50 protein-coding genes and 1 riboswitch (1 of these 51 running past the window's edge) are annotated in these 57,671 nt (G+C 56.6%); of the genes, 28 read left to right on the forward strand and 22 right to left on the reverse strand.

Annotation, left to right across the window (positions count from 1 at the left end; genetic code table 11):
• Positions 1-169: 169 nt before the first annotated feature.
• Positions 170-748: a hypothetical protein gene (locus HNR64_RS12715; RefSeq protein WP_204996823.1), complete on the forward strand. Its 579-nt coding sequence runs from the start codon at positions 170-172 to the stop codon at positions 746-748.
• A 7-nt stretch (positions 749-755) separates the two neighbouring features.
• Here the strand turns inward: HNR64_RS12715 and HNR64_RS12720 are convergent, their stop codons facing one another.
• The 3 genes from HNR64_RS12720 to HNR64_RS12730 form a co-directional block, all read right to left on the reverse strand.
• On the reverse strand, positions 756-2,327 hold the full coding sequence (locus HNR64_RS12720) for an alkaline phosphatase family protein (RefSeq protein WP_204996824.1): 1,572 nt from the start codon (positions 2,325-2,327) through the stop codon (positions 756-758).
• A 66-nt stretch (positions 2,328-2,393) separates the two neighbouring features.
• A complete protein-coding gene (locus HNR64_RS12725) occupies positions 2,394-4,124 on the reverse strand; it encodes a hypothetical protein (RefSeq protein WP_204996825.1) in 1,731 nt (576 codons plus the stop codon).
• A gap of 90 nt (positions 4,125-4,214) precedes the next feature.
• A complete protein-coding gene (locus tag HNR64_RS12730) occupies positions 4,215-6,065 on the reverse strand; it encodes an alkaline phosphatase PhoX (RefSeq protein WP_204996826.1) in 1,851 nt (616 codons plus the stop codon).
• A gap of 319 nt (positions 6,066-6,384) precedes the next feature.
• Positions 6,385-6,511, forward strand: a riboswitch (guanidine-I (ykkC/yxkD leader).
• 60 nt (positions 6,512-6,571) lie between these two features.
• On the opposite strand from HNR64_RS12730, the gene HNR64_RS12735 reads away from it, so the two are divergent.
• The 9 genes from HNR64_RS12735 to HNR64_RS12775 all read left to right on the forward strand — a co-directional run bounded on the left by HNR64_RS12735 (position 6,572) and on the right by HNR64_RS12775 (position 16,941).
• Positions 6,572-7,612: a putative urea ABC transporter substrate-binding protein gene (locus tag HNR64_RS12735; protein WP_204996827.1), complete on the forward strand. Its 1,041-nt coding sequence runs from the start codon at positions 6,572-6,574 to the stop codon at positions 7,610-7,612.
• A gap of 58 nt (positions 7,613-7,670) precedes the next feature.
• Complete coding sequence (locus tag HNR64_RS12740; protein WP_204996828.1) at positions 7,671-8,486, forward strand: ABC transporter permease; 816 nt, start codon at positions 7,671-7,673, stop codon at positions 8,484-8,486.
• Positions 8,483-9,259: an ABC transporter ATP-binding protein gene (locus HNR64_RS12745; RefSeq protein WP_204996829.1), complete on the forward strand. Its 777-nt coding sequence runs from the start codon at positions 8,483-8,485 to the stop codon at positions 9,257-9,259. The genes HNR64_RS12740 and HNR64_RS12745 overlap by 4 nt, the downstream gene beginning before the upstream one ends.
• A complete protein-coding gene (locus HNR64_RS12750) occupies positions 9,256-9,966 on the forward strand; it encodes an urea amidolyase associated protein UAAP1 (RefSeq protein ID WP_204996830.1) in 711 nt (236 codons plus the stop codon). Before HNR64_RS12745 ends, HNR64_RS12750 begins: the two co-directional genes overlap by 4 nt.
• A 10-nt stretch (positions 9,967-9,976) precedes the next feature.
• On the forward strand, positions 9,977-10,618 hold the full coding sequence (locus HNR64_RS12755; RefSeq protein ID WP_204996831.1) for an urea amidolyase associated protein UAAP2: 642 nt from the start codon (positions 9,977-9,979) through the stop codon (positions 10,616-10,618).
• A 75-nt stretch (positions 10,619-10,693) separates the two neighbouring features.
• Complete coding sequence (uca, locus tag HNR64_RS12760; protein ID WP_204996832.1) at positions 10,694-14,332, forward strand: urea carboxylase; 3,639 nt, start codon at positions 10,694-10,696, stop codon at positions 14,330-14,332.
• Positions 14,329-16,140 (forward strand): allophanate hydrolase, encoded by a 1,812-nt coding sequence (gene atzF, locus HNR64_RS12765; protein WP_204996833.1) that lies wholly within the window; start codon positions 14,329-14,331, stop codon positions 16,138-16,140. Before uca ends, atzF begins: the two co-directional genes overlap by 4 nt.
• A 37-nt stretch (positions 16,141-16,177) precedes the next feature.
• Positions 16,178-16,426 carry a CPXCG motif-containing cysteine-rich protein gene (locus HNR64_RS17610; RefSeq protein WP_204996834.1) on the forward strand — a complete coding sequence of 83 codons (249 nt, stop codon included), beginning with the start codon at positions 16,178-16,180 and terminating at the stop codon, positions 16,424-16,426.
• A gap of 2 nt (positions 16,427-16,428) precedes the next feature.
• Positions 16,429-16,941, forward strand: coding sequence for an O-acetyl-ADP-ribose deacetylase (locus HNR64_RS12775; protein WP_204996835.1), 513 nt, complete (start codon positions 16,429-16,431; stop codon positions 16,939-16,941).
• A 3-nt stretch (positions 16,942-16,944) separates the two neighbouring features.
• On the opposite strand, the gene HNR64_RS12780 is transcribed toward HNR64_RS12775, so the two are convergent.
• Positions 16,945-17,373: a TlpA family protein disulfide reductase gene (locus tag HNR64_RS12780; RefSeq protein WP_204996836.1), complete on the reverse strand. Its 429-nt coding sequence runs from the start codon at positions 17,371-17,373 to the stop codon at positions 16,945-16,947.
• Between the two features lie 72 nt (positions 17,374-17,445).
• Here HNR64_RS12780 and arsC point away from each other — a divergent pair, with 72 nt between their 5' ends.
• From arsC to sppA, 4 genes are read left to right on the forward strand one after another with little or no spacing between them, the layout of a single operon-like run.
• Positions 17,446-17,799, forward strand: a complete 354-nt coding sequence (gene arsC / locus HNR64_RS12785) for an arsenate reductase (glutaredoxin) (RefSeq protein WP_204996837.1) — start codon at positions 17,446-17,448, stop codon at positions 17,797-17,799.
• Positions 17,800-17,809: 10 nt separating this feature from the next.
• Positions 17,810-18,406, forward strand: a complete 597-nt coding sequence (wrbA, locus tag HNR64_RS12790) for an NAD(P)H:quinone oxidoreductase (RefSeq protein ID WP_204996838.1) — start codon at positions 17,810-17,812, stop codon at positions 18,404-18,406.
• Positions 18,407-18,429: 23 nt separating this feature from the next.
• Positions 18,430-18,807 (forward strand): DUF2069 domain-containing protein, encoded by a 378-nt coding sequence (locus HNR64_RS12795; RefSeq protein ID WP_204996839.1) that lies wholly within the window; start codon positions 18,430-18,432, stop codon positions 18,805-18,807.
• Positions 18,808-18,823: 16 nt separating this feature from the next.
• Positions 18,824-20,638 (forward strand): signal peptide peptidase SppA, encoded by a 1,815-nt coding sequence (gene sppA, locus HNR64_RS12800; RefSeq protein WP_204996840.1) that lies wholly within the window; start codon positions 18,824-18,826, stop codon positions 20,636-20,638.
• Positions 20,639-20,697: 59 nt separating this feature from the next.
• On the opposite strand, the gene HNR64_RS12805 is transcribed toward sppA, so the two are convergent.
• From HNR64_RS12805 to HNR64_RS12815, 3 genes are read right to left on the reverse strand one after another with little or no spacing between them, the layout of a single operon-like run.
• Positions 20,698-21,714, reverse strand: a complete 1,017-nt coding sequence (locus HNR64_RS12805; RefSeq protein ID WP_204996841.1) for a TIGR03617 family F420-dependent LLM class oxidoreductase — start codon at positions 21,712-21,714, stop codon at positions 20,698-20,700.
• Positions 21,715-21,729: 15 nt separating this feature from the next.
• Positions 21,730-22,731 (reverse strand): DUF7064 domain-containing protein, encoded by a 1,002-nt coding sequence (locus HNR64_RS12810; protein WP_204996842.1) that lies wholly within the window; start codon positions 22,729-22,731, stop codon positions 21,730-21,732.
• A gap of 50 nt (positions 22,732-22,781) precedes the next feature.
• Positions 22,782-25,166 (reverse strand): PEP/pyruvate-binding domain-containing protein, encoded by a 2,385-nt coding sequence (locus HNR64_RS12815; RefSeq protein WP_204996843.1) that lies wholly within the window; start codon positions 25,164-25,166, stop codon positions 22,782-22,784.
• A 167-nt stretch (positions 25,167-25,333) separates the two neighbouring features.
• Here HNR64_RS12815 and HNR64_RS12820 point away from each other — a divergent pair, with 167 nt between their 5' ends.
• Positions 25,334-25,966, forward strand: coding sequence for a TetR/AcrR family transcriptional regulator (locus HNR64_RS12820; protein WP_204996844.1), 633 nt, complete (start codon positions 25,334-25,336; stop codon positions 25,964-25,966).
• Between the two features lie 32 nt (positions 25,967-25,998).
• On the opposite strand, the gene glpE is transcribed toward HNR64_RS12820, so the two are convergent.
• The 7 genes from glpE to cls all read right to left on the reverse strand — a co-directional run bounded on the left by glpE (position 25,999) and on the right by cls (position 35,915).
• Positions 25,999-26,316 carry a thiosulfate sulfurtransferase GlpE gene (gene glpE, locus HNR64_RS12825; protein ID WP_204996845.1) on the reverse strand — a complete coding sequence of 106 codons (318 nt, stop codon included), beginning with the start codon at positions 26,314-26,316 and terminating at the stop codon, positions 25,999-26,001.
• Between the two features lie 63 nt (positions 26,317-26,379).
• Positions 26,380-29,526 carry an efflux RND transporter permease subunit gene (locus HNR64_RS12830; RefSeq protein WP_204996846.1) on the reverse strand — a complete coding sequence of 1,049 codons (3,147 nt, stop codon included), beginning with the start codon at positions 29,524-29,526 and terminating at the stop codon, positions 26,380-26,382.
• Positions 29,523-30,749, reverse strand: coding sequence for an efflux RND transporter periplasmic adaptor subunit (locus HNR64_RS12835; RefSeq protein WP_204996847.1), 1,227 nt, complete (start codon positions 30,747-30,749; stop codon positions 29,523-29,525). Before HNR64_RS12835 ends, HNR64_RS12830 begins: the two co-directional genes overlap by 4 nt.
• Before the next feature lie 137 nt (positions 30,750-30,886).
• A complete protein-coding gene (locus HNR64_RS12840; RefSeq protein ID WP_204996848.1) occupies positions 30,887-33,187 on the reverse strand; it encodes a PqiB family protein in 2,301 nt (766 codons plus the stop codon).
• Positions 33,174-33,806, reverse strand: a complete 633-nt coding sequence (locus HNR64_RS12845; protein WP_036255498.1) for a paraquat-inducible protein A — start codon at positions 33,804-33,806, stop codon at positions 33,174-33,176. Before HNR64_RS12845 ends, HNR64_RS12840 begins: the two co-directional genes overlap by 14 nt.
• The gene (locus HNR64_RS12850) at positions 33,803-34,417 is read right to left on the reverse strand and encodes a paraquat-inducible protein A (protein WP_204996849.1); all 615 of its coding nucleotides are present in this window, start codon (positions 34,415-34,417) and stop codon (positions 33,803-33,805) included. Before HNR64_RS12850 ends, HNR64_RS12845 begins: the two co-directional genes overlap by 4 nt.
• Positions 34,418-34,427: 10 nt before the next feature.
• Positions 34,428-35,915 (reverse strand): cardiolipin synthase, encoded by a 1,488-nt coding sequence (cls, locus tag HNR64_RS12855; protein ID WP_204996850.1) that lies wholly within the window; start codon positions 35,913-35,915, stop codon positions 34,428-34,430.
• A 144-nt stretch (positions 35,916-36,059) separates the two neighbouring features.
• On the opposite strand from cls, the gene HNR64_RS12860 reads away from it, so the two are divergent.
• The 7 genes from HNR64_RS12860 (at position 36,060) to HNR64_RS12890 (ending at position 41,505) form a co-directional block, all read left to right on the forward strand.
• On the forward strand, positions 36,060-36,518 hold the full coding sequence (locus tag HNR64_RS12860) for a MaoC family dehydratase (protein WP_204996851.1): 459 nt from the start codon (positions 36,060-36,062) through the stop codon (positions 36,516-36,518).
• A gap of 156 nt (positions 36,519-36,674) precedes the next feature.
• The gene (locus tag HNR64_RS12865) at positions 36,675-36,956 is read left to right on the forward strand and encodes a hypothetical protein (RefSeq protein ID WP_204996852.1); all 282 of its coding nucleotides are present in this window, start codon (positions 36,675-36,677) and stop codon (positions 36,954-36,956) included.
• Between the two features lie 255 nt (positions 36,957-37,211).
• Positions 37,212-37,502, forward strand: a complete 291-nt coding sequence (locus HNR64_RS12870; protein WP_204996853.1) for a hypothetical protein — start codon at positions 37,212-37,214, stop codon at positions 37,500-37,502.
• Positions 37,503-37,512: 10 nt separating this feature from the next.
• On the forward strand, positions 37,513-37,908 hold the full coding sequence (locus tag HNR64_RS12875) for an acyl-CoA thioesterase (RefSeq protein WP_204996854.1): 396 nt from the start codon (positions 37,513-37,515) through the stop codon (positions 37,906-37,908).
• A 163-nt stretch (positions 37,909-38,071) separates the two neighbouring features.
• Positions 38,072-39,889: a DEAD/DEAH box helicase gene (locus tag HNR64_RS12880; protein ID WP_204996855.1), complete on the forward strand. Its 1,818-nt coding sequence runs from the start codon at positions 38,072-38,074 to the stop codon at positions 39,887-39,889.
• Positions 39,890-39,951: 62 nt separating this feature from the next.
• Complete coding sequence (gene chrA / locus HNR64_RS12885; protein ID WP_204996856.1) at positions 39,952-41,073, forward strand: chromate efflux transporter; 1,122 nt, start codon at positions 39,952-39,954, stop codon at positions 41,071-41,073.
• A 27-nt stretch (positions 41,074-41,100) separates the two neighbouring features.
• Positions 41,101-41,505, forward strand: a complete 405-nt coding sequence (locus HNR64_RS12890; RefSeq protein ID WP_204996857.1) for a PaaI family thioesterase — start codon at positions 41,101-41,103, stop codon at positions 41,503-41,505.
• Here HNR64_RS12890 and HNR64_RS12895 read toward each other — a convergent pair.
• The 3 genes from HNR64_RS12895 to HNR64_RS12905 all read right to left on the reverse strand — a co-directional run bounded on the left by HNR64_RS12895 (position 41,502) and on the right by HNR64_RS12905 (position 43,893).
• Positions 41,502-42,491 carry an MsnO8 family LLM class oxidoreductase gene (locus tag HNR64_RS12895; RefSeq protein ID WP_204996858.1) on the reverse strand — a complete coding sequence of 330 codons (990 nt, stop codon included), beginning with the start codon at positions 42,489-42,491 and terminating at the stop codon, positions 41,502-41,504. The genes HNR64_RS12890 and HNR64_RS12895 overlap by 4 nt on opposite strands.
• Complete coding sequence (locus HNR64_RS12900; protein WP_204996859.1) at positions 42,488-43,558, reverse strand: metal-dependent hydrolase; 1,071 nt, start codon at positions 43,556-43,558, stop codon at positions 42,488-42,490. Before HNR64_RS12900 ends, HNR64_RS12895 begins: the two co-directional genes overlap by 4 nt.
• A 77-nt stretch (positions 43,559-43,635) precedes the next feature.
• Positions 43,636-43,893, reverse strand: coding sequence for a TIGR02647 family protein (locus HNR64_RS12905; protein ID WP_204996860.1), 258 nt, complete (start codon positions 43,891-43,893; stop codon positions 43,636-43,638).
• 113 nt (positions 43,894-44,006) lie between these two features.
• On the opposite strand from HNR64_RS12905, the gene HNR64_RS12910 reads away from it, so the two are divergent.
• Positions 44,007-45,485: an amidase gene (locus HNR64_RS12910; RefSeq protein WP_204996861.1), complete on the forward strand. Its 1,479-nt coding sequence runs from the start codon at positions 44,007-44,009 to the stop codon at positions 45,483-45,485.
• Between the two features lie 9 nt (positions 45,486-45,494).
• Here the strand turns inward: HNR64_RS12910 and HNR64_RS12915 are convergent, their stop codons facing one another.
• Positions 45,495-46,937, reverse strand: a complete 1,443-nt coding sequence (locus HNR64_RS12915; RefSeq protein ID WP_204996862.1) for a succinylglutamate desuccinylase/aspartoacylase family protein — start codon at positions 46,935-46,937, stop codon at positions 45,495-45,497.
• Between the two features lie 220 nt (positions 46,938-47,157).
• On the opposite strand from HNR64_RS12915, the gene HNR64_RS12920 reads away from it, so the two are divergent.
• From HNR64_RS12920 to pbpG, 5 genes are all read left to right on the forward strand, one after another.
• A complete protein-coding gene (locus tag HNR64_RS12920) occupies positions 47,158-48,705 on the forward strand; it encodes a 2-isopropylmalate synthase (protein WP_204996863.1) in 1,548 nt (515 codons plus the stop codon).
• Positions 48,705-49,454: a hypothetical protein gene (locus tag HNR64_RS12925; RefSeq protein ID WP_204996864.1), complete on the forward strand. Its 750-nt coding sequence runs from the start codon at positions 48,705-48,707 to the stop codon at positions 49,452-49,454. Before HNR64_RS12920 ends, HNR64_RS12925 begins: the two co-directional genes overlap by 1 nt.
• Positions 49,447-49,908, forward strand: a complete 462-nt coding sequence (gene rimI, locus HNR64_RS12930) for a ribosomal protein S18-alanine N-acetyltransferase (protein ID WP_204996865.1) — start codon at positions 49,447-49,449, stop codon at positions 49,906-49,908. Before HNR64_RS12925 ends, rimI begins: the two co-directional genes overlap by 8 nt.
• 5 nt (positions 49,909-49,913) lie before the next feature.
• Positions 49,914-50,312, forward strand: a complete 399-nt coding sequence (locus HNR64_RS12935) for a hypothetical protein (RefSeq protein ID WP_204996866.1) — start codon at positions 49,914-49,916, stop codon at positions 50,310-50,312.
• A gap of 136 nt (positions 50,313-50,448) precedes the next feature.
• Positions 50,449-51,357 carry a D-alanyl-D-alanine endopeptidase gene (pbpG, locus tag HNR64_RS12940; RefSeq protein ID WP_204996867.1) on the forward strand — a complete coding sequence of 303 codons (909 nt, stop codon included), beginning with the start codon at positions 50,449-50,451 and terminating at the stop codon, positions 51,355-51,357.
• A gap of 28 nt (positions 51,358-51,385) precedes the next feature.
• Here pbpG and HNR64_RS12945 read toward each other — a convergent pair whose 3' ends face one another.
• The 4 genes from HNR64_RS12945 to HNR64_RS12960 all read right to left on the reverse strand — a co-directional run.
• Positions 51,386-51,784 (reverse strand): response regulator, encoded by a 399-nt coding sequence (locus tag HNR64_RS12945; RefSeq protein WP_204996868.1) that lies wholly within the window; start codon positions 51,782-51,784, stop codon positions 51,386-51,388.
• A gap of 11 nt (positions 51,785-51,795) precedes the next feature.
• Positions 51,796-53,577 carry a sensor histidine kinase gene (locus HNR64_RS12950; protein ID WP_204996869.1) on the reverse strand — a complete coding sequence of 594 codons (1,782 nt, stop codon included), beginning with the start codon at positions 53,575-53,577 and terminating at the stop codon, positions 51,796-51,798.
• A 111-nt stretch (positions 53,578-53,688) separates the two neighbouring features.
• The gene (locus HNR64_RS12955; protein WP_204996870.1) at positions 53,689-55,179 is read right to left on the reverse strand and encodes an FAD-dependent oxidoreductase; all 1,491 of its coding nucleotides are present in this window, start codon (positions 55,177-55,179) and stop codon (positions 53,689-53,691) included.
• 178 nt (positions 55,180-55,357) lie between these two features.
• Positions 55,358-57,671, reverse strand: the 3' portion of a protein-coding gene (locus HNR64_RS12960) for a TonB-dependent receptor (RefSeq protein WP_204996871.1). It continues 158 nt past the right edge of the window; only the last 2,314 of its 2,472 coding nucleotides appear in the window; the start codon falls outside the window, past its right edge — the gene reads right to left on this strand; the stop codon is at positions 55,358-55,360.

Here is a 57,671-nt window from a genome sequence, read left to right on the forward strand (position 1 = left end):
GCTGTTGCAACTGAACCGGTGACTTACGAGAACGTCGTTGTGAGGAAGGCTAAGGAGGAATAAATGAGAGGTGGAGCTAAATGGATACCCCTTATGTATATACAGTATATCAACTGACTGGAAAGTCAATAAAGCCAACGCGTCGTTCTATGACAAATCAGGAGCTGGTATGCAATGCCCCCTCGCGTCACTCATCCACGATTACCGCCTAGCCTTGGCTGAAAGTGATACGGCGGCACGTTATTGCAGTGTGGCGACGGTAGATGGTCAGCAGGCGAGCACAAGAACGGTGGTACTGCGTGATATCACCACTTTAGGGCCAATGATTTTTATCAACGATAGCTCGCCAAAGTGGCCGGTGCTGATGGCCGGTGGCAGCGAGGTATTGCTGTTCTGGCCCTCGCAAATGTGCCAATACCGCCTGCGCGGTACATGGCAGGTGCTGGGTGAGGACGAGATGCTTGAGCATTGGCAGAACAAACCCGATGCGGCAAAGCTGTTGGATCACCTGTACCAGCGCCTCCCGCAAAGCTCGACGCTAACCTCAGCTGCGCAGCTGCGAGAGGAGCTCGATGGCTTGCGACAACGCTTTGCTGGCGCCGATATTCCCTTTGTCGGTAACGCGCGGGGAGTGGTTCTGGCAGTGGACTATCTGGAGTCCTGGTGCGCAGCAGCAGATGGGGTACACCAGCGCCGCCTGTATCGACGGATCAATGGCGACTGGCTCAGCGAGCCTTTGGTTCCTTAGGGACTGGCTATTCCACGTACGCTGGTTGTGGCAAGAGGCCGCTGACATAGGCCATTACATGGAAGAGAAAATTCTGCTCATTTGTGCCCGATAGCAGCGCTGCACCGGGGCCAATGGCGTAGACAGCAACATCCTCGCCGCCGTGAGTTTCACTACTGAGAGGAACGAGAGCGTCCTGTTGAAACCCTCTGTCCTGGGTGTCAACGCCGTGCAGATCGCGGCGACTGCCAGCCGCCGTCTGCTCTTGGGCGCTGAAATACTCAGAGCCGGGGCCGTTGGCATAAGCCAGGGTTGTGTAGGGCAGGCCATCTGCCGCGGTGCTTGGAGTATTGCTGCCCACGCTGACCACCTTACCCAGTATCGGGTTGCCCCGCCGAGGATAGCCTGCAATCGTGAAAACATGGCTGTGATCCGCTGTGACGACAATGAGAGTGTCCTCGGGGCTGGTTTGCTCTACGGCAAGTGCCACCGCCTCAGATAAAGCAATGGTGTCATGCAAGGCCTTACTGGCATTGCCAGCGTGGTGGCCGTGGTCGATGCGTCCCGCTTCAACCATAAGGAAAAAGCCCTGTTCATTTTTGCTGAGTAACGCGAGGGCCGCTTCGGTCATTTCCCTTAGCGATGGCTCGTTGTCAGGTTCGTCGCGGCGTTCTAGCTCATACTGCATGTGTGAGCCACTGAAAAGCGCGAACAGTTTTTCTGTGGCCGCTAAGTCGAGTGCATTCAGCGCTGCTTTACTATCGAGGTAGCGTGCTGCTGGGTATTGCTGCTGCCACTCAGCGAGTAAATTGCGCCCGTCAGTGCGCTGGCCCCCATCGATACCGGCGGGTAAAAAATGCCGTCGCCCGCCGCCCATAACCACGTCAATGCCGTCAACATCCACATTGGCAAAGCGGGCTTCCAGGTTTTTTTCAAAGCCGATTAGTTGACTGGCAATATCCTCACAGCCAGCTGAAATTGCCTGTTGTGGCAAGGTGCTGTTGTCTTCCCAGTTACGATCAGCCGATTTGGCATACGTCGCCGCGGGGGTGGCGTGGGTAACACGTGCGGTGGACACCAGACCTGTGGTCTTGCCGGCAATTTCTGCGAGTTCGAGCAGGCTAACTAGCGCATTTCCCGTGGCGCTGCTGCAATCGCCGCGGCGAGTATTTTCGTCAACGCCTAGCAAACCAATATTGGTTTTAACGCCCGAGACTATCGCGGTCATGGTGCCGGCCGAATCTGGGGTTTGAGCATCCACATTGTAGGTTTTTACCAGGCCGCTGAAAGGAAAACGGTCAAAGCTCAGGTTGTTTTCCTCCCCGGGCATTCCCTTCTGTTGGCCGTCGAGAATACGGGCGGCGGTAATAGTGGAAACCCCCATACCATCGCCGACAAACAGGATAATATTTTTGGCTTTGCCGTGAGCCTGGGCATAGGTTGTTTTGTCGAGTAGCTGGCGCTGCGCTTGCTGATACCAGGGGTTGGTTAGCGTATTTTCTAACAGTGGTGATGAGAGGTGCGGGGGTGGCGGTGTTTTGCTGCAGCCAACACCCGCAATAACGCCGAGAAGTAACCCAAACCGAAGATACAAGCGCATAGCGCCCCCTGAGCAGCCGGTAGATAGCACCGAAGTATAGGGCTGCTTAGGGGGTAATCCCAGTGGCTAGGGTTCCGCTTGCCAGTTCAGGCGCAGGTCCCAATGCCGCACTTTGTCGGCGGGTAACACGCTGGCTGTTTCAGGGTCGATCTCCCGGTAGACATTCACCGCTGGCGCAATATTGGGGTCGCGCCCATACACAAAGTCTTGGTCGGCAACAATCGTCATATAGGCTTTATTCAAGTCCAGTGCTCGGCGCAGTGAGGGCGTAATAAGTTGGTAAACATCTTTACCGGCCAGCGCAGCGGTATTTAAGCTGCCATCTTCATTGAGAAAGCGTTGACGAATTTCGGCGTTTTCTCGGAACTCATTGCCACCGCCCACTGTTGCCAGGTAGTCAGCGATTTCTCCGATCACTTCGCCATCGACCTTTTGTTGGCCAACGTAAGGTGCGTCTTGCATACCTTTCAGGTTGATATAGGACCAACCCTTGCTGCCAGTCACCTTGCGAGCAAAGGCGAAGGTTTGGTCAATGGTGGTGCCAACGGTTGTGTGGCAGCCCATGCAAAATAAGTTCTCTTCCTCGCTTTGCATTCGCAGGCTGCCTTGCTCATCTTCGATAAAGCCGAGCATCATCCAGCCAAAGCTGTTATCGGTTCCCTTGTCTCCGCGGTTGATATATTTGGGGATCAACTCATCGACTTTCTCCTGGCGCTCATTGCCATACATCGATACCAGGTGCTCCGGTGGATAGAACACAAACTTATTCATGTAGCGCAGCTCTTTCATACGAGGAGGCACGGTGATCTCGCCGCCTTCGTTGATACCGACATAGCGCACACTGTGCAGAAACTCCGTGCCCAGGGGGTATAGCATGGTTGCTACCACTTCATCGGCGGCGTCACCCACGTAGTGCTCAGGGCGTTTGATACGGTTGACTACGCTGAGTTCTTGGTCACCGTTTAGGTCGACGCAAAAGGCCCGCTCATCAATGTCCGGGGTCGAAATATCGTGTAGATCCTTAATAGCCATTTCCAGTATGGAGAGGTTTGCCAGATAGGCGTCTTTTGAATATTGGCCGTCACCGCCACAGCTGGCTTGGCGAAACTTAGCGGGCAGGCGAATCATGACATCGTCGGTTGCGCCATTGGTTGGCCAGAATGTGCTGGGCAGCGGTTTGTAATTGAAGGCCACCCAGTGGCTGCCATCTTTGGCAAAGCCGAGCTCATCGAAAGCCTTTGCCCCCAGTGCTAAATTTTTTAGCTCGGGAATGGGGCCCTGCCAGTCGCGGGTATTTTTAAGTTGTTCAATCAGCGGGCTGTAATTATCGGTATGGATATAGTCCAGCGCATGCTGGTCGCTGATTTTTTCAATGCGTTCGCGGCGATCTTCAAAAAGGTTGGTCCAGTGGTTAACTTCGCCAATGTCAGAGAACAGGTACGCTACCTGCTGACTGCCATCGTCCATGGTGTTGGGCCTGCTGCGATAGGGGTAGGTTTGGTGGCAGGTCATGCAAGGGTTGTACTTGGCTTCGTGCTTGGTATAGCACTGGGGTGGGATAACCGCCTCTGCATTGTAAATGGTTTCTGGTTTGGGCTGGCGCAGGGTCGGTGTTGGTGAAGCGGTGGCAATCTCGCCTGGAAACGAAAGACTGCTCAGCAGTTCCTGGTCTGCCGCCGGGAGCTTGTCCCCCGATTGCTCCGGCGCTTGCTGGCCAGGGGGCGCCGTTGTGTGGGCGTTGTCACCACTGCATGCATACAGCAAGGCACTGAGAAGAATCATCCAGGTTTTTTTCATTGCGGATACCAAAATGTTTACTAATAAAAAAGGGGCGAAGAATCCGCCCCTTTTGTTTACTGTTGCTTGGCCGATCGGCCGCGCGTCGTACTACAGAGCAGGATCTTCAAACAGCCAGATCACATTGTTCTCGTGGTTGCCAGTGTCTTCGCCAATCAACACTCGTCCATCGTCCAAGATCACCAGATTGTCGGGGTTGGAGATGTTATTTGTGTTACAGCGGTTTGCTGCGCGATCGCCGTAGTAGGGGCCGCCGACAAGCGCTGGGGTGAGGGTGTTGATGTCCACCAGGCCATCCTTTTCAACGAGCTTCATGCGGTAGACCACACCACACTTGCCGTGAGTGCCGTCTAGCTGAATGTCTCCGGCGCCGTCAGCCATAGTGGCGTCGAACGAAGACATGGCCAGATACATGTAGGCTTGGGCACCATCTGCAGCGCCGTTATTCCACCATGTGTCGGCCAAGCCGAAGTTGATGTTGATGCCTTCCATTTTGCGGAACTCAGCCGTTGCGCCCATTGCGGCAGCGAGTTTGCGGCTTTCAAGGAAGGCGACACGCTCGTCGGCAAAGGGGTTGGCGGCAACGCTACCGCTGTTGTCGAGGTCTTGCCCTGACTTGAATTCTGCGAAGGCCTGAATTTGCGCATCGCTAATGTGCTTGGCGTCGGCAAACGTGCCGTCGAAGCTCGCAATGGCGTTTTCGATATCGGCCTCATTGCCAGCACCGATCTCAATCCACTCCACAGCAAAGGCAGCTTCCGCTGGGTCAGTGATGCCATTGGACTGGGTGACTTTTGCGGCGTAGAGCTTGCCCGCGCTCATATCGTTAGCGGCGTTGGCCACAAACTTAAACAGCACTGTGCCGGTGCCATCGTCGCTGAGGAAGACGGTGCGGCGGTCTGGCATAACCACGGGGTTTTCGTGTGAGAAGCGCCCCATCAGCTCAAGTTTGTTCACTTCAACATCGGCAACATTGGCTGTTGCTGCAGTGTTGTTAGTGCCGATCTCGACAATGTAACCGTAGTCGTAAGGGTTGCCCCAGTTACCGCTGCGATCAAGCGGGTAGCCTTTGTATTCAGCAATCGCTTCGGCATTGGAGAAATAATTGGCATTGGCATTGAACCAGTCGGCTGTATTGTCAAAGTACAGTTCTTCTGCCGACAGTGGCGTGCCCCAGGGGCTTACGGTGCCAAAACAGTTAACCCAGGTGCCGTCGACACTGGAGAAGTCCAGCATACCTTCCTGGGTCGGGCTGTAGGTATCCGTTAAGCGAATACGGCTCATGCTGCCTGGGCGGTCTTCCCAGTTGGTATACAGGTAGTAGCCGGTGCCACCATCGGAGACGGCGCCGTTAAAGTCGGGGTCGTTAGAGCTTTTGATTAAACTGCCGTTAGCGCTGAGGATGTCACCCATTTTGTTGCCATCGGCGAGGTTGTCACCCTGCTGTGCCAACACAATGTAGCTGCCAGCGGCGCTTTGTACGGTTTCTTTTTGTGCCGTGGTGATCGGGAAGTCCAGAGCGGCGATATCGCCCATGTTGTTAACGTCGGCGTTAAAGTAGCCAACGGTACCTACGTTAAAGACCTTGCCAGCCGAATCGGTGGTTGTGTTAGAGCTGCTTGGGTGCTGAATATTGGAGAACAGCTTGCCGTCTTCGTTAACGAATATCCCGGTAAACTCAGCGCCGAGCGGAGCGGTAGCAAACCGTTTGAGGCCTTTAGGTGTCACCGTAGAGACGCCATCAGCACCATCTTGACCGTCTGCGCCATCCTGCCCATCAGCGCCATTTGCACCATTGCTTCCATCTACGCCCGCAGGACCTTGTGGGCCTACCGCGCCGTCTTGGCCATCGCTACCATTTCGTCCGTCATCGCCGCCGCAGGCTGACAATGTTGCAGCCAGAATAGCGGCAATGGAAGCGCTCAATAACTTCTTGTTCATAACAGTTCCCTAGAAAGAGGTGGATTGGTCTAGTTATAACGGGGGGCCAGTCTAGGGACGGACTATGACGGTTTAACAAAGAAAACATGTCGAAGTGTTGACGAATTTGTGACAACCACCAGGCTGACTGAGTGCGACATATTTGTGCGTTAGAACATTTTACGCTTCATTGGAGGGCGGTAGTGGCGGCAGATTCGATCGCCGCGGCCGGCGAGTAGCGTGAATTGGCGGTGGAAGTAGTGTTGGCATGGATTCTGTATAGAACACGGTGTCCGCACTCTTGGTATCGCAGGACATGCTGTCAAAGCATCACAATTTGGTAATGGAGAGCTAGGGTTCCGGTTGTGCACCTTGCACAACGTCTGGTCCGAGAGCTTTCGACCTCTTCCCCATCGATTGGATTCGCCACGGGATAGGTTACACGGCGGGACAAAAGCCCGGGAGACGATCGGCAGCCAGTTGCCAGGAGTGCTCTATTTACCGCGTAACGATGCCGGAGGCAGGCAATGAAACGAATAGCCGCATTACTACTTACTCTCTCATGTTCCTCTTTTAGTCTCGCTTCAGACAGCTTCAAAGTATGTTGGTCAATTTATGTTGGCTGGATGCCGTGGGGCTATGGTGACGAGCAAAAAATCGTCGATAAATGGGCGAAGAAATACGGCATTGAGATTGATGTCGTTCAGATCAACGACTACATCGAGTCAATAAACCAATACACCACCGGCGAGTTTGACGCCTGCACCATGACGAACATGGATGCGCTGACAATTCCCGCTGCCGGTGGTGTGGACAGTACCGCGCTAATTGTCGGCGATTTTTCTAATGGCAATGACGGGCTGGTACTGAAAAATACCGACTCACTTCAGGCTGTGAAGGGACAGCAAGTGAATTTAGTTGAGTTGAGTGTTTCCCACTATTTGCTGGCGCGCGCACTGGATAGCGTCGGCATGAGCGAATCTGACGTTACCGTTGTGAATACCTCCGACGCCGATATGGTCGCTATCTACCCAACAGCGGGGGTAAGTTCTGTGGTGACCTGGAACCCATTACTCAGTGAAATTCTCACCATGCCCGGCGCAAACAAGGTATTCGACTCTTCTCAAATACCCGGCGAAATTATCGACCTGCTCGTGGTGAACACCGAGGTATTAAAGAAAAACCCTGCTCTGGGTAAGGCGTTAGTTGGCGCCTGGTATGAAATCATGGCGACCATGAGCGCCCCAGGAAAGGCAGGCCTCGCTGCTCGCACGGCGATGGCAATTGCGTCGGGGACGGACACTGCCGGCTACGATGCGCAGCTGGCCAGTACGAAAATGTTTTACACGCCCAGCGACGCGGTCGCTTTCACCCGCAGCAGTGACCTGAAGTCAACCATGCAGAGTGTGGCTGAATTCTCGTTTAACCACGGTTTGCTGGGTGACGGCGCTCCCGACGCCGGTTTCATCGGTATCGAAACGCCTGTCGGTGTCTATGGCAATCCGGCAAACATTAAACTGCGTTTTAACCCCAGCTATATGCAAATGGCGGCTGACGGCAAATTGTAAACCGTGCCCGAGGGTGGCGCCTGCCACCCTAACCATTTTTCTCAGCTGGGATGCTTCTATGAAACGATTGATTAATCAGCAGCCGACGCGGGTATGGGGCATTGCCTTGTCATTACTGCCCTTTGTATTCCTGCTGGTGCTTTACGTCACGGCCTCTGATGCACGCTTGGCGGAAAACCCCCAAGACAAGCTTTTACCCAGTTTCTCTCAGATGGGCGAAGCGATGCAGCGCTTAGCGTTTGAGCCGAGTAAGCGCACCGGGGAGTACCTGTTTTGGCAGGACACTCTCAGCAGTTTGCAGCGCCTGGGTTTGGGTATGGCAATTGCCGCTGGCTTGGGGATGTTGCTCGGTTTGAGTACCGGCGCCTTTCCTGTTGCCTATTCCGGTGTTGCGCCACTGCTGACGGTGGCATCACTGATACCGCCAATGGCGATTTTGCCGATACTGTTTATTGTCTTTGGTTTGGGGGAGGTGTCTAAGGTCGCGCTTATTGCTATTGGCGTAACGCCCTTCGTCGCGCGCGATATCCAAAAGCGCTGTCTGGAAATTCCCCGGGAACAGCTGGTAAAAGCGCAAACACTGGGTGCCAATAGTGGGCAAATAGTCTTGCGGGTGCTGATCCCCCAATTGATGCCTCGGCTAATTGATTCCTTGCGACTGTCGTTGGGGAGCGCGTGGTTGTTCCTTATCGCCGCAGAAGCCATCGCCTCTACCGATGGCCTCGGGTATCGGGTGTTTCTTGTTCGTCGTTACCTGTCGATGGATGTGATTCTGCCCTATGTTGCCTGGATCGCGTTGCTGGCATTTGTTATCGACTTTGCGCTGCGCAAGCTGAGTTTGTGGGCCTTTCCCTGGCAGGAGAATCGCTCATGATCGAGATTCGCAATGTATGGAAGCGCTACGGCGACAACGTCATTCTTGAAAATATTTCTGCCACGGTTGCTGAAGGCGAATTTATCACTTTGGTCGGGGCCTCGGGCTGTGGCAAGAGTACCTTCCTGCGCATGTTGTTGGGCACTGATGTGCCCAATCAGGGTGAGATTCTGCTGGACGGCAAAACCATTGCCGATGAGCCCGATGCCGAGCGCGGCGTGGTCTTTCAGCAGTACTCGGTGTTTCCCCACATGACCGTGTTGGAAAACGTCATTATCGCCCGTGCGTTTGAGAAGACCCACCTGGGCTTTCTCTGGGGCAAGCGTAAGCGCGCTGCCCGCGACGAAGCGATGGCAATGCTGGAAACGGTGGGGCTGTCACATATGGCGGCACGTTACCCGGATGAACTCTCCGGCGGTATGCGCCAGCGACTGGCGATTGCTCAGGCCTTGATTCTAAAACCTCGGATCTTATTGCTGGATGAGCCTTTCGGAGCGCTCGATCCCGGCATTCGCGCCGACATGCACGCGCTGGTGCTGTCGCTGTGGCGCCAGCACAAGCTCACCGTGTTCATGGTGACCCACGATCTGGCTGAGGGTTTTCATCTGGGCACCCGTCTGTGGGTGTTCGACAAGTTACGTCTCGACCCGCAAGCGCCCAATCGTTTCGGTGCAGGTATTACTTACGACCTACCCGTTGGGCAGTGCGAGCCTGAATTACTGCAAGAAATTGACAGTGGCCTGAGCAGCTCAGGCCAGGAGTTAGTCTCATGAATCATTATGAAACCACCATCGCGCCGGGCGGCCACTGGTCGCTGGAGCTGCGTCGCGGCACCATCCTGCGGCTGCAGGATATCGACGGCAATGGTAATGCCGGGCTGTTGTTTTATAACCCGCGCAACCTGCTCGAGCGCTACAACGCGCCGGACACGCTCAAGTGTCAGCACACCTTCAAACTCACTCGTGGCAACTGTCTGTACTCGGATATGGGGCGCATTTTTGCCTCGATCGTTGACGATGATCTGGGCTGGCACGACACCGTGTGTGGCAATAGCCACGCCAGCCATATTGATGCGCGCTGGGGCCGTCGCGATTACCAACACGACCGCAACGACTGGCACCAGAACGGTCACGACGCCTTTCTGGTTGAGCTGGCGAAATACGGTCTTGGCGCCGCAGACATGGCCGCCAACATCAATGTCTTCAGCAAGGTGGAAACTGACAACGAGGGCAATCTGCACTTGGCCACCGACCACAGTGCGCCGGGCAGCACGCTGACTCTGCGCATCGAGATGGATTGCCTGGTGCTGATTCACGCCTGTCCTCACCCGCTGAACACTGCTGCCGACTACCCGCGCTGCCGCATTGGTGTGGAATTGAGCGTGGCCGAGCCGATGACCGAGGACGATATCTGCCTCAATCACTGCGACGAAAACCGCCGTGGCTTTGCCAACAACGCACTGTATTACCTGGGCGCCTGAGGAGAGAAACATGATTAAACACAGTGAACGCCTCGCCGCTACCGCGCTGCGCCGCGAGCAGATCGACGCCGGGGATTACTACATTGCGAAATTGGGCGCCGGCGAAGTGTTGCGTATCCTCGATTTAGAGGGGAATCAGGCGGCGGATACGCTGTTCTTTTGCGCCGACGATCCCGCCGAGCGCTACAGCGCCACCGACACCATTCGCGAACAGGGCAATGTCTATCTGAGCGCCGGTTCGGTGCTACGCAGTACCCTTAACCGCCCGATGCTGGAAATAGTGGCCGATACCTGTGGTCGTCACGACACCTTGGGTGGTGCCTGCGCCAGCGAAAGCAATACCGTGCGTTACGACCTGGAAAAACGCTGCATGCACGCCTGTCGCGACAGTTGGATGCTCGCTATTGCCGAGCACCCCGAGTACGGGCTGAGCAAGCGCGACATCGGCCACAACATCAACTTTTTTATGAATGTGCCGGTCACGGCCAATGGCGAACTGAGCTTTGCCGACGGCATTTCCGGCGCGGGGAAATATGTGGAACTGAAAGCGCTGGTCGACACCATTGTGCTCATTTCCAATTGCCCGCAGCTCAACAATCCCTGCAATGCCTACAACCCGACCCCGGTCGAGTGCCTGATCTGGACGGCCTGATTAACAAGCGATCCAACGACTTCAGTGGACGGCCACTGTCGTAGACACAAGCGGGACGGCCCGCAACGGACCAGCATGTTCAAGAAAGTATTGATTGCCAACCGCGGTGCCATCGCCACCCGCATTATTCGCAGCTTGCGCGAAATGGGCATCACTTCTGTGGCGGTCTACGCCGACGTCGATGCCCGCAGTCTGCATGTGCGTCAGGCCGACGAAGCCTACAGCCTCGGCGAGGGCGGCGCAGCCGACACCTATCTCAACAGCGACAAAGTCTTGGAAATTGCCCGCGCCTGTGGCGCCGAGGCCATCCACCCCGGCTACGGTTTCCTCAGCGAAAACGCGGCTTTCGTCACTGCCTGCGAGGCGGCGGGGATCGTCTTTATCGGCCCCACTGCGGAGCAGATGCAAAGCTTTGGCTTGAAACACCGCGCGCGGGAGATTGCTGCGGCCGCGGGAGTGCCCCTGCCGCCGGGCTCGGGCTTGCTGGCGGATGTGGATACTGCCTGTGCCGAGGCCGCGAATATTGGCTACCCGGTCATGCTCAAAAGCACCGCCGGGGGCGGCGGTATCGGCATGCAGGTTTGCGATTCAGAGGCGGTGCTGCGCGAGGCCTTTAACAAGGTCAAGCAACTGGGTAAGAACAACTTTGCCGACGACGGCGTGTTTCTGGAGAAGTACATTGCCCGCGCCCGGCATATTGAAGTGCAAGCCTTTGGCGATGGTCAGGGCGGTGTGCTGGCCATCGGCGAGCGCGACTGCAGCGCCCAACGCCGCAACCAGAAAGTCATTGAAGAGTGCCCGGCGCCGAATTTGCCCGAGCCAGTGCGTCAGCGGCTTTACACGCTGGCCGAGGCGCTGCTGTCCAGTGTGAACTACCGCAATGCCGCGACGGTGGAGTACATTTTTGATGCCGATACCGAGGAGTGCTATTTCCTCGAAGTGAACACCCGCTTACAAGTAGAGCACGGCGTCACCGAGATGGTCTGGTCGGTGGACCTGGTGCAGTGGATGTTGCAACAGGCGGCGGGGGAACTGCCGCCACTGGATGCGCTGCGTCAGGGGCTGTCTGCCAGCGGGCACGCGATTCAGTTGCGAGTGTATGCCGAAGATCCCTACCGGGATTTTCAGCCCTGCGCGGGGCTGCTCAGTCATGTGGCATTTCCCCAGCCTGATGAAGCGCTGCCGGGCCTGCGTATTGAGCACTGGCTGGAAAGCGGTATTGAGGTGTCACCGTACTTCGATCCGATGCTGGCGAAGATTCTCTACCGAGGGGAGGACCGCGACGCCGCGATTCAAGGCCTGCGCGAGACGCTGGATCAGACGCAGTTGTACGGCATCGAAAGCAACTGTGCCTATCTGCGTTACTTGCTGGATGACGCCGTGGTGGCGAAGGGCGACGTCACAACTCGCTATCTTGCACAGGTAACTTGGCAGCCTGCGCGTATCGATGTGCTGCAGGGCGGTACCCAGACCACCATTCAGGATTTCCCCGGTCGCGGCGGCTACTGGGATGTCGGCGTGCCGCCCTCGGGGCCCTTCGACAATTATTCCTTCCGGCTCGCTAATGCCATGCTGCGCAACATGCCCGACGCGGCCGCACTGGAAATCACCCTGCAGGGGCCGACCCTGCAATTCAGTGCACCGACCCGCATTGCGGTGGCGGGGGCGGCCATTCCACTGAGTCTGGATGGTGAGCCCGTGGCGATGCACACGCCGGTGGAGGTGGCCGCTGGGCAGACTCTGATCATGGGGCGTATCGAGCGCGGCGCGCGGGCGTATCTGGCCGTTGCAGGTGGCCTCGATTGCCCCGAGTACCTCGGCTCGCGCTCCACCTTTACCCTCGGCCAATTCGGCGGTCATAACGGCCGCGCGCTGCGCACCGGCGATGTATTGGCGCTGGCGCAGAGCGCATCCGCTGGGCTGGCGCTCAGCCCGGATCAGGCTGCTCTGCCGGACATCGGCTCGCGGTGGTCGCTGCGGGTGATTTATGGCCCCCACGGCGCGCCAGACTTTTTTACCGACGACGATATCCAGCAGTTCTTCAGCACCGACTGGGAAGTGCATTACAACTCCAGCCGCACCGGCGTGCGCCTGATCGGCCCTAAGCCGCAGTGGGCACGCCAGAGTGGCGGCGAAGCGGGCATGCATCCGTCCAATATTCACGACAACGCCTACGCCTTTGGCACGGTGGATTTCACCGGCGATATGCCGGTGATCCTCGGCCCGGACGGCCCCTCGCTGGGCGGCTTTGTCTGTCCCGCCACGGTGATTACCGCCGACCTGTGGAAACTCGGCCAGTTGCGCGCCGGGGACACGTTGCGCTTTGTGCCGGTCAGCGTTGACGCGGCGGTGGCGGCTGAGCGCTGCCAGCAGGCCTTTTTCGCCGGTGATGAGCTTGGCGATAGCGCCGCTGCTGCCGAATCCGTGGCGCCGGTCTCTGTCGAGGCTCTGCCGTCGCCCATCGTGCAACGCCTCAGTGTGGACGAGGTGGGCGATGAGGTGGTTTATCGCGCAGCGGGCGATCACTTCCTACTGGTGGAATACGGCCCGCTGGAGCTGGATATTCGCCTGCGCTTTCGCGCCCATGCTTTGATGCAGGATTTGCAGCAGACACCATTGCCGGGGCTGCGTGAACTCACGCCGGGCATTCGCTCACTGCAACTGCATTATGACGCGCAGCAATTACCGCTGCGTGAGCTGCTGGACGAGCTGGCGCGCCGCGAACGGCGTTTATCGCAGCGCTTGGATTCCCTGCACGTGCCATCGCGCACGGTGTGGCTACCGCTGAGCTGGGACGACGAGGCCTGCCAGTTGGCAGTGGATAAATATCAGCAGTCAGTGCGTGCCAATGCGCCCTGGTGCCCGAGTAATCTGGAATTTATCCGCCGCATCAACGGCCTCGACAGCATTGCCGAGGTCAAGGAGATCGTCTTCGACGCCGCCTATCTGGTGATGGGCCTGGGCGATGTGTATCTGGGCGCGCCGGTCGCCACGCCAGTCGATCCGCGTCACCGCTTGGTGACCACCAAATACAATCCGGCGCGTACCTGGACCGCAGAAAACTCGGTGGGTATCGGCGGCTCTTATCTTTGCGTGTACGGCATGGAAGGGCCGGGCGGTTACCAGTTTGTCGGTCGCACCCTGCAAATGTGGAATCGCTACCGCCGCACGGCCGCGTTTACCGAGCCCTATCTGCTGCGCTTTTTTGATCAGATTCGCTTCTACGAAGTCAGCCACGATGAACTTACGCAAATTCGTCGTGATTTCCCGCTGGGCGACTACCCGCTGCGCATCGAGGAGGGCGAGTTTTCGCTGGCGCAGTACGAAGCGTTTACTACCCAGCACGCGGCGGAAATCGATACCCATATTCGCCGCCGAGAGCAGGCTTTCGACGACGAGCTGGCGCGCTGGCATGCCGATGGCCAGTTCCACTACGAGGCACCGGAGGTCGAGGTCAGCGACGATACGCTGGTGATTGGCGACGACGACATTGTGGTGGACAGCTCGGTGGCGGGCAGCGTTTGGCAGCTCAATGTTGCCGAGGGCGACGAGGTGCAAGCTGGCCAGTGCGTGATGTTGCTGGAGTCGATGAAGATGGAAGTGGCCGTGCTTGCCAGCCAGCCGGGCCGGGTGAAAACGGTGGTGGTGAAAGCCGGTAGCCGCGTTAGTGCCGGTCAGCCGCTGTTAATTCTGGACGGGGAGGACGCGCAATGACATTGCCCGCACTGAGTCGCCGCAGCCTGCATCAGGCTTACCGCGATGCTAGCCTGACACCGCGCAAGCTGATGGCCGAGATTGCCGCGCGCTGCGACGCGCTCAACGATCACAATATCTGGATTTATCGCCTCAGCGCGGCGGAGCTGGAGCCGTATCTGCAAGCGTTGGACGGGCACAGTCCCGACAGCCTGCCGCTGTTTGGTCTGCCCTTTGCCATTAAAGACAATATCGATCTGGCGGGGGTGCCGACCACGGCGGCCTGCGACGCCTTCAGCTATACCCCCTCGCAATCGGCGACGGTGGTGCAAGCGCTGATTGCCGCCGGGGCGATTCCGGTGGGCAAAAGTAACCTCGACCAGTTTGCCACTGGGCTGGTGGGCACCCGCTCGCCCTGGGGCGCCTGTAAAAACAGTGTCGACCCCGACATGATCAGTGGCGGTTCCAGCTCTGGCTCGGCGGTGGCCGTGGCCAAGGGGCTGGCCTGTTTCAGCCTGGGCACTGACACGGCGGGCTCGGGTCGTGTGCCAGCCTGCTTTAATAATCTGGTGGGCCTCAAGCCCAGTATCGGCCTGTTGTCGGCCACGGGGATGGTGCCCGCCTGCCGCTCGCTGGACTGCATGACAGTGTTTGCGTTGAATGTGGATGACGCCCACGCGGTGCTGTCGGTGGCTGAGGGTGAGGACGCCAGTGATGCCTACAGCCGCGCCAACCCCTTCGGCAACCGTTCTCGCCATTACGGACGACATGCCGGCAAATTGCGCCTGGGCGTGATGCCAGCGGAACAACTCGCCTTTTTCGGTCACGCGGGCTACGAGCAGGCCTATCAGCAGAGCCTCGCGGCGATTGCCGAGGATGATGAGATCGAGCTGATTGAGGTGGATATGTCGGCCTTTCTCGATGCCGCCAAACTCCTCTATGAAGGCCCCTGGGTGGCGGAGCGCTATCTGGCCTGCTCACCGCTGATTGAGGAGCAGCCCGACGCACTGCTGCCGGTCACCCGAACGATTATCAGCGGAGGTGCAGCGCCGTCAGCGCGGGATGCCTTCTTTTTTCAGTATCGATTAAAAGCCTTGCGCAAACTGGCGCAGGCCGCGCTGGATTCGGTGGATGCACTGCTCACACCCACCGCGCCGCGGCCCTATTCGATTGCCGAGCTGGACGCTGACCCCATCGCCCTGAACAGCAATACCGGCTACTACACCAACTATATGAACCTGTTTGACCTCTGCGGTTTGGCGCTGCCTACGGCGTTTACCGACGACGGTTTCCCCTTTGGCCTGACGCTGGTTGCCGAGGCCTTTGGCGACCGCAAGCTGCTGTCGATTGGTAACCGTCTGCAACAGCGTTTTGCCCTGCCGCTGGGCGCGGAAAGGCGTGCTTTTGAAGCGCTTTCCGAGAATGCTTCGACAGCGGCCGAGCGGGTGGACGTGGTGGTTTGCGGTGCCCATCTGGACGGTCAGCCCCTTAACTGGCAGCTTCGTGAGCGTGGAGCCACCTTACAGCTGTGCACGCAGTCAGCCCCTGATTACCAGCTCTATGCCTTGCCTGGTGGGCCGCCGTTGCGTCCGGCCATGGTGCTGGCCGAGTCCGGCCAGGGGCAGGCGATCGAGGTGGAGGTCTGGTCGATGCCGCTCGCCGAACTTGGCAGTTTTGTGGCCGGGATTCCGGCGCCACTGGGCATTGGCAAAGTGCGGCTGGCCGACGGACGGCTGTGCCCGGGCTTTATCTGCGAGCAGTCGGGGATTCATGGTGCGACGGACATCAGCCATTTTGGCGGCTGGCGGGCCTACCTCTGCAGCTTATAACATGTCAGCATGGTGGTTTTACTGTGATCGCTGAACCATGTTGGAAAGCTGGAAAGATTATTGCCCTTACTGCGGCGAGCGTATCGAACTGCTGATCGACCCGAGCCTGGCAGGGGAGCCGTACGTTGAAGACTGCGAGGTATGTTGCCGGCCCATGCGCGTCAGCGTGAGCGATGGCGACGCGCCACTGGGCGCTGATAGCTGGGCGCAGGCGATAGAGGAGCTGCCCGCGTTGGCGTCCGACTCCGGTTTGCAGGTTCAGCTTCAACGCGAAGATGAGGTGTAACGATGCCCTGTGAACTGCGAGCTATAGAAGCAGATATCTGCCAGCTGAAGGTTGATGCCATCGTTAATGCCGCCAATAACAGCTTGCTCGGCGGGGGCGGTGTCGACGGCGCCATTCACCGGGCGGCGGGGCCGGCGTTGTTGGAATTCTGTCGCGGCTTGCAGGGTTGCGCGACCGGCGATGCCAAAGTCAGCCCCGGTTTTGCACTGCCAGCTCAATACGTTCTTCATACGGTAGGGCCGGTGTGGCACGGCGGTGAACAGGGCGAGGCCGATAAACTGGCGAGTTGCTATCGCCGCTGTATTGAAGAGGCCAAGGCACTGGAGCTTGCTACTCTGGCCTTTCCGGCCATTAGCTGCGGCGTATATGGCTACCCTCACGACCAGGCTTGCGCTATTGCAGTGGCCAGTTTACGGGAGGCCTTGCTTGAGCCGCGCAGCCTCCGGCAGATCTCTCTGGTGGCGTTCAGCCCGGAAATGCTGGCCCACTGGCAGCGGGCTTTAGCGCACGGCTAGGGTTTACTGGCGGCCTAAAGCCTTGAGCAAACTGGCTTCCGTTTGTGGCCCCGTGAGTACACTGTGCAGTTCACCTTGTGGGCTGAGGATATAGGTGGTCGGTAATACTTTGGGGCGTTCTTGCCCGAGCAATTGGGCAGGGTCGGCGAGCATACTTTCAAATTGAATATCCAACTCGGTAATGGCCTCGTCTAGCGCCGGGCCCTGCAGGCGGTCGTAGTTTGCGCCGTAAACGTCGATGTCGCTGTGTTCGGCATCAAGTTTATTGAGTTCGGGAATTTCATCGCGACAGGGGCCGCACCATGTCGCCCAATAATTAATCAGTACCCAGTTGCCGGTATCTGGCAAGCCCGCTGCGCTGGTTTCGCTGCGGCTGCAGGCGATTAATAAAGAGCAGGTAAGCAGTAGCAAGATTGATCGCAGTTGTATCATTTCCTATTCCAAATGGTGGCCAGCAATGCGCTGTGTATAATGTCGCTCATCGTTTACTACGCTGGATGAGCCATGTCTGTTTACACCCTGTACCACAATCCTCGCTGTTCCAAGTCACGTCAAACCAAGCAGTTGCTTGAAGACAATGGGATAACACCAGAGGTCGTCCTGTATTTAGAAGACAGCCCGAGTGCGGATACGCTGCGAGACTTGCTGGCGAAGCTGGGTATTTCTCCGCGGCAATTGTTGCGCAAGGGCGAGGCAGAATACAAGGAGCGCGGCTTGGCGGATGACAGTCTCAGTGATGAGGTCTTAATTCAGGCGATGGTTGAAGCGCCGAAACTGATTGAACGGCCGATTGTCGTAAAAGGCGATCAGGCGGTGCTCGGGCGTCCACCTGAGAACGTACTGGCTTTGATCGATTAAGGAATCTTCAATGACAGATGGCCCCTACATTTTGGTGCTGTACTACAGCCGTCACGGCACAACCCGGCGCTTGGCCGAGCAGATAGCGCGTGGTGTGGAGCAGGCGGGTATGGCCGCGCGGCTGCGCACGGTGCCCGCGATTTCCACCGTGTGTGAGGCGGTCGAAGAGGATATTCCGGATGAGGGGCACCTCTACGCCAGTCAGGAAGATTTACGCGATTGCGCGGGCCTGGCAATGGGCAGCCCTACGCGCTTTGGCAATATGGCGGCGCCGCTGAAGTACTTTATAGATGGTAGCTCGGCGCTGTGGATGAGTGGGGCTCTGATAGGGAAGCCCGCTGCGGTCTTTACATCCAGCGCCAGTCTGCATGGCGGTCAGGAGACGACGCTAACCTCGATGATGTTGCCACTACTGCACCACGGTATGGTGATCGCCGGTTTGCCTTACAGCGAGTCCTCGCTGAGCACAACAACCACAGGTGGGACGCCCTACGGAGCAAGCCACGTTGCCGGCAGTGACGGGCGCGAAGTCGATGCCACCGAGTTGGGGTTGGCGACTGCTCTGGGCAAGCGTCTTGCGTTACTGGCTCAGCGACTGGCTGATTAATTCTACATAAGGAAACTTCAGGTATGACAAGTTTGGAAAAGCGCGCGGCCGTCACGGCGGCTTTGATGAAGTTTTCCTACGTCGGTTTGTTAATTTCATTGAGTTTGAGTACGTGGGTGTGGGTGCAAGAAGGACGCCAGCCCAGCGTTACCATCTGGCTGATTCGCGTGTTGCCACTGCTGATTTTTGTGCTGCCGGTTTTTCGCCAGCAGCTCAAAGGCATTGCCTGGATGTGTTTTGTAAGCCTGTTGTATTTTGCCTCGGCAGTTACCGAGGCCATGTCGCCCTTTGTTATTTGGATCAATTATATTGAGCTGGCGCTGGTAGTCATTTTGTTCTGCAGCGCGACGGCGTTTATTCGCTGGCATGCGCAGGCGATGCGCGCCGCACAAGAAGTATGAGGAGTAAGGATACAGTATGAGCGATGCAAATAAGCGCGGTTTTTTTAGCCGTTTGGGCAATGTGCTGGACGGTGTGCGCCGCTGGACCTTAAACCTGTTCTTCTTGTTGTTTATCGGCTTGCTGCTGTTCAATATTGTGAATGCCTTCCGTGTTGAAGTGCCAAACGGTGGCGTTCTGGTACTGGCTCCTGAGGGGGTGGTGGTTGAGCAATACACCGCCGTTGACGCATTCACGCAAATCAGCGGCAGTGGTCTGCCGATAGAAACCCTGTTGCAAGACCTGATCGATAGTGTGGATTACGCCCGCGAGGACAGCAGCATCCAGGTACTGTTGTTATTGCTTGATGATATGCAGCACATCGGTATGGCCCGCTCATTGGAATTGTCAGCTGCACTGCGGCGTTTTCGCGAGTCGGGCAAGCAAATTGTCGCGATGTCGGGACACTACGATCAGGACAAGTATTTGTTGGCGAGCGAGGCTGACCAAATACTGCTGCACAATATGGGTGGCGTCAGCCTGGAAGGCTTTGCCGTGGTACGCAACTACCTGAGTGAGGCGATTGATAAATTAAAGGTGAACTTCCACGTATTTAAAGTGGGAAGCTACAAGTCGGCGCTCGAGCCATTTATTCGCAATGATATGTCGCCGGAAGCGCGTGAAGCGAACCGAGGCTGGCTGGAACCGCTGTGGGATCTATACCGCGACCGCGTCGTTGAGCGCCGCAATATTGCTGTTAAAGACTTTAATTACTACGTGAACCATATCGATCGCGTGCTGGCTGGTAGTGGTGGCGATGCCGCACAAGCTGCCCTGGATTATGGCTTGGTCGACGGTATTGTCAGTCGGCCAAGGCTCAGCGAAATGATGGCTGAGCAGGTCGGTTGGGATAAAGATGGCTATTTTAACCAGGTTTATTACAAGCACTATCTGCGCTTTAAGCGGGGTATAACCTTACCCGACGATACTGCGGGTGTGGCGTTAATCGTTGCGAGCGGCAATATTGTGGATGGTGAGCGGCCTGCGGGCAGCATTGGCGGCGATAGCCTTGCGCGTCTGGTTCGTACCGCGCGGCTGGATGAGAGTGTTAAGGCGCTGGTGTTGCGCATCGACAGCGGCGGGGGCTCCGCTTTTGCATCGGAAATTATTCGCGCCGAACTTGAGGCCCTGCAACAGGCGGGCAAGCCCTATGTGGTGTCAATGAGCAGCTTGGCGGCATCAGGTGGATACTGGATAGCGGCAGGTGCCGATGAGATCTGGGCGAGCCCCGCTACGTTGACAGGCTCTATTGGCATCTTTGGTGCTTTTCCCACCGTTGAGGAATTACTGGCTGATCTGGGTGTAAACACCGACGGTGTCGGCACATCGGCAGTTGCCGGTAAGCTGCGTGTTGACCGCCCGCTAGACCCTATTGTGGCGAGATCCATTCAAAGCAGTATCGATAATGGCTATCGCCGATTTATTAATGTGGTTGCCGAGGGCCGCGGCAAGCTGCCAGAACAAGTCGAGCCGATTGCCGAAGGGCGAGTATGGAGTGGTATGGATGCTCATGAACTCGGCTTGGTAGATAAGCTGGGCACCTTAGAACAAGCCATTCAGTCGGCCGCGAAACTAGCCGGGCTGAGTGACAGCCGACACCGCGAATTGCGCTTGCCGATGAGCCCGGAAGAAGAGCTGATGCGCTGGATACTAAGCTCGGGGGTCGCAGCGCCTTTGCTCCCCCAGTCTCTCTCTGCGTTAATTCAGCAGTGGCTGCCTGCGACCGCAGCGCTCCCCACGCTGAACGACCCGCGTGGTATGTATGCCTACTGTCCGGTGTGTGTGAGCCCGTAGCCGCAAATACAGGCATTGACACCCTCTTGCATTGGCGCCGGAGTAACAGCGAAACGCCGTTACTCCGCGCTGGTTTTTAGCTCCTGAATAATCGATGCCCACATAGCATCTGGCGCGGCGTAGGGAGCATAAATAGCCAACCGGTCTGCATAGCCAGCATATTTCTTTTTCAGCAAACCGGCGATCTCTTCAGGTTTGCCGCGAGTGCAGAACGCGTCGAGAAAATCATCGTCCACATAGCTGCCCAGCTCATCCCATTTGCCTTCCTTGGAGAGGCGATTCATTATCGGCTGTAAGTCGCCCAGGCCTACCGCCTCCATCGGCGGGGCATAGGCTGGCGTCGAGGCATAGAACCCCAACAAGCTCTTCACGCTATTCTCCGCCGCAACATATTCCTCTTCGGTTTCTCCGGTGATGATGATGGCATTAACCTGTAAGGTGAAGTCATCCAGTGAGCGCGCCGATTTCTCTAAGCCCTTTTTCACGGCAGGTAGGGCTTTCTCTTCCAGAAAGGGCATGCTGTTGAAGGGGTGGACGATCAAACCGTCGGCAACCTCGCCGGCGACTTCGGTCATTTTTGGTCCCAGTGCGCCCAGCATGATTGGTGGAATTCCATAAGGATTTGGCCCGGGATTGAACATCGGCGTCATCAATGTGTGGCGATAATACTTCCCCTGGAAGTCGAGTTTGTTGCCATGTTGCCAACAGTCGAAAAACGCTTTGACCGCTAAGATATACTCTCGCATTCTCGCCGCGGGTGGATTGAAGTCTATACCGAAGCGCTTTTCTATGTGCGCTTTAATCTGTGAGCCGATCCCCAGGCTGAATTTGCCCTTTGAAAACGTTTGTAGGTCCCACGCCTGGTAGGCAATGTGAGAGGGGTTTCTGGGGAAGGCCACGGCAATGCCGGTGGCAATATCGAGTTCGGGGGCATGCTCTGAGGCGAGCGCTAAAGGGAAGAACGGATCCCAGCTACCCTCCAGTGAATACACGCCGTCATAGCCGATTGCTGCCAGGCGTTTGGCTTCCGCCGCTGCGCCACTCATTTGCGCATAAAAGGGGCCGTCAATTTTCATTATTTTTACCTTGTTCTATTTACTTGGATTGCTGTCGCGATTGCATTCAAACCAGCCGATGACGGGCGCCTCATCGTCGATATAGCAGCGTACTAAAGAGCGTCGATACTCGGTGCGCTTGGGCGGTGAGAAGGTGTGGGTAATATCGATTTCCACACCGGAGATCGTTTCAATACGACCGCTGATCAGCCTACCACTACTGCAGGCGAGGTCGAAGTGCCCGGCAACGGAGCGATGTGGGGAGGTCGCGTCAAAAGAGAGGTCGAATTCAACGCCCTCCAGATTTTCCATCTCGCCGTCGTTTTCCTGGAAGTAACCAACCTTGATTTCCGGCCACTCCGGAATATTCACCACGGTGGACTGCAAACTGAATTTCTCCGTATTAATGACCAGAAACTGCCACTGCATATCCCAGGGGCGGGGGCCCCATGAGTGGTCGCGTTCGCCCCTAACGGTAACGTCCTGTGTGTGCTTATCGATGCTCACCGTCAAGGCGCCGGCGATTGGCTGTTCATAGCGATTGGTGCTAAAGCCCTCCGCTTGATGATCTTCAACGGTGCCACCGCCGCGAGAGTGGGCAGGGCCTAGGGCATTCATGGTTAGCTGGACGGCGACCGGTAGCACCAGGCCTTGGCGTTGCCCCGACAGGACTCTTGCAAAGCCTGATACGCTCAGCGTTCCGGTTTGCAGGGCCTCACCGGCCTGATAACTAAATGCTAAGCCCCAGCCCTCATACGCAAACACCTGCTTGTCGCTGTGTAATGTCAACGCCGAGAAGGGGAGGCGATACTCTTCGATCGCTAACCATTCTTCACCATCGAGCAGATATAGCCAAAATAGCACGCGTTGTTGTACGGGGTGCCAACCGACTCGACAGTGCCCGGCAATGCGGCCATTGGCGTCATACCAATCGAAAAAATACGATTCATTCCAGTCAGGGTGATCGCTGCTAAAAGGGTGTGGAAACTCGTCGTCGAGTTGAATACCAAATTGCGTCAGCGTTTTATTATCTAGCATTGTGCTCTGCTCTCGGTAGTGTTTGGTTGTGGCAATCAGCAAGGCCGCACTTACAGAAGTGATACCACGCCGGTATCAGCGTTGAGGCGGATACTGTCGCCGGTTTTTATTCGTTGGGTGGCAACGCGGGTATTTACGATTGCCGGCAGGCCGTACTCTCTGGCAATGACCGCGCCATGGGAGACTGAGCTTCCCACGTCGGTAATGAGTCCGGCTATTGAACTGAAGTACGGGGTCCAGCCTACATCGGTGATCGGCGCCACGAGAATTTCACCGGGCTGAAGCCCAGCGGCATCGCTAACGCTAAACGCCACCCTGGCCTTGCCCTCGACCAGGCCAGAGGAAACCGGCCGCCCGAGAATGTCGCCACCGCTGTCCGCGCTCTGCAGTCGACGGTCGAGTGGTTGTGGAGGGCCCACGCAGATTTCATTGAAATCGAGTTTATTTTGAAAGGCGAGGGCGGTTCGACGATTGCTGGCTTTTTCTTTCTCCAGCGCTGTGTCAGCGGAGCGGACGACGCTCATGAGTTCATCGTGGGTGAAAAAGAAAACCTGATCGGCGTCGTCCAGCTCTCCTTCGCGGTGAAGTTGCTCACCTAGCGCCCGGTAGCTGCGCTTGAAACGGTTGGCGATGTCGACCAGTAGTGATTTCGTTGCCTCTCGTCGGCGAATAGCCGCGTGCGCCTTGGGCAATATCCAGCGTACGCCTCGACTCAGTTGGCTAGTGTCGACTGCCTGAGGCTTTGGGTTCACCGCCTTGCCTGAACGGCGCGCGCTTACCGAGGCCTGCAATGTGGTGACCAGTGTCTCGGGCGCATCTGCCCAGCAGGCTTCTCGCATGCAGAGTTCCCGATAGCCACGGTGACCGTGGCGATGTAAAAATGCCTTGAAGTCGTCAGACACTATTGTGCTGCTGGCTAGCCACTCGACAGCGTCAGTTGGCGAGGCATCGACGAAAGCCTGAGCGTCGTGCTCATGTTGAGCGATCTTCTCGACAATGGCATCTAACTGCTCGACGAGGATGGCGCTTTCTACGCCGCTTGCGCCAGCCATTAAGTTTGCCGCCTGTGCTTGTTCTGCCGCGTTGCTTTCCTGCCCCCCGGAGATCATGGATTGGAGGATATTGCTGGCCACTCCTGAGGTTGTGGAAGATTGGAGGTGGACGGCCATTGCCTCGGAATAGAAGGGCAAGGCCGTGTCCAGCGCGTGAGCGATTTCCACGCTATTGCCAGAAATTGGTAGGTCGAAGTCGTTGGCCTTTTTGCTGAATCTTGCGATGACGTCATCGGCTTTTTGCAGATATCGGAGCATTTTTACGGTGCCGATTAGGCGTATCCACCAGGGACGCTTGGGGGGCTCTTGAAGCTCTTCCACCACTCCACCGCACAGGCTGTAGCCCATCGATTTTGCGTCCACCCCGAGTACGTTGGCAGCGGCAGCGATTGATCCGCTGAGGTTGATGAAGAGCTTGCCGTGACTCATTGCTATTTGAGTCCAGTCATCGGTTACGGCTTTGCGATCGGCATAACTCACATGCATGTGTTGCATGCCATTTTCTATGCTTCGCCCCGTGGTTGAAAAGGTTAGGGGGCAGACGGCGCCCGGCATCATTTCGCCGACGTTGCAGCGCGTGACAACGTCAGTGGCGTTGATTGGTGTATCTAACTCGTTCAGGTCAGTCCCGATGGTGGTAATCGGCCGAGCTTGCAGCCAGAAGATGCGGCCCTGGCTGTCAGCGGCCCACTCCAGGTCAAGCGGGATACCGGCCTGTTGGCTAGCGTGCTTGGCCTGAGCAACGAGGGCGTCGAGTAGCGCGTCGGAGAGTATCGGCGTATCGCCGATAAGCTCAGAGTAGCTTAGCTGGCCACTGCGGTTAAATTCGTAGTGATCGGGTGTCGCTTCCCCGCTGACGAGTGATTCGCCGAGCCCCTCCACGGCGTCCACGACAAGCCGGTCGTGGCGGCCCGATACCGGGTCGACCGTGAATACCACGCCGGCGGCGCTGGCATCTACCATGGTTTGCACAACAACGTTCATTTGCACGCCATGAATATTGTTCTTGCCTTGGTAAGCACTGGCCCGTTGGCTGTGTAGCGATGTGACGCAGCGGTCTATTGCGGCTTTTAGGTCGTCGAGTCCCTCGACGTTGAGGATACTTTCATACTGGCCGGCGAAGGAGCTCTCCGCACCGTCTTCTCCCATTGCCGATGATCGAACGGCGACCTTAGCGCCACCGAGCTTCTGGTAATAGTCGGCCAATGCTTCAGGGTGCTTACCACATTGCGCATTAACGATAACAAAGCCATTGGGCACCTTAAGCCCCCAGCGCATCAGTTGGTTGAGGCCGCTGGCTTTACCGCCCATGGCAAGCAATGCATCTTGGCTTGTATCGGTATCGTTTAGCCAGTGAATAGTCGTCACGCTGTCGGTGATCATCGTTTTTCTCAGCTCATTATTGTTATGTGTGGTGTTGCTTCTACCGGTGATGGCGTCAAGCTTATTTTTGCTATACGATCGTATAGTGTTGGCTTTGTGTCAAGGGCAGTGCTAACTTCCTAAAATTGAAAGCATTTTTCTAATGAATTGGGGTAAGTTAAATTCCGATGAAGGCCGGTAGCGGAGCGCCGAAAACGAATGAGCGCCGGGAGCGGGTACTCCGGGCAGCCGCGCAGTTATTTGGACAACTCGGTTTTGACGGGACGTCGTTTGCGTTGGTGGCAGAGAAAGCGGGTGAACAGAAAACCTTTGTTCAATACCATTTCCAAAATAAAGACGTACTCTGGCGGGCGGCTGTGTCGCATGTTTGGTTGCAGCGAAATAATGCCTTACCGCGCTACATTGAAGATATTTCCTTGCAGCGTGCGCCCGACGACAGGGAAAAAATGATTCGTGACTTGTGCCGAAAAATACTGCACTTCACGTTTGCTCACCCCGAGTGGGTAAAAATAATGTTTCAGGAAGCATCTGCGCCGGGACCGCGCTTGGATTGGCTCGTCAAAGAATTTATCGGCACGGACTTTATTGAAGGGCGCGCAATGATAGAGCTGGGCCAGCATCACGGTTTACTGCCAAAAGTGGATGCGATGGACCTTTTGCACATTCTGTCCGGCGCGTTGCTGTATTTGGTCAGCGTTGCACCGATAACTGAGCGAGTGTTGGGGCTGCGGCCGGATTCCAATGACTACATTGACCACCATGTTGATACGCTGACACGCATCCTTCGGCAGCACGCCTAAGGCCCGGGCATCCGCGTGGGCTTCAGGCCTTATTACTCGCCACTTTGATGGGGGTAGTGCTGCCGCCATTCTTCAAACCCGCCGTCCATGCTGTAGACCTCGGTAAAGTCTTTCTCAACGAAAAACTGTGCGGCGCTCTGGCTGCTATTGCCGTGGTAGCAGTAGATGATCAGCGGCGCGTCCGGGTCGGCGTCTTCAATAAACTGCTGTAGGTTGTGGTTGTCCAAATGGCTGGCGCCCTTGATGTGCCCCAGCTGGTAGGACTGCTCGTCGCGAATGTCGGCGAGTTGTGTCGAGGGCTGGCGCAGCAGCTGTTCGGCGTCTGAGATCGAGATGCGTTTAAAGGACATAGGCGTTCTTATCAGGTCAGTCGGTAAATTACTGGTGAAATAACGGAGCGAGAGCGCGGGGCGCTACTCGCTCAGCGCCGGTTCGAGCTCGCGAGCAGACTTACTGCCAAACAGCACTTTCACGTCTTCAAGCACGATATACAGGCAGGGTATTAATATCAATGTGATGACCGTAGCGAAGATGATGCCGAAGCCGAGTGACACCGCCATGGGAATCACGAACTGGGCTTGCAAGCTGTCTTCCATCAACATGGGTAACAGACCAAAGAAGGTGGTTAGCGACGTCAGCAGTATGGCTCTAAAGCGCTGACAGCCCGAGTCGACAACGGCGTCGATCAGGCGCTCGCCGCGGTCGATCGCCGAGTTAATGAAGTCCACCATAATCAGGCTGTCGTTGACGACAACGCCGGATAGCGCGATAACGCCGAAGAACGACATCATACTGAAGGACAGGTCCGTCACAATGTGGCCGAACACCGCGCCGATAATGCCAAACGGGATTACCCCCATAATGATTAGCGGCTGCAGATACGAGCGCAGGGGGATCGCCAATAAACCGTAAATGCCAAACAAGGCGAGGGCAAAGCCGATCAGTAGGCTGACCATCAGCGTGCCCACTTCCTCACTTTCGCCACTGAGCTTGATGTCCAGACCGGGGTAGCGCTGTTGCAAACTGGGCAGCAGGTTTTTAAGGATGCTGGAGGTGACTTTATCCGGCTCAACACGAGACTTATCGGCTTGGGCGGTCACACTGATCGAGCGCTCGCCGTCGATACGCGTCATGGTTGTGTAGGCGGGCTGGATGGTGATTTTCGCCACGTTAGAGAGCGGCACAAAGGCTCCCTCGGCAGAGCGAATAAACATGTTTTGCAGGTCGGACACCGCCGCACGCTCATCGCGCGGGTAGCGAACCATCACCTTCACTTCGTCGTTGCCACGCTGAACGCGCTGGGCTTCCGCGCCATAGAAGGCATCGCGAATCTGCTGTCCTAGTGCGGCTGAGCTGAGACCCAGGGTTTCCGCTTCGGGGAGAATTTCCAGGACAATTTCGTCGCGAAGCGCGCTGGCACCATTGCGAATATCGTAGACGCCCTCATAGCGGCGCAGGGCATTTTCCACTTGTGCTGCGGCAGCGGTAAGGTCTTCCGGGTGGGGGCTGCTGATCTTTAGGGAGATCGACGGGCCCATCTGTTGGTCGGCAATACTCACTGCCAGCACCTTGGCGCCGGGGATATCACCAATTTCTTCGCGCCAGCGCCGCGCAATTTCCGCACCGTCGATATCGCGCATGTCATTCTTGGTGAGCTCGGCCATAAACGTCACGTGACGTCCGCCGCGACCAAAGGCGGCAACGTGGCTGATTAGGGCGCGGTTGTCGTCGTTGGCATGGGCCGCGGAATAGGCCTCATTGACCTTGCGGAGGCTGCTGTCCATATGTTCGAAGGCGCGGCGCGTTTCTTCCTCGGGGGTGCCTTCAACCATTTCCAGATTTGCCTGAACGAAGTCGCCAGGCACCTCGGGGATCATGACGAAATGCACCACTCCGCCGGCAACCAGCCCCACTGTGACGATGAGCATGGCGGTGAAGCTCGCGCCGGTGATATAACGCTGGGCAATGGCCCGCTTAATAAAAGGCCGGTAGGTGTTTTCGACAAAATTACTGAGTATTGCATTGGACTTTGCCGGAATGCGATCGAGCTTTTGCCAAATGGGCCCAGTGCCGGGCGAACTGTGTGCCAGGTGAGCGGGGAGAATCCACTTCGACTCCACCAGTGAAAATGCCAGACACAGGATAACAACCCAACCGACGGACTCCGGGAACGGCGCGAAGGTACCGCTGGCGAACAGGGTTGGCGAGAACGCCATAATGGTGGTGAGTACGCCAAAGGTGGCGGGGGTGGCTACGCGCAAGGCACCTTTAATAACGGTGTCGACGGAGTGGCCGCTTTTTTCTGCTTCCGCGTAGGCGCTTTCACCAATGATGATCGCGTCATCAACCACGATACCCAGTACCAAAATAAAGCCAAACAGGCTGAGCATATTCAGGCTGATATCGACCATTGGCATCAGCGCGAAGGTGCCGAGGAAGCAGATCGGCAAGCCGACCATTACCCAGAACGCCAGCTTGATATTCAGGAACAGACTCAACACCACAAATACCAGTAAGGCACCCATACTGAGGTTGTCGAGCATCATGCTCATACGGCCTTTCAGGTAGTAGCTGATGTCGGCAAACTGCGCAATTTCAACGCCCTCCGGCAATTGCTCGCGCTTGTTTTCGACATAGCGGCTTACCGCCTCGGCAACGCGGATTAAATCCTGGCTACCTACTGAGAAGACTTGCAGGCCGAGGCTGGGTTTGCCGTCGAAGTATGCAAAGCCGTCAACTTCCTCAAAGCCGTCGTTAATCGTCGCAATGTCGGCCAGCGTTAAGCGGGTACCGTCGGGGAAGCTTTTTACAACCAGGCGTTCAAACTCCTGCTGCTGGCGCGCCTGGCCTTGGGTTCGCAGGGAGATATTGCCGTTGCTGGTTTTAATGGTGCCGCCGGGCAGGTCAAGCGACGAGCGACGAATGGCATCGGCGACATCGCTGAGGGTCAGCTGGTACTCAAGCAAGCGGTGCTCGGGAATTTCGATGCTGATCTCAAAGTCGCGGGCGCCGTTGATCTGAACAAAGGCGATGTCGGGGTCCTGCAGCATCTCCTGTTTGACCTGCTCGCCCAGCGATTTCAGGCTGCGCTCATCCAGGTCGCCGTAAAGCTCAACGTTGACGGTGTGCTTCTGAAACTCCAAGCGCTTTACGATGGGGCGCTCAGCCTGTTCGGGAAAACTGACAATGCCATCTACCGCGCTTTTGATCTCGTCCATCACGGCCAAGATGTCATAGTCTTTGTAGATGTCGGCGCTGATCGTTGCCAGTGATTCGTCGGCAGTGGACTCTATGCTCTCAATCGCATCAATGTCCTGCAGCGCTTCCTCAATTTTGAGAATGACACCGTCTTCAACTTCCTCCGGCGTTGCGCCGGGGTAGGGAACCGTGATGCGGATGATGTTGATTTCGAAGTCGGGTTGCAGGGTGCGCTGAATATTCAGTGCCGAGCCAATCCCCACGCACAAGATGACGATCATCAACAGGTTGGCGGCAACGCTGTTTCGTGCGAACCACGGAATGATGCCGCGGCGAGTGTCTAGGTGCTCGGGAATAGTCATTGGACGCTGCTAAGCTCGGTAAAGGTAGCCATGCCTGATTCGCTCTGGGGCTTAACCAGTTCGGCGGTCGACATGCTGCTGTTGACTTTAACGGGGGTGCCGCTGATGGCGCTGGGCACCGATGACAGGCAGATCCGATCACCTTCCTCAAGGCCTTCATACACGTAGACCAGCTTGCCTTCTGTGCGCAATGCTTTGATATCGCGGTTGCGCAGGGTCTGCTTGTCGTCGACCACCCACAGCTGATTGCCGGTGCGCAGGATATGCCGAGGAACGGCGATCAACCCATCTATTTTTTTGCCCTCTATATCGGCTTTTACAAAGCTGCCATTGAGTAGGGGCTTGCCCGGGTTCTCCAAGCGGTAGGGGTCATTCACGCGGGCGACAACAAATAACACGCGGCTGCGTTCATCGAGCACGCCTTCGCTGCGCACGACCTCGGCGGGCCAGCGATCGCCAATATCATTCTCCAGAATGACTCGGGGGTAGGTGTCGTCCTGGCTATTATTAGGTAGCTCCAGATAAGCGAGCCGGTCCGTTGGCACAGGTAGCCGTACTTCGGCAGTGTCAACGGAGAACATTTGGCCGACCGGCGTACCGGTACTAACAAATTGCCCGAGGTCGACCTGACGCATTTTAATCAAGCCGCGATAAGGGGCTTTGATTTGCGTCCTGTCCAGGTTGATCTTGGCCTGGCGGCGGTCCGCGAGTGCGGAGTTCAGTCTGGCTTTGGCTTCGTTTAACTGCGGCAGCCTAAGTGCCAGCGCGCGCGCTTCTTTACTGGCGTGACGGCGGGGGTATTTGCGTAGGTCTTCCTTCGCGACTGCCGCGCGCCCTTTTTCCTGGAGCAGGTTGCTGTGGGCGGTGGCCACGGCGGCCTCAGCGCGTTTGAGTTCAGCGCGGTAATTGCGATCGTCAATGCGCAACAGCACTTCGCCTTGTTCTACCAAGCCGCCATTTTCGAACTTGGGAGAAACGTCCATGACCTGCCCCGATACTTCGGTGACCAGGCTGGTTTCTGTGCGCGGCTGCACGGTGCCCTGACTACTCACGTTTATCGTCAGCGCCTGTTTGGTCGCAATGGCGACGTCAATGATCAGTGAATGCTGCTCAACGTCCTGCTGTTCGGGGGCTGGGCGCAGCGCGAAAAGGATCACGGCAACGACAATGGAAAGGCCGATGATTGACGCGACGGCAATGGCCTGCTTGGGCAAATTAGGCAAAACAACGTTCTCTTTTTGTCGGTGGCGGCAATGCCGCCGGCGAGTCGATGGTTTATTGGGGCGCTATTCTAGCCTTATCTGCCATCTAACAGTGTGAAATCTTGGTAAGAGCGGCGTCTTTGTCACACTTTGGGCGACTATTCGTCGCCCAGCGGGATAGCGGGCGCCCAGCGCAACCAGCTCGGTTCCACGTCGGCGTGCAGCGGAAAGTGCTGGCTGGCTTCTGCCGGGGGTGCCAAACCGTCCTCGCCCCGCCCTTCTGGGGTAGCGAAGGCGATGCCGCCTTCAAGCAGCGATTCGACCGACTTACTGCGGATGGTCGTGCCGCTGAATAGGCCAAAATTAATGGCGACGCCGCTGGAATTCCAAAAGCGGGTGTTGCGCCGCACCAGCGTGGCGTAGCGGGGCTCAATATTAATATGGATTAAGGTACGGCGTGCATCGCTAGACAGTTCAAAGCCGTAGACTTCACCAACAGGAATGTCGCGATAAAAGACCTTCACGCCCTCTTTGAGTGAGCCGCGCTGATCAGCACTCAATATTACATTCAGCCCTTTGGCAGGCGCCCGCAGCGGTGGCGCGCGCTCCAAGCCGATAAACTCTGTGAGCACGCCGCCGCTGCCCGGTAGCACACTAATATAGGCGCCGGTTACCAGGGTTTCGAGATTGCGCGTACCTACTAAGCCCAGTTGCGGCTTCACCACCCAAAAGCGGCTACCTTCGCGGGCGATAGCTTTTGCCGAAGGCGCCAGGCGGGCACTGACCACAACGCCTTGCATGCTCTGGTCCAGCTCAACGGCGGTCACTTCGCCGACTTTGATTCCCTCGTATTTAATTTCGGTTCCCTTGCTTAGACTGGCGCCGCTGGAGAAGTACAGGCGAATTTCTCTGCCCTTATCGGCAAAGCTGCTTTCGTAGTCCTCGTGCAGGGTATAACGCAGCCCCTCCCAGGCGGCTTGCGGGCGAGCCACTTCAGGGGTGTGAAAGGCAATGCCGCCACTGACAATGGTCGCCAGCGACTCGGTTTTTACGTCGAGGCCACCGAGGCCACCGCTGATACTAATGCCGCTGGCGTTCCAGAACAGCGATTCGCGGTGCAATAGGTGGGCGTAGCGCTGATGAATAAATACGCCGATTTCAACGCCTTTGCGCTGTAGCGACACGCTTTCCACTTGTCCGACAGCGATCTTGCGAAAATACACCTTGCTGCCAATTTTCACCGAGCCCAGTTCGTCGGCCTCGAGCACCACCCTGATCCCAGGCGCACTGATCCGCTGGCTGGGGGCGTCGCGCAGTGCCGTATAGCGTTCCGGCAGCTCGCCGTCTTCGCCGTCGACATTCACGGCGATATACGGCCCTCCCAGCAGGGTGTCGAGTCCCTCAACACCTGAACCCGACACTTTGGGGCTGACTAGCCAAAACTGGCTATTTTCATTGAGGTAGTCGTAATAGGGGGCGTTGATGCGCAGCTCGGCCTCGGCACCGGCGGTAGGGCCAGCCTCATTAAAGCGCAAGTTCTCGACGCTGCCGATGCGAATACCTTGCAGGCGAAGGTCCGCACCCTGGCTCAGGCCCTCGGCGCTGTCGAAGGCCACCACAATGCGCTTGCCGCCTTCGGCGTGCGCGCGGTTTTGATGCAGCGTAAATCGGTGACCGCTGTCGACAGCGTCGCCGTCTTCGGGACTGTCGAAGGCCACACCGCCCGCAAGAATGCTCGCCAATGAGCCGGTTTCAAGCTGGACGCCTTGCAGCCCCGCTGTGACTTTAACGCCGCTGTGGTTCCAAAATCGGCTGCGATGGTTAATGAGATGGGTGTAGCGTGGGTCGATGTGGGCAGTAATCTCCACACCGTCGTCAAGCAGTGTATAACCCTCAATATCACCGACGTCGATTTGCTGATAGAGCACGGGGGCGCCAACAGATAGCGAGCCCAGCTCTTTGGCGTGCAAGGTGATTTGTAGCCCCGAGTCGCTGCGAGGCGTGGCCGGGGGTTCGAGTAGCGCGGTAAAACTGCGCGCCGCTTGACCGTCGCCGGGTTGAAAGCTGATGTAGTTGCCGGCGACCAGGGTGTCGAGCCCCGACACGCCAGAGAGCGAGATTTGCGGTTTAACCAGCCAGAACTTGGTGTTCTCGTTAATCAGTGGCTCGATCTGTGTTTGCAGGTCCAGCGTGGCATTTACCCCTTTTAGTGCGTCGTCGAGTTGAAGTTGACTGACGCTACCCACGGTAATTCCTTGGTATACCACGGGCGTTTTGCCAGCGGTAATGCCGCTGCCATTGTCAAAGTGTACGGTCACCTGCAGGGCATTGCTGCTCAGGTTCTCGTAGAGCAGCCACATTGCAATGGCTGCGGCCACCACAGGAAGTAACCACACTGCCGACAGCCGTTTTTTGGTTTTTAATTCGGCTTGGGGATAGTTTTGTTCAGTGTTTGTCATGGTGTTCCAAATCCCAAATCAGTCTCGGGTCAAAGCTGTTGGCAGCAAGCATGGTCAATACCACCGCACCAGCAAAGGCAGTGGCGGCGGGGCCGGTATCGACGGTGGCGATATTACCAAGGCTGACAACAGTAACCAGTATCGAAATCATGAATAGGTCCAGCATCGACCAGCGGCCGATAAGGTGCACAAAACGGTAGAGTGCTGTGCATTGCTGCTTGCTCAGCGAAAGGCGAAACTGCACCACCATCATCAGTAATAGCAGTGCAACGATTTTAATAATTGGCACAACGATGCTGGCAATAAAGACAACGGCGGCGATCGCTCGCAGATCTGCCTGCCACAGGCGAATGATCCCCGACATAATGGTGTCGGGCACGCCCTGTCCTAGATTGACAACCGTCATAATGGTTAAGACATTCGCCGGTATCAGCAGCACGGCGGCGGCGAGGCACAGCGCCAGTGAACGCTGCAGACTGTGATGGCGGCGGAAGTAGAGGTGGGCATGACAGCGCGGGCAGCGTGCCAGGTGATGTTGGTCGCGCGCAGGCATGGCGCTGAGTAAGCCGCAGTGCTGGCAGCGGGCGAGCCCGTGTTGCTTGGCCGTTGCTGCGTTCATGTCTGCCTCCGCTGCCAAAACTGCCAGGCTTGCTCGGCATTAAAGCTCTGCGCGCAAAGGATAAGGCTGATCATTAAACCGGCCAGGCAGTAGCTTCCGCTGAGAATGTGTATCTCACCGTCGTCCATCATCTTCACGTAGGCCACTAAAATTCCGATCGCATATACCTCCAACATGCTCCACTCCTGCATAAAGTTGCCGAGCTTGATGCTTCGAGAAAAGCTTGGCGGGCAGTAGTTAAGGTGCTGGCAAAGGGCGATAAAGGTATTGAGGAGTAAGTGCATTAGCGGCGCTAACAGCGAGCAGAGTAATACAATCAGAGACAGCAGTTTGAAGTCCTGTTGCCACAGCCTGAGTACGCCTTCTGCAAGGGTATTGCTGCCGGTTTGCCCGGCCAGGGTAAATTGTAAAAGTGGCAGGCAGGTGGCGGGAATGAATAAAATCAGGCCACACAAACCGGCGGCCAAACTGAGCTGTGGCAGGCGTGGCGGCGCTTCAGCTAAGACCGCATTGCAGCGCGTGCAGTGGGCGCGCTTTTTACTTTCGAGCCGTGGCAGCGTTTGCAACAAATCGCAGTCGGGGCAGGCGTGAAGGTGGGGTTGTTGCGTCATTGTCTGGCGTTTACTGCAGTGGCGCGAATAAGTAGGCGCAGCGGCTAGCCAGGCGGCGGATCAGCGACCAGCTGGCAACCTCTCTTGGCAGCAGCTGTCGACACTGCTTGAAGTCATTTTCGAGCATGTGAGTGAGTTCCCCCGCAAAACCCTGATCATAGACCAGTGCACTTATTTCAAAGTTCAGCCGGAAGGAGCGGTTATCCAGGTTTGCCGTTCCCACGACGGAAATCTCATCATCCACCAGCATGACTTTTTGATGCAAGAAGCCACATTGGTAGTAATAAAACTGCACGCCGTGGGGCAAGGTTTCTCGAATTGCTGAGAAAGACGACAATTTGATGATCAGTTTGTCGGGCTGCTCGGGAAGCATAATGCGTACATCCACGCCGCGCATCGCGGCCAGTTGCAAGGCGTGAATAATGGGGGTGTCGGGAACAAAGTAGGGGCTGACGATCCACAGGCGCTCTCGGGCTTGGTGAATGAGCGTTTCAAAAAACAATGCGCAGCTTTCAATGCTGTCGGCGGGGCCGGTGCCAATAATCAACATTTGTTGGTCGCTATGGTTACCGGGGGCGGCGTCACAGGGTGTAGGTGTCCAGTTCAGAGGTGGTAGTGACTCCTGTGCCCAGTACCAGTCTTCGACAAAACTCAATTGTACGGCTTGCACCGCTGGCCCTGTTATTGCCAGGCCGGTATCGCGCCAAGGTGTAAGGACGGGGTGTTGATGACGGTATTCATCGCCAATGTTCATACCGCTAATGGCGGCGTAGTTACCATCGCAAATGACAATTTTTCGGTGGTTGCGAAAGTTCAACTGTAGGCGATTGCCTGCGCCCTTGGTGCTATTGAAGGGGACAATTTGTACGCCGGCAGCGCGAAGTCTCTGCACATATTGGCGCGGCAATTTTAGACTGCCGATTTCGTCGTAAATAAAGTAAACCGACACGCCTTCTTCGGCTTTTTTTATCAGTATCTCTGCCAGTTCATTACCGATACGGTCGTTGCGCAGAATGTAGAACTCAAGCAGTACATAGTGTTTGGCAGCGCGGATATGCGCAAACATATCCGCGAAGGCCTGTTCACCATCAATCAACAGGCGAGCGTGATTACCGCGAGTGAATGGCAGGGTGCTGAGGCGGTTGAGACCGAGCAGCCGCGAGTCTTGGCGGCTCGGATAGGTCTCGATATTTGAGAGCTGCGGCGCAAGCTCGCGGATCAAGTCTTCGATCGCTCGTGTATCGCCGCGTTTGGCGATCGCGTAGCCGCGAAATTTGCGCCGGCCGAATATCCAGTAGAGCGGCACAAAGAGCGGGGGGAGAACAATTAGAACAATGGCCCATGCCACCGCACCCTGAGCGGTGCGGGTTTTAAGAATGGCTTCCAGGGCCGAGAGTATACCGAGCAGCGCAATAAACGCAGCCACAGCGGCTGCCAGCCCTGACTGGTTCGCCACTACCCAGGCTGTGCTGCTCGAAAAAAAGTCACTGATTCCCATGTGCCCTCATGCAAGTAGTCGCGACGCCGTGGCCTTCACCCGCATAGACGATGCCGAGTGTTGCGTAGCCGATGGTAAAGTGATTGCCATGAGAATACGACTGTGCGTGTTGCTTTCACAGTTTTGCAGAATGGGAATGTCATTATGAGTAGAGTTTTTGCCACACCCTCGGCCCTGTTGGACGCAGTGGGTGAACATTTGGGGGCCAGTGAATGGCTGGAGGTTGACCAGCAGCGTATCAACCTTTTTGCCGATGCCACCGGCGATCATCAGTGGATTCACACTGACCCAGAGCGCGCGAAGGATGGGCCTTTTGGCAAGTGTATTGCCCATGGCTATTTGACCTTGTCACTGGTGAATTTATTCCTGCCACAAATTATCGATGTGCAGGGCATTTCAATGGGCGTGAATGTCGGCTGCGAGCGTATTCGTTTCCCGGCGCCGGTGCCGGTTGGCTCGCGAGTGCGCGGGGTGGGCGAGTTGCTCTCTGCAGAAGAGTTGAAGGGCGGCGTACAGTCGGTGGTACGGGTGACCATTGAGATTGAGGGCGGCGATCGCCCAGCCTGTGTGGTAGACACCATTAGCCGCTATTTCCCAGAGTAATTGCTCGTCTGCTGGGATCAGCAAAGTGAATATTAACGGCGGCCGTTAAAAACCTTTGATATAAGGAAGTGATAGGTCGGTCAGGGCCGCCGTGGTATAACAAAAGTGTTGCTATAAAGCGATACGAGATAGTCCCTATCCGCATGGAGGTTGTCAATGGATTTGACCCACGGCGATGTGCTTGACGGCGGTAAAGAGCTGCTGAGTAATGTGCCCATGTATATTTCGGCCGACGACGGCTATGCACAGTGGGGCGGCTGCTTGCACCTCAAGCGCCAGAATGGCGATTTGCTGCGCTCTGGGGAGTATCGAATTCGTTTGCGCGATGGTCGGCTCGGCAATATTGTCGTTCGTAAAGTGATCTCTACCAACGGTGCCCATCACCTGGAGGTGCTCTTTGAAGGGCGCGGCGAGCTAGCGCAACGGCGCGCAGGGTAAGCGCTTCGGTTTCTGAGTGGTCATCGCACCGCCATCGAATGCGTATCCCCCCTTTTTTTCATTTCTCAGCGCGCTGTTGGCGCCTTTCTTGTTATTTGTCCTATCACTCTTCGGCAGAATCCCCTATTTTGTGGGCATCGTATGCAATGTGTGTGGCTAAATGCGGCCAGTTTTCTTGCGGTGTTTGGCGTGTATGGGCGGCGATGGGCGAGGTCGGTATTGGATGTTGCCTGGCCCAGGGTTTGGAGAGTGTTAATGAAGGCGATGTCAGTAGTGGTGGCAAAATGCATCGGGGTGTCGGGTCTGGCCAGCGCGGCCCTGGTAATTGTGCACCCGATGAGTTTTGCGGGGCTTGAGTATTCCTGGAAAAGCGCCTCTTTGCTGCTGGCCCTGCAGGTTTTGTTGTCATGTCTGCTATTGTATGCCGCCGAGCAGCGCCGTCAGGGCAGCGAGATAGCAGAGAAGGCCTTTCCTGCAGCAGTTATGGCGGTGGTGCTTTGGGTTTGTATGTTTGCTTACTGGTTACAGCAAGCCGTTATAAACTAAGGAGTCATGAATGCTGCGCTGCGAATTATTGCCTCGCTTCTACGAAACCGATGGCCTGGGGCATATCAACAACACTGTCGTGCCCAAGTGGTTTGAAACGGCGCGCACGCCGATATTTAAGATCTTTAATCCCGAGCTCAGCCTTGATCAATGGAACCTGATTCTGCGCAAGATTGACGTGGAATTTATTGCGCAAACCTACCACGAGTATCCGGTAGAGGTACGCAGCTGGGTCAGTCATGTTGGCAACACCTCATTCACCGTGAGCCACGAGCTATGGCAGCGCGGTGAAATGACAGCAAGTGGCACGGCAGTGCTCGTGTACTTTGACTATAACGCCCAGCAGAAGGGTGTTATTCCTGAGCATTGCCGCAGCGCGCTTAAGGAGATAGTAAAAGACGATTGAGTCGTAGTGGGCAGGGGCTGCGCATAAATACCGCAATGAGCATCGATTAGCTCGGGCATTTATTGGTGCTAACGCGTATAATTTGCGCCCCCGCCGGTACTGTGTTCGTCTGACGCCGAATTTAACCGAGCGTCACCCTCGACCACCAGATCAGGTCCACATTATGAGCAACACTGTAACCGCAGACGCGGAGCTTCCCTTATTTACTGAACTTGGCCTGCTGCCTGCCGTGGAAACGGCAGTTTCAGAGCTGGGCTACGAGCGCCCCTCGGCGATTCAGGCGGCGACCATTCCGCTGTTGCTGGAAGGGCGCGACGTCCTGGGGCAGGCGCAAACCGGCACGGGAAAAACCGCGGCGTTTTCACTACCCATGCTGTCGATGCTGGATGTGAAGAGCAAATCCACACAAGCGCTGATTTTGGCACCGACGCGTGAATTGGCCATTCAGGTTGCCGAGGCAATCCAAAGCTATGCCAAGCATTTGAAAGGCTTGCGCGTGCTGTCGATCTACGGTGGTCAAGGCTATCGGGAACAACTCGATGCATTGAAACGCGGCGTGCAAGTTGTTGTCGGAACGCCTGGCCGGGTTATGGATCATATCCGTCGCGGTACGCTCAAGCTGGATGGTTTGACCCACCTCGTGCTCGATGAAGCCGACGAAATGCTACGTATGGGCTTCATTGACGACGTCGAATGGATCATGTCGCAAACGCCTGAAAGCCGGCAGATAGCCCTGTTCTCGGCGACAATGCCCGCCGCCGTTCGACGCATTGCCAATACCTACCTGAATGACCCCGAACAAGTAACGATCAAAACCGCCACAAGCACCGCGGTCAGCATTCGTCAGCGCTATTGGTTGGCGCGTGGTGCGAGCAAGTTTGATGCCCTGTGCCGCGTCTTGGAAGCAGAAGACTTCGACGGCATTATTATTTTCGTGCGCACCAAACTGGCCACCACTGAGTTGGCAGAGAAGCTCCAGGGCCGCGGTTATGCGGCGGCAGAATTGCACGGCGATATCGCCCAGGCGCAGCGTGAGCGCACCGTTGAAATGCTCAAGGGTTCGCGCTTGGATATTTTGGTTGCGACCGACGTGGTTGCGCGGGGCTTGGATGTCGATCGCATCAGCCACGTGATTAACTACGACATTCCCTACGACACCGAAGCGTATGTGCATCGCATTGGCCGTACTGGTCGGGCGGGGCGCAGCGGCGATGCTATTTTGTTTGTTGCGCCGCGCGAGCGCCGGATGCTGCAATCAATCGAGCGTGCCACACGTCAGCGTATCGAAGAAATGGGCCTGCCCGGTGCCGCCGAAATTAATGCCCTGCGTATACAGCGTTTTCAGGCAAAATTGTTGGCGACACTCGAAGCGGGGCGGGACAAAGACCTGTATCGCGAAATGCTTCAGGGTTTTTGTGAAGAGCACAGTGTCGACCCCCTGGATGTTGCGGCGGCACTGGCCCGCTTGGCTCAGGGCGATAAAGACCTGCTGCTTAAAGGCGACCCGAAACCCAGTAAAGCACTGGCGGATAAACCCGCCCGTGGCAAGGCCACGCGCACTGAGCGCCGCAGCCCTCGCGGTGCCGGACCAGAGTCGGGGATGGAGCGTTTCCGCATAGAAGTGGGCCGCAAGCACGGCGTTGGTGTGGGCAACATTGTCGGCGCAATCGCGAACGAAGCGGGTATCGATAGTGATTATATTGGCCGTATCCAGCTCTTCGACAACTTCAGCACCGTCGACCTACCTGCGGAAATGCCGGACGATGTGTTGAGCTCATTGCAGTCTCCTCGCGTAGCGGGGCAGCCAATGACCATGTCTCGATTCAGCGGAGAGCTGCCGGATACCCCTGTGCGCAAGCACCGCAAGGGGCCTTCTCCGTCGGGCAAAAAACCGCGCAAAGCCGACAAGTCTGGCGCCAAGGCGAAAGCCTCGGGAAAGGCGCCTAGCAAACGGCCGATCAAACTCCGCAATAAAGACTAGGGGCTAGGCCCTGCCGCCCGGCTCACGTACACTCTCCGCGAGTTTTTTTGAGAGGGTGTGCTGTGAGCGCGCGGATTTTTCTGCACTTTCTTCTGTTGGGCTGCGTCAGCTTTGGTGGGCCTACGGCGCATATCGCCTACTTCCGCAAAGTATTTGTTGAGCAGCGCCAGTGGCTCACTGACGAAGACTTCGCCCGCCAGCTGGCGCTGTGTCAATTTCTACCGGGGCCGGCATCGAGCCAGCTCGGCTTTGCCATAGCCCTTCAGCGCGGCGGCATTCCCGCGGCTTTCGCCGCTTTCATCGGCTTTACACTGCCATCGTTTCTATTGATGTACGGCCTTGCTGTGTTCAGCTTAGCGCAGACACCGGTGTGGATGCAGAGCCTTGTGGCAGGGATGAAGTTATTAGCATTGGTGGTGGTCGCTGATGCGCTAATCAATATGGCCAGACAATTTTGTTCAGGGCCCTGGCTTTGGGCCACCGCATCGCTAAGTGCGCTGGCGCTGCTGTTTATGATGCACCCTGCCTTGCAGTTGTCGCTAATGCTTGGCGCGGCGCTGGTGGCCTATTTTCGATCGCCGAAGATTGAGTGTGACCCACTACCCTCGGCGCGGCCGGCGCGCATTCCCTTGCTGTTATTTGTTGTCTTGTTGGCCGTGGCAGCGCTGATTCCCGACGCCGTGTTCAGCGAATTCTATCTCGTTGGCAGCATGGTCTTTGGCGGTGGTCACGTCGCGCTACCGCTGCTCAACGCCTTTGTGGGTAACGCGTTGAGTAGCGAGCAGTTTATTTTGGGGTATGCGGCGGCGCAGGCCGTTCCGGGCCCGATGTTTTCTATGTCGGCATACCTGGGGGCGATGTTGAGCCCAGCGCAACCGCTCGTTGGTGCATTGGCTGCCTGTACGGCAATTTTTTTGCCCGGTTTCCTGTTGGTGCTGGGTTTGTCGCGGGCCTGGCATACGCTGGCAGCCCGGCCGCGGGTGCGCGCCGCTGTGGCCGGCGTCAATGCGGTGGCGGTGGGCATGTTGGCCGCGGCCTGGGTTGACCCCTTACTGTTAGAGTTGCCTCGAGAGGCGGCCAGCATTGGGATGGCGATTGCGCTGTTCGCAGCGCTGCGTAGCGGCAAAGTGCCATTGCTGGCGCTGATCGGGGTTGTGGTCGTCTACTCGCTGTTTTTTCTCTAAGCCCCCATTTCCAAGGAGCGTCCATTCATGGCAAGTCAGGAAGCAATAAGTCAGTTTCTGATACAGGAATTCCCCCAGTGCAGCGCAGTTATCGAAGACCTGAGCGACGGCCGAGCGGTGGTGCGGCAGGCGGTTGACCACAGCTCGTTGCGCCCGGGTGGCACGGTTTCCGGGCCAACATTGATGGCGCTGGCCGACCTTGCTGTCTATGTGGCGGTGTTGTCGCGTATCGGCATTGTGCCGCTGGCCGTGACGACCAACCTCAATATTCACTTCTTAAAGAAGCCCGCCGCCGGAAAAGACTTACTGGCGCACTGTCGGCTAATTAAATGCGGGCGCAGCATTGCGGTTGCCGACGTTGAAATTTTCTCTGAGGGTGACGAACACCCGGTGGCCTATGCATCGGCCAGCTACGCGATTCCCAGGGGCTAAACGCAATCGGCGAGTGCGTTAGCCAGTATTTCATAGCTGCGCACTCTGGCGTAGTGGTTGTGCATTTGGCAGCTGATAATCAGCTCATCGACATTATTTTCCTCAATGAACTGCCGGGTCTGCAGGGCAATAGTCTGGGCATCGCCAATTGCGGAGCAATTCATCACTGACTGAATCAGCGCGCGCTCAGGGGCGGCGAGCTGATTCAGGTAGTTGGGTTTTGGTGGCGGCAATTGGCCAGGTGTACCGCGACGCAGGTTGACGAAGGCTTGCTGCATCGAGCTGGCAAGGTACTCTGCTTCAGACTGCTCCGGGGCGGCAAACACATTGAAACCGGCCATCGCGTAGGGCGCATCGAGGTACTTTGATGGTGTGAACTGCTGGCGGTACAGCGCAATAGCCTGTTGCAGTTGCCCAGGCGCAAAGTGCGAGGCAAAGGCGTAGGGTAGGCCGAGTTTCGCAGCGAGTTGCGCGCCGAAAAGCGAAGAGCCCAGAACCCACACAGGAATATCCAGCCCGACACCGGGAATGGCTCGCACCATTGCTTGGGGGTCGCCGTCGAAGTAATTAAGCAGCTCGACAACATCCTGCGGAAACTGCTCAACATCAGCATGTAAGTTGCGTCGCAGCGCACGAGCCGTGGCGGGGTCGGTGCCGGGCGCGCGGCCCACACCGAGGTCAATGCGCCCTGGATACAGTGATGCCAACGTGCCGAATTGCTCGGCGATAATAAGCGGTGCGTGATTGGGTAGCATAATACCGCCCGCGCCTACCCGAATGCGCGAGGTGGCTGCGGCCACGTGCTGAATGACCAAGGCAGTGGCGGCGGAGGCGATACCGGGCATATTGTGATGCTCGGCGATCCAGTAGCGTTGATAGCCGAGGGATTCGCAGCGCTGGGCCAGTTCTACGCTGCGCGCTAGTGTTTCACCGACATCGCTGCCTTGCGCGACAGGTGCCAGATCGAGTACGGAGAGCTTGGTCACAGTGCTTTGTTTTCCTCAGCGTTTTCATTACCACTTGCTGCCAGCGAGTGCCCCGGGGCAGAGGGAAGGTCTTCACCGCGAAGCATTGCCCAGAACAGAGCGGTTTTTTCTCGACTATTTCGGTGCGCCTGATACTCAACGCCGCGTTGTGGCTCATCGGGGAAGAGTTGGATGCTCCACAGGGCATCGAGTTCGTGGGGTAGTATCGAGTAGCGAATATCGATGATCTTGCTTGGATTACCGGGTTGCAGGGCGGTATAGCCCTTGGAAAACCAGTCGAAGCGCTTTACGTCATTCGCCTGACGCGAGACTGACGGCAGCCAGGGCAGGTCGCTCGGAATATTTAGCGCGGCAATCGAGTCGCCGGGGTAGATACGGATATCCCGGGCCACGCGCACGGCATCCACATAAAAGCGGTCGTGACTGCGGTACACCGTTTTCCACAGTATTAAGTTGGCGAAAGAGGGTTTGGCCTCCAGTGATTCGACCTCGTGGCCGCGACTTGCTGCCAGCCGATAGCCCTCGGCCTCTGCGCGTTCGCGCTGCACAACACCCAGCAATGGGTAGGTGAGTATCCAGGCCAGAGCCAGGCGCGCAGCCCAGCGGCGATTGCCCTTCCATGCCAGCGCGACCAGCGCGGCGATGGGCAGGGTGTATAGGGGGTCAATAATCGACAGGATATTCCACGCAATGCGGGTGTCGCTAAATGGCCAGAGTAGCTGCGTACCATAGGTCGTGCAGGCGTCGAGGAGTGCATGGGTGGCGTAGCCGGCACCACAGAATAGTGCGCTGCGGCCGAAGGACATTGGCCACCGGCGCCGGAAGAATAGCCTCAGCACTGCGGCACAGAGTAGGGCGCCCACGGGAATGAAGACCAGCGAGTGGGTGAATTGGCGGTGAAATTCCAAAAACAGCAGCGAGTCGTGAGGAGAGCGAATCAGTACGTCTAGATCTGCCGCCATACCAGACAGGAAGCCCAGCGTGGCGGCGGCAACGGCATAGCGCCGCGGTGGCGACAGGTTTTGCGCGGCGCTGGCGCCAAGTAACCCTTGTGTGAGTGGATCCATATCAGGCTCAGGGAAGCAAAGCCCTCAGTGTAACGCGATTTCCGCTAGTGTGGTCGCCAGTGAGTGAATTGTTACACCTAGTGCAGCGACGCGCTTTCCATATGGGTACCCAAGACCGTTGTCAGGCTATCCAGGTGACGCATAAGCTCAATGCCGGCGTCGGTGAGATAACCGCCGTCTATGCGGCTGATGATGCCTTTGCTAAACAAGCGTTCGGTCGCGGCAATCAGCGCGGGGTCGGCATCGTGATGGACCTTGATGCCCTCCAGGCCCGAGGCGGGATTGAACTGGGAAAGCACACGAATTTCTTGCAAGATACTGTCCGACATTCTCATGGGCGAAGGCTCCAAATTAACAAAAACTGGCAGGCCTGAATCAATGTAGCCAGCATCGAGCAACTTTTCCATTGTTCGGCGTTCGGGCCGCGACACTAACTAGGATAACGATCATGTTCAGCGAATACTCTCAGTTCGACGCGATGGAATTGGCGGCTCTGGCGCGCCGTGGAGAGGTGTCGGCACAGGAATTATTGGATGCGGCACTGGCCAGGGCCGCCGCCTGTAACCCGCAGTTAAATGTGCTGATCCACAGTTTTGCCGATCGCGCCAGACAGCAGATTACTGATGGTCTGCCAGAGGGGCCCTTTCAAGGTGTGCCCTTTGTGCTGAAGGATCTAATGGCGATGTTCGCCGGTGAACCGATTTGTATGGGGAGTCGCGCGTTGTCCTATACCCCCCGTTATGACAGCGAGCTGGTAAAGCGCTATAAAGCGGCCGGACTGAATATTTTTGCGAAGTCGAATACGCCGGAATTTGGGCTGATTATCACCACCGAGCCCAAGCGTTTTGGCCCGTCTCACAACCCGCATCGGCAGGGTTACAGCACGGGTGGCTCCTCAGGGGGGAGTGCAGCAGCTGTGGCGGCGGGCATTGTACCCATTGCCCACGGTGGCGATGGTGGCGGCTCGATTCGCTTCCCTGCGAGCTGGTGTGGTGTGTTTGGTTTAAAACCGTCACGAGGCCGCAACCCAATGGGCCCCGATCTGGGGGAGGATTGGCAGGGGGCGGTGGCAGAGCATGTGTTGAGTAGAACCGTTCGCGATAGTGCCGCCATGCTAGACTGCACAGCCGGGCCGGAGCTGGGGGCGCCCTACAATATTCGGCCGCCTGAGGGCAGTTTCCTTGCGGCTGCTGTGCGGGATCCAAAGCCTTTGCGCATTGCCCTGTGCCGAGAGCCGCTGGTGCCGACCGATGTTGACCCCGAGGTACTGACCGGGCTGGAACAAACCGCTGAGCAACTGGCGGCGCTGGGACACCGGGTGGAGGAAGCTGAGCTGTCGGTAGATCGAGACCAAATGTGGCGCGACTTTCTGGTTATTGTCGGGGCAGAGGTAGCCGGTTTGCTGCGCCGTATTCAACGAGATTACCCCGGCAGTGACATCCGCCGCTGTGAACCCTCAACCAAAAATCTGGCAATGATGGGGCGCTCCTTTTCCGCGGCAGACCTCGTGGAGGCGCGCTACGGCTGGCACAAAGTGCAACGTGCCGCGGGTGAGTTGATGGCCGATTACGATGTCCTACTTTGCCCGACAACGCCCACCGCTGCTGTGCCACACGGTCAGTTACCGCCGTCACCCTGGGAGGCTGCACAAATGCTGGCGTCTCACCGTATGAATATAGGCCGAGCGTTAATGCGTAGCGGATTGGTGGAAAAAATGGCCTTGCCGGTGCTCGGGAAAATGGCCTACACCCTGCTTGGCAATATTACGGGCCTGCCTTGCATGTCGGTGCCGCTGCATAAAACCAGCACCGGGCTGCCGTTTGGTATGCAATTTATCGCCGGTATGTGTGAAGAAGAGTTGTTGTTTAGCTTGGCAGGGCAGCTAGAGCGAGAAGTGGGCTTTACCGACCTCCCGCTGCTGGCCTAGCGCGCGGCGTTATTCCGGGTGCTCGTCTATCTCGCGGTGTTGGGCGTCTTCAGGCAATGACGCCGCATCGGGAGCGAGGTGGTCACCCGCTTTGGGTTTGGCGGGCTTCTCCTCCAGCAGGCGGCCAGCGTCCTTGGCGGCTTCTTTCACCGCCTCGCGGGCAGCATCGCTAACCGTTTTCGGGTCATCGCTGCGCTCGGCGGCAGACTTCGCCGCCTCACGCGCTGCTTCTTTCATATTTTCGGCAACCGGTTCCAGCGCTTCGGCTACCACGGAGTCGGCGACCTTTTCCGCCGTGACGCGCTTCTCGTCGGCAGCGATGCCCACATGGTAGGCGGCAAAGCCCGGCATGACCATTTGATTGAGCGCCATACCGATGATCTGGCCGTCCACGCTGCTGCGGATCACGCTGGACCGGTTGGTGATTGGGTCGGTAACGGTGCCAAGGATATCGCCCTTTTTCACGTTTTCGCCCAACTTGCTCTCCGACAGAAAAACGCCGCTTTGCTCGGCGCGTAGCCAGAGTGATTTATAAAAGACTTTCTGTTTGGGAGCGCGAACGGGTTTGTCGTCGATCATCTTCATGTAGTGCATAACGGCTTTAATACCGTTGACGCTCTGCTTCACCTCTTTAAGCTGCATTCGCAACGGCTCACCGGCTTCGAGCGTAACGGCTGGAATGCCTGCGTCGACCGCGGCGCGGCGAAGGGTGCCCTTGGCACCGGCGCCATCTAATACCGTGACATCGTGAAACATTTTGCTAAATTGCTGCACGCTCTCTTTGCCCAGGTCACTGCGCAGCTGAGTGAGGTTGGTGCGATGGAAGGAACCGGTATGAATATCGATAAGGCGGTCGCAGTGGGAAATCACCTCATTGAAAAAGCTGTGGGCAATGCGGCCAGCGGAGCTGCCCTGTGCATCGCCGGGGAAATAGCGGTTGAGATCGCGGCGATCAGGCAGGTAGCGAGAGGTGCGCAGAAAACCGTGCATGTTGACGATCGGTACGCCAATGACGGTGCCATTTAGCTTGTCGCTTTCCAGGCTGAACATCACGCGGCGAATAGTTTCCACGCCGTTGAGTTCATCGCCGTGCACCGCCGCCGTAAGGCACAGTGTGGGCCCGGGGTTCACGCCAGCGGCAACCAAAACCGGGGTGGGCATGGCGAGCCCGGCTACGGCTTGCCCCGCGGTCCAATAGAGGCGTTGAAAACTGCCGCGCAGAATATCGTGGCCGAGTATGTTTAAGGCGATATTGGGGTCGGCTTCGGGTACTTCAGCGCGAGCGATGATCGCCGCGGAGCGCTTTTGCCGTGGCGTTTGCAGGCCGTTGCTGGGCTTGGCGGCGGCTTCTTCCAATGACTTGCTCTGTTGCTCGTTAGCCAAGGCACTGCTAGTCACAGTAGGCAGTGCAAGCAGTGCTATGAGGCTTATCGTCAATGGCAGTGCACGCATAATTGAACAGCTCCGACGGTCGATTCGAGGTTTAAAAGGCTACTTAGCCGTGCCCGGCGGCGCAGGTCAAGTGCACGACAGGCTTATGTGCATGTTTGATGTCGATACGCCGACAAGTTCCGCAGAGCGCGCGGCGAGTGTTAAATTGGGGGCGCGGTAATGGTCCACAAAGTCTATAATTGGGCCATTCTCATCAGTGCAGTGGCAGAAGGAGCACGGAGTGGCACAAGACAGGCTGGTAATTTTTGATACAACCTTGCGAGACGGCGAGCAAAGTCCCGGTGCGTCAATGACGCGAGAGGAGAAGGTTCGCATTGCCAAGATGCTGGAGCGCATGGGTGTGGATGTTATCGAGGCGGGTTTTGCAATTGCCAGTGTCGGAGATTTTGAGTCGGTAAAAGCCGTTGCAGAGGCCGTGAGTGAGAGTACGGTATGTAGCTTATCACGGGCGGGCGCGCAGGATATTGATCGCGCTGCCGAGGCATTGAAGCCGGCCAAGCAGGGTCGTATCCACACGTTCATAGCAACCTCGCCTATCCACATGCAGTATAAGTTGCGGATGCAGCCAGATGACGTGGTCGAGCGCGCTGTATCGGCGGTTAAGCACGCACGCAATCTCGTTGGCGATGTGGAGTTTTCCTGCGAGGATGCGTCTCGCTCCGAGTTTGATTTTTTATGCCGAATTATCGAGCAGGTCATCGACGCCGGAGCGTCAACGATCAATCTGCCGGATACCGTGGGTTATGGTGAGCCCGGTGAATATGGCGAGCTGATTCGGCGCTTAATAACCACCATTCCCAACGCCGACAAAGCCATATTTTCTGTGCACTGCCACAACGACTTGGGCCTGGCAGTGGCCAACTCATTATCGGCAGTGATGAATGGTGCTCGCCAGGTGGAGTGCACCATCAACGGCTTGGGTGAGCGCGCGGGTAACGCCTCTCTTGAAGAAATCGTTATGGCTGTTCGCACCCGGCGCGATGTGTTCCCGGTTGATGTGGGAATAGACACTACGCAAATTGTGCCGACATCGCGGTTAGTCTCGTCGATTACGGGCTTTCCTGTGCAGCCTAATAAGGCGATTGTCGGTGCCAATGCGTTTGCCCACGAGTCGGGTATTCACCAAGATGGCGTGCTGAAGCATCGCGAAACCTATGAAATTATGCGCGCTCAGGATGTGGGTTGGCACACCAACAAGCTGGTCCTGGGTAAGCATTCGGGCCGCGCTGCCTTTAAAGCGCGGCTTGAAGCGCTGGGCATAGAAGTCGCTCATCAAGGTGCGCTCGATCTCGCCTTCACCCGTTTTAAAGAACTGGCGGACAAGAAACACGAGATCTTCGACGAGGACCTGCAGGCGTTAATGAGCGATGTGCAGCCGGGTGATAAACCGCAGCGCTACCAGCTGCAAACCCTGGAGGCGGTGTCGCGCAGTGGTTTTAAGCCGCGCTCCGATATTTTATTGAGCATCGATGGTGAATCTCACAGTGTCAGTGCAGAGGGTGACGGACCTGTCGACGCGGCGTTTAAAGCGCTTGAGTCGGCGGTAAACTCCGGCGCAAAACTGGAACTTTACTCAGTTAATGCCATTACTCAGGGCACCGACTCGCAAGGCGAGGTGCAGGTGCGTCTCGCCAAGAATGGCCGTATCGTCAATGGCAATGGTGCGGATACCGATATCATTGTCGCTTCGGTCAAAGCGTATCTGGACGCATTGAACCTGCTGGAGCTGGACAGCGCCCGTGCTCATCCCCAGCGCGAGGGCGTGTAGTGAGCGCTGAGCTTCAGCATGCTTACCTAAAGGCCATGGGGCTACCGCTCTATGTGCCGCGTTTTTGCCTGCCTGGCGCCAAGCCCAGTGTTCGCGCTGAATACGCGCAGGCGCCTGAGCCGCCGCGCGATGCCGTAGTTGAATTAGAGCAGCCACTTGAAACCGGGGCGCCGAATATCGATACGGCGTCTGCGCGCCGTGCGCTGGGAGAGCTGACCGGAAGTAAAGATTCGCCTGCAGAGAAGCCGGTTGGGAAACGCTCCGCCACGGCGGCGACTGCCGAGACGGAGCGCAGCACCGCGCTGCGTTTTACTGCTAGCCTGGTCGATAGTGGCATCGGTATACGGTTCTTGGCCGACTGCAGCAATTCAGACCTATCACCGGCCAGTAAACGGCTTGTAGCCAATATTGCCCGAGCGATGGCGCGGCACTGGCAGCGTGAGCAGCAACTGTCGTTATCGGCCACCGTGTTTGATTGGCCTATTGTGAAAGTGCCGGGCTTGCTAACGGGCGAAGAAGAAGCGCGCGAGGCGCTGAGTGCCTACCTTATTGCGCAGCGTGGCAGCACTGTCACGGCGAACGTGGTTGTTGTGTTTGGGGATTCATTGCGCCCCTATGTCGATGGCGACTATCTGGCCGCGCATTCTGCGAAGCTGATTCAGGCACCCAGTGTCGAGGTTTTACAGACGCGCCTCGGCGCGAAAGCCGAGTTATGGGCGGCATTACGGGCTGTTCAGGCAAGTGTCTAAGACGCTCGACTTCGTTGAACTACGCAGTGTCGATTTGCCGGCCTGCCTAATGCTTAGTCGCCACAGTGACCCCTATCCCTGGCGAGATGAAAATTGGCGGCGCAGCCTGCGAGACGATTACTGCTTCGCGCTGCGCGAGGGTAGCGGGTTGATCGCGATTGCGGCGTTTTCCCTGGTTTTAGACGAACTCAGTCTGCTCAATATTATCGTTAGCGATAAACAGCGCGGTCGCGGTCTAGGACGACAGCTCCTCTGTGACGGGTTGGAGTGGATGCAGCAAATAGGCGCCCAACGCTGCTTGTTGGAGGTGCGTGAATCCAACGTTCCGGCGCGTGCCTTGTATCGGGCTTTGGGTTTTACCGAAGACGGTATCCGAAAAAACTATTACCCCTCGGCCAACGGTCGCGAAGATGCCATCCTCATGTCGACGCCGTTGCCCTTGTATACAGGATAATTCCCATGCGTGAAGTCGAAAGTGATTTTTGGTTTATTGCGTTGCCTGAACAGTGGCACAGCGAACGTGATGACGACAGTATTTTAATCTTCGATGAAGACGAGCTGGGTTGTATCTGCCTCAGCAACCTGCAATCCGATGACGGCAGGGTCGACCCACAGGGGCTTGAGCGACTGATCGCGGAAATGGGGCACTCGCTGAGTGATGGCGAGCGAGTCGAGGTTGGTGAAGCGTGGCGCGGTTGGGAGTTTGTTGGCGAAGACCAAGGCGACTTTATACGTGAATGGTATCTGATGGCGGAGGATCATTTGCTGCTTGTCACCTATACCTGCGCCATGGAGGATCGAGACATGGATCGCGGCGCCGTAGACGAGATTCTGGACAGTCTTCGTTTGAAAGCATAACTATACCAATGGTTTAAAATCACTTGGCGAAGTTGTTGTAACCTAGCGTTTGTGTTAAGAAAGGCGACAGCGCGCACAGTTGCGGCCCCTGAGCTGTGCTAATGTCTGGCTAAATAAAAACGTTAGGGCAAAGTCTATGAGAAGTTTGAGTTCTCTCATCACCGCCATACTTATTATATTCAGCGGTAGTGTTTTTGCTGGGAACACGCAGGAACGATTAAAGCTGGCGTCCGTTAGCGCATTGGCAATGGATGCGGAAAGCGGCGAGCTCTTGTTCCAAAAGCACGCTAATCTTCGCATGCCGATCGCATCGCTGACCAAGGTGATGACGGCGATGGTCATCCTTGATAGTGCCCAGCCCCTAAATGAAAAAATTCGCTTCAGCGACGTAGATCGCCGGGCGATCAATTACTACTTCTCCCGTATTCGCGTTGGCTCAGAGCTCCCCAGAGGTGAACTGCTGAGGCTTGCCCTAATGTCCTCCGAAAACCTTGCTGCAGCGGCGTTGGCGAATAATTATCCGGGCGGGGAGCGGCAATTCGTAGCGGCGATGAACGCTAAGGCCGCCGAATTGGGGATGAAGAACACACGGTTCGTCGACAGTAGCGGCCTGTCGCCTAAAAATACCTCGACGGCGCTTGATCTCGCAAAAATGGTGGCTGCTGCTGCCGAGTATCCCGAAATCAAAGAATATTCCACAACGCCCGTTCACACGGCAAATTTTAGCCGTCCGCAATACCGTCTGGCTTACGTCAACACGAACCCTTTGCTGCGCTATGAGCGCTGGCAGGCCGAAGTGAGTAAGACCGGTTACTTAGATCTGGCGGGACGCTGTCTGGTAATGAAAACCGAAGTGGATGATCGCCCGGTCGTCATGGTAATGCTGGATTCATTCGGTAAGAGTAGCCCGGTGGGGGATGCAGGCCGGATCAAGCGCTGGATTGAAAGTGGTGAGAGTGGCCGCGTGGCATCGTCAGCGCTGAGCTATCAGCGTAATAAACTGGCGGGCTATATGGCTAAGCAAGCAACGGCAAGTCTGCGTTAGGGCTGGCGCTTCGGTGATTTCTCGGTAATTAGGACGGTTCGAGCTGCTGAGTGAGGCCGTCCAACCAATCTTTTTGTAGCGGTTTGCTGATGTAGCCTTCAATCAGCGGGTGCGCTTCTGCACGCTCACGGTCTTTCGGGTCGGTCGACGTTGACAGCATGTAAATATCCGCTGTTCGCTGCTCCTTGGTCAGACAGCGGCTGTAGTGATTGAGAAATTCCCAGCCGTCGACCGAGGGGATGTTGATATCCAGGAAGATGATGTCCGGCATGGGGTGCTCGCCATCCAAGGCGGCAATCAGGTAGTCGAGGGCGCTTAATGCCGAGGTGCAAGCGGTGATCTGCGTCGCTATACCGGCCTGCTCCAGTAATAACTGGTGGTAGTAATTGTCGGCGTCGCTGTCATCGATCAACAGTATGGAATTCACACTCGGACTCATTATTTTTCGCCCTTTGGTACGGTGAAATAGAAACAGCTACCTTTTCCGACCTCGCTTTCCACCCAAATTTCGCCACCCATCAGTTTTGAAAGTTTTTTGCAGCTGGCCAAGCCTATGCCGCTGCCGGGGATATCTTCGTGTCGGTGTAGTCGTTTGAATACATCAAAGATAGCATTCTGATGCGCGCTGTCTATACCAATACCGTTATCGCAAACACTGAATAACCATGTACTCTCTTTTTCGGTGCACTCGATCTCTACTTGTGCGGCCCTGTCGTTTGCGCGGAATTTTATCGCATTAGTAATCAGGTTTTGTAAAAGCTGGCGGATCTCATTGCGCCCGACCTGAATGGTCGGCATTGCTCCAACGCGAATATCCACTTGACCGTCCGCTAGTTGCCGGCCGAGATCATCGCGCAATTCGGCGAGTAATTCAGTGCAATCTACCGTTTCAACTTGGTAGCTGAAGTCTATGCGGCTGTAGTTGAGTAGGGCGGTGAGAAGCTCTTCCATGCGCGTAGCAGCTGCCTGTATAAAGCCGATGGCCTTGCCGCGCTGCTCGTCTGTCATACTGCCATCATCATTTTTGAGCAGCTCGCTGTAATTTCCCAGGCTTCTCAGCGGCTCACGCAGGTCGTGTGAGGCAATAAACGCAAAGCGCTCCAACTGGTGGTTGCTTTGCTCCAGCTTATCAATGGTCTGGGTCAGGGCGGCGGCGTTTTTCTCTGAGCTGGCCAACATGCGCTGCGCAAAATTAAAACTGCGGCGGTGAGCGCGGCTCAGACTGATAAACAGCAGCAGGAGCATGGCATCAATAACCAGGGCGCAGACCAGGATGATCTTGGGCTGCGAATCGTCAGTATTACGCCAGAAACTTGGGCTGCTGGCCGTCGCGATCTGCCATTCACGGCCGTAGATATTCAGCTTGTATTCGGCGAACAGGCCCTGTGCCTCATGGTTGTCAGGGAACTCATCGTACAGCACGGTATCGCCATCAGAAATGCGCAAAAATATATCCCGTTGTTGCTGTTCCAGTGTTCCGCGCATCAGTTCAGCGACCACAAAAGGCGCATAGACCATGCCTGCGAAATTGGCGCGGCGCTCCTCTAATGTTTCACTGTGTTGGCGATAAAATGGCGCGTAGAAAAGAAACCCCGGCGTTTTGTTAGCGTCCTGTACCAGTACGATCGGGCCGGTAATTTGTGCCTTGCCGCTGTCTCGGGCGTTAAGCGCGGCGCGCAATCGGTTCGCCTCATGGGCGACATCGAGACCAATGGCTGCGGCATTTTTATCTTCCGGCATGATAAAGGTGATGGGCAGCAAAAAGGGTAGTGTGTGCTGCGGGTGCACCTTATATGCCGGGCGGTCCCGTCGGTGCGTAGCAAGGTAGTCGTCTAACTGCTGCCGAGGCACATAGTCGATAACACCAATGCCGTTAATGCCGGGGTATTTATCGCTAATGTGTAAGGCCGAGGAGAAGCGCCGCCACGTTGCCAGGTCGACCGCTTGACTATGGGAGTGCTTAGCGGCCACGCCAGCCCAGAGGGCATCTTCGTACTTGTGGAGCCGTTCCTGAATCAGGCCAACAACCTGGGAGCTGTAGCGTTGGAAGCGGCTTTCGCGCTTGTCCTGTGCTTGGCGCTCAGCGTATTGCCAAACAAAAAAAGTGAGTACGAGCGAAAGTGCCAGCACACTCCAGTGCGCGCCGTGTAAGCGACCTGAGCGTTCGATACTGCGCCGTTCGTCGGCTAGCTCTTGTTGTTCAGTTGTCGTGCTGGACATAGCAAACGTGTAATTATGTTTAGTTGCTACGCTAACACAAATGGTGTGGCAGGCCTGCCTCGAAAACGTAGGTAGTTTCCGAGGCAGGTGTTCGTGGTTTTGCCGCTGAATTTAACGAAGAGCGGCTTGCTTGCCGGCCATGCGACCAAAGAACGTTGCGTCACCCACTGACATGCCACTGGCGTAACCCGCCGCTGTTCGTGGAATACCCGCAGTGGTGCGGCCGGCAGCATAAAGGCCGGGAATGACCTCTTTGTCGCCGTTCAGCACTTCTCCGGTCGGTAAGCTCTCCAGTCCACCGAGTGTGAAGAATGGGTAGAAGGGGCCGCGCCCCAGAGTGCAGTCCAGGGCAACGTAAGGCGCTTGAATTGGCCGCAGCCAGGCCTCTGATTTATGGAATAGGGGGTCTTCTCCGCGCTCTGCATTTTGATTGTAGGTATCCAGGCTGTGCTGCAAGCTGCCCTCGGGCAATTCCAGTTCCTGTTCAAGCTCGGCAATGCTTTCACCGGTGCCGGCAACTTGGGCACCGAGGTAGCTCATCTTTTCGTAGTCGCCGTAGCCGTCAACGTCGGTGATCAGGTAGATACGCTTTGAATTTTGCTGCTGAAGCAAGGCGTTATAGCCAACGCGGCCGTGATAGCAGTCTTCGTTGATAAAGCGCTGGCCCTTATCGTTGACCAAAATGCCGTAAGTCAGTGACGACGGTGGGTAGTATGGGAGGCTGACAAAGCACTCGTGCATATTGGTGACCGCTGCACCTGCACCCATGCCCATACGGATGCCGCTGCCGGTGTCACCGGGATTGCCGATTGGTGTCAGGCCGCAGTCAAACTGGGGAGCATATTGGCGCAGCATGTCTTCATTCATGCAGAACCCGCCGGCACAGAGGATTACGCCTTTAGTCGCTCGCACGTACTGCTCTTTTTGGTTGATACGCACCACGATGCCAACGACTTCGCCTTCATCGCTTTGAATCAAGGTCAATGCCCGGGCTTCGTAATGAACGTTAATCGCCGGGCGCTGTTCCACCGCGTCAGTGAGAATTCTCATCAGCAGCGGACCGCCGTTGTCGCCCTCTACTTCAAGGTTGTGTCCGCGGGGCACGGGCTTTGCCTGCTCGTAGAAGGGGTAGGCTTTTTCATTGCCGGTAAACAGCAGGCAGTCATCGGTCAGGGCCATAATGGCGCGCTCCTTTAGCTCGCTCATTTTGAAGGGAACGCCCATGCCGGTAAGCCATTCATAGTGCTTGATGCTATTTTCACAGTAGTGCTGCAATTTCGCGTCATCGGCCTGATTGCCAAAGCATGCGCGCAGATAGCTGAGCATATTGTCAGTGTCGTCTTCGTAGCCACAGGCTTTCTGAACCGGCGTACCGCCATTGCCACCCATGTAAATTTCAGCGCTTGAGAGTGCCGTGGAGCCACCGCTGGCACTGGCTAACTCAAACAGTGCGACCGAGGCGCCTGCATCGGCTGCTTCAATCGCCGCGCAAGCACCTGCGCCGCCGAAGCCGACAATGGCTACATCTGTTTCAATATCCCAGTTGCTCACATCGCTGGCGCGGAGGGGTTTGCTGGGGCTGCTTTTATCTTTATCGCTCATAGTGGTGACTCTTTTAATATGTCTGTATTAAAAACTGCGTCTAATCTACTGTTTTTCGCCTTTTTCGGCAACTGCCTAGTGCTTGCGTTTCCAGGGTTTAATGTTGCTGGCGATGACTTTTCTGCATGTTGCAGGCAAAAAAAAGGGCTGCATAAGCAGCCCAAATAAGACCAATTACTTAGTACTCATAGAAGATGTCGATGCCGTAGGTACGGGGCTCACCCCAAATTACCGAGCGGTCTGCCTGAGGCAGGTTATCGACCGCTGTCAGCTCGTACTCTTCATCCAGCAGGTTCTTCGCCCACAGGCCCGCAGCGAGGCGGCCGCCAGCAAAGGGAACGTCGGTCAGGCTAAGGCGAGCGTTAACCAGCTCGTACTGACGCAGCTGCGTGTTTTTAACGTTTTCAGCACGCGAGCCGCCGTTGCGCTCGTCCATGTAGTTCACGCTGACGTTCAGGCTGGTGCGGCCCCAGTCGGCTTGCAGCAGAGTGTAGTCAGCCGAGGCAGTGAAGCTGTGCTCCGGTGCTGAGAAGAACACGAACTGGTCAGAGGCGTCGTTGCCATTGATGTCGGTGGCCTTGGTAACCTCGGTGTCGAGGTAGGCGTAGTTCAACATCATCAACAAGTTTTCTGTGGCCAGGAAGGTCACGTCAGCTTCAAAGCCGAACATCTCTGCTTCACCGGCGTTAGTGACCTTAGTATCTGCCACTGTGCCCGCCAGGATGAAGTTCAGCTGCATGTCCTCGTATTCACTGAAGAATACATCCGCGTTGATACGCAGGCGGCGATCCATCAGCTCGCTCTTAATACCCAGCTCGTAGGAGGTCACGTACTCAGCGTCGAAGCCATCAGCGTAGCCAAAACCGTAATCGATGCCGTCAGCCGCGGGGCCTTGGTCGCCGTCTTGCTGCGGGTCGCGGGTGTTAAAACCACCAGACTTGTAGGCCTCTACACGTTTGGCGTAGATGTTGATGTCGTCAGTCAGATCGTACTCGGCAACAAAGCTGAATGAGTCGTTACTGAAGTCTTGAGAGGCTGCGATGTTGTCGAAGTCGCGGCATGTGCCATTGGTAGGGTCGCCGCCACACTGTGCAAACGAAACATCGATGGGGCCGACGGGGGTTTCTGCGTAAGTGCGGTCGATCTGGAATTTAACGGTAGAGCGCTTGTCCTCGGAGCGGCGTGCGCCGAAGGTCAAGTGCAGACGGTCGTCCAGAATATTCGGTGTCCAGGTGAATTGGCCAAACAGCGCCGCCGCTTCGTTTTCAATATCGTAAACCTGGCTAAGCATGTTTACTGCGCGAGTGCTGCTAAGCAGGCCGCCGATGACCGGGATGTCGATATTGATTGGGCCACTCAGCTGGTGGTGAAGTGGGCCATTGTCTTCGGTGGCTTCTTCTTTGAAATAGTACGCACCGACAATGTAGTTCACACGGCTTTCAAACAGGTCGCCGCTGATCTGCAATTCGTGAGAGTACTGCTCCTGGTTTACCTTGGGGTAGACCAGTGGCAAGCATTGGCCTGCTCCCATTACCGCTTCTGCGGCCGCGCCGCAGTACTCGTTCGAGTCCAGGCGGAAGATATCTTTACTTTCAGAATTGTCGCCATGTGGGCTTTCACCTGGCTCCAGGGGTACACCGCCACCGAGGTCGGCATAGGACTTATCGAACAGCTCGCGGTAGGCGCCGATGTACTTCACTTGGGTGTTTTCAAAGTCTTTAGTCAGCGTGAAAGCGAAGCCTTCAATATCGGTGGTTGAAGGCTCGAAAGGCATTACCGTACCGACGCGCTTCTGACGAGAGTCCGAATAGCTCGCTTTTTGGCCTGCCGATACTAAGTCAGCCTGGCTGCCTGGGATCGGTGTACGCGGACGAACGTGCTGATACTGCGTGTTGTAGTAGTCGAAATCCGACTTGTCGTAGGCAAAGTCCATTGCCAATGAGTCAGTGATATCCCAACGCAGATCGACGCGGTAGCCCTCTACGTCGCGGTCACCAAAGTCGCCGCCGGGGCCGGTGTTTTCAATGTGGCCATCCTGCATCGTGCGCATCGCCGCCAACTTCACGGCGATGGTATCGCTAAGTGGCAGGTTCAGGGTGCTCTTTGATGTAAACAGGTTGCGGTTACCTGCGGTGAATTTCTGCTTAAACTCGATGCCTTCAGTGGTGGGCTTCTTGGTCACCAGGTTGATCGCGCCACCTGTGGTGTTGCGGCCATAAAGAGTGCCCTGCGGGCCGCGCAGAATTTCGATACGTTGCAGATCTGCTACATCCAGTGCGGTACCTGTTGAGCGGGCGATATAGACGCCGTCTACATAAATACCAACCGGTGGATCCTGGGTGATTTGCGCGTCTGAAATACCAATACCGCGAATAAAGATACGCAGTGTGGCATTATTGATTGGGAAGGGTTCAATGGTCAGGCTTGGAACCTTAGAGCCGATGTCGCCCAGGCTGCTGATGCCTTCAACTTCGAGGCGGTCTTCGCTGAAC

The organism is Spongiibacter marinus (genome assembly GCF_016906995.1).
GTDB classification, from domain to species: domain Bacteria; phylum Pseudomonadota; class Gammaproteobacteria; order Pseudomonadales; family Spongiibacteraceae; genus Spongiibacter; species Spongiibacter marinus.

Excerpts from the sequence above, each read along its gene's own strand:
- HNR64_RS12715 (WP_204996823.1), top strand. The coding sequence starts at position 170 with ATGCAATGCCCCCTCGCGTCACTCATCCACGATTACCGCCTAGCCTTG.
- HNR64_RS12720 (WP_204996824.1), bottom strand. The coding sequence starts at position 2,327 with ATGCGCTTGTATCTTCGGTTTGGGTTACTTCTCGGCGTTATTGCGGGT.
- HNR64_RS12725 (WP_204996825.1), bottom strand. The coding sequence starts at position 4,124 with ATGAAAAAAACCTGGATGATTCTTCTCAGTGCCTTGCTGTATGCATGC.
- HNR64_RS12730 (WP_204996826.1), bottom strand. The coding sequence starts at position 6,065 with ATGAACAAGAAGTTATTGAGCGCTTCCATTGCCGCTATTCTGGCTGCA.
- HNR64_RS12735 (WP_204996827.1), top strand. The coding sequence starts at position 6,572 with ATGAAACGAATAGCCGCATTACTACTTACTCTCTCATGTTCCTCTTTT.
- HNR64_RS12740 (WP_204996828.1), top strand. The coding sequence starts at position 7,671 with ATGAAACGATTGATTAATCAGCAGCCGACGCGGGTATGGGGCATTGCC.
- HNR64_RS12745 (WP_204996829.1), top strand. The coding sequence starts at position 8,483 with ATGATCGAGATTCGCAATGTATGGAAGCGCTACGGCGACAACGTCATT.
- HNR64_RS12750 (WP_204996830.1), top strand. The coding sequence starts at position 9,256 with ATGAATCATTATGAAACCACCATCGCGCCGGGCGGCCACTGGTCGCTG.
- HNR64_RS12755 (WP_204996831.1), top strand. The coding sequence starts at position 9,977 with ATGATTAAACACAGTGAACGCCTCGCCGCTACCGCGCTGCGCCGCGAG.
- uca (WP_204996832.1), top strand. The coding sequence starts at position 10,694 with ATGTTCAAGAAAGTATTGATTGCCAACCGCGGTGCCATCGCCACCCGC.
- atzF (WP_204996833.1), top strand. The coding sequence starts at position 14,329 with ATGACATTGCCCGCACTGAGTCGCCGCAGCCTGCATCAGGCTTACCGC.
- HNR64_RS17610 (WP_204996834.1), top strand. The coding sequence starts at position 16,178 with ATGTTGGAAAGCTGGAAAGATTATTGCCCTTACTGCGGCGAGCGTATC.
- HNR64_RS12775 (WP_204996835.1), top strand. The coding sequence starts at position 16,429 with ATGCCCTGTGAACTGCGAGCTATAGAAGCAGATATCTGCCAGCTGAAG.
- HNR64_RS12780 (WP_204996836.1), bottom strand. The coding sequence starts at position 17,373 with ATGATACAACTGCGATCAATCTTGCTACTGCTTACCTGCTCTTTATTA.
- arsC (WP_204996837.1), top strand. The coding sequence starts at position 17,446 with ATGTCTGTTTACACCCTGTACCACAATCCTCGCTGTTCCAAGTCACGT.
- wrbA (WP_204996838.1), top strand. The coding sequence starts at position 17,810 with ATGACAGATGGCCCCTACATTTTGGTGCTGTACTACAGCCGTCACGGC.
- HNR64_RS12795 (WP_204996839.1), top strand. The coding sequence starts at position 18,430 with ATGACAAGTTTGGAAAAGCGCGCGGCCGTCACGGCGGCTTTGATGAAG.
- sppA (WP_204996840.1), top strand. The coding sequence starts at position 18,824 with ATGAGCGATGCAAATAAGCGCGGTTTTTTTAGCCGTTTGGGCAATGTG.
- HNR64_RS12805 (WP_204996841.1), bottom strand. The coding sequence starts at position 21,714 with ATGAAAATTGACGGCCCCTTTTATGCGCAAATGAGTGGCGCAGCGGCG.
- HNR64_RS12810 (WP_204996842.1), bottom strand. The coding sequence starts at position 22,731 with ATGCTAGATAATAAAACGCTGACGCAATTTGGTATTCAACTCGACGAC.
- HNR64_RS12815 (WP_204996843.1), bottom strand. The coding sequence starts at position 25,166 with ATGATCACCGACAGCGTGACGACTATTCACTGGCTAAACGATACCGAT.
- HNR64_RS12820 (WP_204996844.1), top strand. The coding sequence starts at position 25,334 with ATGAAGGCCGGTAGCGGAGCGCCGAAAACGAATGAGCGCCGGGAGCGG.
- glpE (WP_204996845.1), bottom strand. The coding sequence starts at position 26,316 with ATGTCCTTTAAACGCATCTCGATCTCAGACGCCGAACAGCTGCTGCGC.
- HNR64_RS12830 (WP_204996846.1), bottom strand. The coding sequence starts at position 29,526 with ATGACTATTCCCGAGCACCTAGACACTCGCCGCGGCATCATTCCGTGG.
- HNR64_RS12840 (WP_204996848.1), bottom strand. The coding sequence starts at position 33,187 with ATGACAAACACTGAACAAAACTATCCCCAAGCCGAATTAAAAACCAAA.
- HNR64_RS12845 (WP_036255498.1), bottom strand. The coding sequence starts at position 33,806 with ATGAACGCAGCAACGGCCAAGCAACACGGGCTCGCCCGCTGCCAGCAC.
- HNR64_RS12850 (WP_204996849.1), bottom strand. The coding sequence starts at position 34,417 with ATGACGCAACAACCCCACCTTCACGCCTGCCCCGACTGCGATTTGTTG.
- cls (WP_204996850.1), bottom strand. The coding sequence starts at position 35,915 with ATGGGAATCAGTGACTTTTTTTCGAGCAGCACAGCCTGGGTAGTGGCG.
- HNR64_RS12860 (WP_204996851.1), top strand. The coding sequence starts at position 36,060 with ATGAGTAGAGTTTTTGCCACACCCTCGGCCCTGTTGGACGCAGTGGGT.
- HNR64_RS12865 (WP_204996852.1), top strand. The coding sequence starts at position 36,675 with ATGGATTTGACCCACGGCGATGTGCTTGACGGCGGTAAAGAGCTGCTG.
- HNR64_RS12870 (WP_204996853.1), top strand. The coding sequence starts at position 37,212 with ATGAAGGCGATGTCAGTAGTGGTGGCAAAATGCATCGGGGTGTCGGGT.
- HNR64_RS12875 (WP_204996854.1), top strand. The coding sequence starts at position 37,513 with ATGCTGCGCTGCGAATTATTGCCTCGCTTCTACGAAACCGATGGCCTG.
- HNR64_RS12880 (WP_204996855.1), top strand. The coding sequence starts at position 38,072 with ATGAGCAACACTGTAACCGCAGACGCGGAGCTTCCCTTATTTACTGAA.
- HNR64_RS12890 (WP_204996857.1), top strand. The coding sequence starts at position 41,101 with ATGGCAAGTCAGGAAGCAATAAGTCAGTTTCTGATACAGGAATTCCCC.
- HNR64_RS12900 (WP_204996859.1), bottom strand. The coding sequence starts at position 43,558 with ATGGATCCACTCACACAAGGGTTACTTGGCGCCAGCGCCGCGCAAAAC.
- HNR64_RS12905 (WP_204996860.1), bottom strand. The coding sequence starts at position 43,893 with ATGAGAATGTCGGACAGTATCTTGCAAGAAATTCGTGTGCTTTCCCAG.
- HNR64_RS12910 (WP_204996861.1), top strand. The coding sequence starts at position 44,007 with ATGTTCAGCGAATACTCTCAGTTCGACGCGATGGAATTGGCGGCTCTG.
- HNR64_RS12915 (WP_204996862.1), bottom strand. The coding sequence starts at position 46,937 with ATGCGTGCACTGCCATTGACGATAAGCCTCATAGCACTGCTTGCACTG.
- HNR64_RS12935 (WP_204996866.1), top strand. The coding sequence starts at position 49,914 with ATGCGTGAAGTCGAAAGTGATTTTTGGTTTATTGCGTTGCCTGAACAG.
- pbpG (WP_204996867.1), top strand. The coding sequence starts at position 50,449 with ATGAGAAGTTTGAGTTCTCTCATCACCGCCATACTTATTATATTCAGC.
- HNR64_RS12950 (WP_204996869.1), bottom strand. The coding sequence starts at position 53,577 with ATGTCCAGCACGACAACTGAACAACAAGAGCTAGCCGACGAACGGCGC.
- HNR64_RS12955 (WP_204996870.1), bottom strand. The coding sequence starts at position 55,179 with ATGAGCGATAAAGATAAAAGCAGCCCCAGCAAACCCCTCCGCGCCAGC.